A 56,185-nucleotide genomic window follows, 5' to 3' on the forward strand; every position below is an offset into this window, starting at 1 on the left:
TCCGGGTGCCACGCACCCTCAGGGGAGTTTGCGACGCCGCTCCCGGCACCAGCGCGCCGAGCGGAACCGCCATCAGGCGGCCCAGCCAGGCCAGGTGTTCGGGCAACAGCTCACCGAGTGGCACAAGGTGCACTTTGTCGTAGCGCTGCAGTTGATTACCGCCGATACCCAGCATGCTGTTGCTGGCGTCACCGATCAATCCTGGTACAGGCTTTCCCGCACCTGGTGCGCCGATCAGCACGACCCGGCCGGCGGCGGCACTCGTCCAGGCCTGGCGCCAAGGCGCCGGCATCGATTCCCAGCCAACCGAGAGCGCCGTTTCGGGAAAGGCCGTCAAGTCCGCCGGACTGTTGGCTGCCACAAGCGCATAGCCACGCTGGATGCGCGCCTCGGCGCGCGCATCGAACTTGTCCTCCTGCGCCACGTCGGTCTGGATCAGCCGCGCCGTCACCACCTCACCGGTCGGCGCGGTCCATGCCTCACCGCGCAGCCAGTGTCCGGCCGCCAGGATCGACAACACGGCGAGCAGCGGTACGAGCGAATCGGCCGTTCGCCACCTGCCGGCACCGGCGCAGCCGTATCGAGCCAGCAGCGCCGCGCAAAGCGCACCGGCGAAGCCGACACCGTGCACGCCCGCCACCGGCGCAAACCCCGCCAGGGGACCGCCGACGTGCGGCAGCCCGGCCGGCAACATGGGCATGCCAGCAAACAGGTGGCCGCGAGCCCAGTCGCACAGCGTCCACGTGGCGGCCAGTGCCGCGGCGTGCAGCCAGCCGGGCCTGCCTTGCGACAGCACGCCACCGGCCACCGCGGCGGCCGCCGGAAACAACGCAAGGTACACCAGCAGCGAAGTGCCGAGAAGACCCGCAAGAGGCCAGCCAGCGCCAGTGCTCGCCGCGATGCCCGGGATGACCCACCACAGGCCGGCACCGAACCACCCCAGGCCGAACATCAGGCCGAAGGCGAAGCGTTGCGCATGGCCTGCGCCGGGCAGCAGCGCAAACAGTCCGGCGAGGCAGAACGGCGCGAACCACCAGGCGTCGGCAGGCGCGAGGCTGGCTCCCATTGCTGCGCCGAAAACACCGGCCAGGCCCGCGTGCAGCGCACTGCGCAGCATCAGCGCACCGACATCAGCTCGCGCTGCAAGGCGTCGATATTGAGCTGGTGGCGTCTTAGCCGGTCGCTTGCCTCGCCACGGCCCTGTGCATCGTCCAGTGCGCGCTGCTCGGCGGCCAGCTCTTCCTGCAGGATGCCGCGCCGATCGGCGTCGCGGGCACGCTGTTCGTCACCGCTGACGCGCGGGAACGATGCCGGCGCAATGGCTGGCGCGGCACGGCGCGGCCGCGTCCCAGGCTCCACCATGGCGGGCACGGCCGGCGCCACGTTGCTGATGACGACCAGCCCCCCCGGCTCGGTGCGCGCGTGAATGCCGCCGGCGGCCAACGCCGGTGAAAGCGCAGCCAGTGCCAGCGCGGACCGCAGTATGCCGGGTAAGCTGGCCAGCGCCTTCATGCCGCCTCCACGGCGCGCGGCAGCCGCACGCCCGGCCGCAGCTGGAGTGCCGCCGCCGTGCCGCTGGCCAGCTCGAGGCAGGCATGCGCCTTCCAGGCGGCGGCAGCCCGCCAGGGCCGCACATCGTGGAACACAGCCATCACGGTGCCTTCGCGGTCCAGGAACACGGCGTCGATCGGAAACCGCATGAAGGCCGTGTGGATGTTCGAGCATGGAGTCAGCAGCAATCCTTCGTCCGGCGCCAATGCGCGCCTGCCCAGCAGGCCAGTCAGCCGCCGGAAGAAGCTCGCCGCCACATGGATACGCAAGCCGTCGATGTTCATCACGCGGGACCTCACCTGAAGTTGTTCGAACGCGGCGGCACCGTCATGCGCACCACGCCCTGCGCCTGGATCGGCACGCCGTTCGCCGCATAGCACATCTGGTCGCCGGCATTCACGTTGAAGCGGCGCAGGGTGCCGATGATCATCCTGTCGATGATCGGGAAAACCAGCCGGTAACAGTGCCTCACCTGGATTTTCAGCAGCAGCGCGTCGGAACGGCGCTGGCGCGACGATGCCCCCACGCCGTTGCTGGTATCCAGGCCGGTGACCGGAATCACGCGCACGCCGTTGCGCGTCACGCCGAAGTCGCGAAACGAAGCCGGTGTCGGGTTGAGCACCTGGTACGACGTCAGCGGCGTCGCGACCTCGATCAACGCGCGAGCGTACGTCGCCGTCATCGCTGCCGGATAACTCACATCGGTCAGGTTGGCATTCAATGCCGCCGACGCGTACAGCGGCGCCAGCGCACTGGCATAGGCCCGGCGCATCTCGCCGGCATCGCCGCCGGACGCGGCACCGGCACGGGCAACCGAAAGCGCCGCCAGATTGACCGTATTCTTTGCCATCATCAGCATCCCCATTTGCAGCACGCCGAGCACCAGGGGGATGAAAACACCGGCGGCAACGATGAAGAATTCGATCGTCACGGCGCCACCCGCGCGGCGCGGCGGCGTGCGACGCTGGCGGCAGGCAACCATCATTTCAGCGTCGGGGCGGCAGGCGGCAGGACCTGGTCGACGTCCGCCATCAGCGCGAGCAGCGCGCGGCGGTTGTCCTCGGAGATCTGCCGGCCGGCCAGCGCCACGGTGGCCGATGCACGGAACTGGCCCAGGTGGGCCAGCGCCAGGTTCGCATGCGCCTTCGACAAAGACGGGTCAAGCTGCAGCGCGCGTTCGAATGCCTGTTGCGCATACGCCGGCTTGCCGCTGCGCAGGTAGACGATGCCCAGGCGATACCAGGCCGGCGTACTGTTCGGCGCGGCGGCCACCAGTTCGACATACAGCTGTCCAGCCCTGGCCAGGTCCCCCGCGGCGAGCGCGGCTTCCGCCTGGCTGCCCAGGCGCTCGATCGCGGCCACGTCGGCGGCTTCGGTCGCCTTCGCCGGCGCCGGCACGGGTGCCGTGGCGCAGCCCGCCGTCAGCGCCGTCATGGCCAACGCGGCGATGCATACGGTGATCTTCATGTTTCTCCTCATCGGTGGACTCAGTTGAATGCGGTGATCATCTTGACGGCGATCGGAAACCCCAGCACGACAAAGGTGCATGGGAAGATGCAGAGGATTAGCGGACCCAGCATCTTGACCGGCGCCTCCATCGCCATTTTCTCGGCGCGCGCGAAGCGCTCATTGGTGCGCTGCGCCGATTGGGCACGCAGGACGGAACCGACGCTGGCACCGGTCTTTTCTGCCTGCACCAGCGTGGTCGTCAACGAGGTCACGGCGCTGATGTCGATCCGCTCTTCCAGCATGCGCAAGGCATCGACACGGCTGCGGCCGGAGCGTACCTCGCGCAGCAGCCGGGCGAAGGCACGGCGCAGCGGGCTGTCCGGAGACTTCTCGACGGCGACGGTAATGCCAACGGTAAGATTGCATCCGGATTCGACCGCGAGCGTCAGCATATCCAGAAAGTTGGGCAGATTCTTGATGACGGCGACCTCCACCGCCTTCAGCCGGTCGCGCATCCACAAGTCAAGATATACAAAGCCGAACAGCGCACCCAGCACCGGAAACGCGACGCTCGGGCGCTTGAGCATCAGGCACATCGCCAGCACCATCAGCCCGAATACGCCGGCGTAGACGATCTTTGCGGCAAACCACTGTTGCGGCGACAGTGCGTAGTCGAGTTCCACCTTGCGCAGCTTGCGGATGGTCTTTTCCCGGTATTCGACCGACAGGTACGGGCTGACATAATAGGTGACGATGTCGATCAGCGCCCACACTCGGCGCAACGGCTTCGGCGGCTTGTCGGCGTACGTGCGATCTTCGCGCTGGACGGCTGATATCACGCGATACAGGAACATCGCGAGCGTCACGACGGTGATGGCGAACAGGGCGGGAAAGAGATACTGGATCATGGCGGGGCCCGGTCAGACATCGATGGTGACGATCTTCTTGATCAGCACATACCCGGCCAGTTCCAGCAGGAAGATCACGGCGAGTACGGCGTAGCCATACCAGGTGTTGAACAGCGGCGCCATCGCTTCCGGCTCCATCTCCGAGAGCACCCACATCAGAAGGAGCGGCAACGCGCCGACGATCCAGCCCTGCAGCTTGCCCTGCGACGTCAGCGCATCGATCTTGTCCTCCATCGTCAGTTTGCGCCGCATGGTTTCCGACAGGCGTTCCAGCGATTCGGTGAGATTGCCGCCGACTTCGCGCGCGATGCGCATGCAGGTGGTGAACATCGTGTATTCCTGCGTGCCGACGCGTGTCTCGAGCTGCGTCAGAACGTCGTCGATCGCAACGCCCATCCGCATCTCGCGAACCACCAGGCCGATTTCCTGGCGCGATGGCACCGGCAGCTGCTCGGCCAGCATGCCGAGCGCCTGCTGCAGCGACAAACCCGAGCGCAGCGCGCCAACCAGCGCATCGAGGGTATCGGGCAACTGCCGGACCAGCAGCTTGCGGCGGCGCAGGTTCAGCCGGCGGTGCACGATGCGTGGACCGGCCAGGCAGGCCACCGCGGCCACCAGGGCCAGCAGCGGATTGCCCGTCAGGACAAGTACCACGAGGATGACGACGAGCGTGACGGCCAGCGATACGCGGCCGAGCTGGCGGCGGTCCATGAAGATGAACATCTCGGACAGCCGTGCGCTGGTGGCATCGAGCACCTGCTGGCGATAGGCCATGGCGAAGCGCCGTCCAGCACTCCATGCCACTACGCCCAGGAACGCCATGCAGCCGGTGAAGGCCGCCGCGAGCAGCGCGATCGCCATCGAGTCAGGCATTGGCGACTCCCGCCAGCCTGTCCTCTTCGTGGCCGAACAGCGACAGGTCGACCGGCACGCCCTGCTCGCGCAGTTCCTCGTAGAAGGTCGGCACATAGCCGCTCGGCATGAACTGACCGCGCACGCGGCCGTCGTCCTGGAAACCCTGTCGCTGGAACCGGAATATCTCCTGCATCTGGATCACGCCGGCTTCCATGCCGGTGATCTCGGTGATGCTGGTAATCTTGCGGCTGCCGCAGGCAAAGCGGGTTTGCTGCACGATGATCTGCACGGCCGACGCCACCTGTTCGCGGATCGCAACGACCGGCAGGTCCATGCCGGCCATCATCACCATCACCTCGAGGCGGGACAGCATGTCGCGCGGCGAATTCGCGTGCGCCGTCGTCAACGAACCATCGTGGCCGGTATTCATCGCCTGCAGCATGTCGAGCGCCTCGCCGCCGCGGCACTCTCCGACGACGATCCGGTCCGGCCGCATCCGCAATGCGTTCTTCACCAGTTCGCGGATCGTTACCTGTCCCCTGCCCTCCACATTCGGCGGGCGTGCCTCGAGCGTCACCAGGTTGTCGTGGTACAGCTTCAGTTCCGCGGCGTCCTCGATCGTCACGATCCGCTCGTTCGGCGGGATCAGGTTGGAAATCACGTTCAGCAGCGTGGTCTTGCCGGAGCCGGTACCGCCCGAGATGACGATGTTCTTTTTCTGCTCCACGCACATCCGCAGGAACGCGACCATCCTGTCGTCCACCGAACCGTATGCGACCAGGTCGCCCACTTCCAGCCTGCGCTTGGCGAATTTCCGGATCGAGACCGTCGGCCCCTTCAGCGCGATCGGCCGGATCACGATGTTGACGCGCGAGCCATCCTTCAGGCGCGCGTCGCACAGCGGCGACGACTCGTCGACGCGGCGGCCGATCGGCGACACGATACGCTCGATGACGCCCATCAGCGCCTTCTCGCTGGAGAAGGCGATGTCCGAGCGCTGCGTGCGCCCGGCCCGCTCGATGAAGATGTCTTCCGCGCCATTGACCATGATCTCGGTGACGCCATCGTCGGCCAGCAGGGCTTCAAGGACACCGAGCCCGACCGCTTCGTCAAGCACGAAGCGGGCGAGTTCCTCGGCATCGATGCCGCCCTGCATGGTCATCTTCGGCATCAATTCATCGATCAGCTTGCGGGCAACCACGCGCAGCTCGGTGTCGGCCATGCGCGTCACATCCTGGCGCCGCAGGTCGAGCGTCTTGATCAGTTCCGTATGCAGCAGTTCGGCGTTGGCCGCCAGCGCCTGCTGGCGTGCCCGCACGGCCGGATCGACGGCCGCGGCGACTGCCTTGGGCACCGCCGCGACTGGCTTCGGCTGCACCTGCATCGCCGGGGCCGGCGGTACCGGCATCGCCGGGGCCGGTGGTACCGGACGCAATGCTGGACGCGCGCCCGCGGGCATGCTGCCCAGCGCGGCATCCGGCGGCGGTGCCACGGCTGGGGGCTGAACGGGTGTGCCCAGCGCTTTCACGCGCAGTATCTCGCCGCCGATGGCGATCGCGTCGTCCTTCCGCAAGGGGCCGTAGCGGACGACCCGCTCGCCGTTGACGAACACGCCCGACAGCGATGCCAGGTCCGTCACCGTGACGTTGCCAGCGGCGTCGGCGGCCAGCCGCAGTGCGCGCTTGCCGGCAGCGGCCGGCAGCGGCACCAGGGAATCAGCCTGGCAACCCAGTACGACGGCGCCATCGATCGTGCGCTCGGCCACCCGGCCGTCGGTATCGCGATATTCGAGTGTCAGCATGGCTTACTCCGTGATCGACAGCTTTGCGGGCGGCCGGGGTCCCAGTTCGCGATCGCGCAGCTGCTTGTCGAATTCATACAGTTTCTGGCCATTGACATCGGCCGGTGCAAGCGGCTGCGGCGTGGCCTCCACGAGGCGCGGCGTGATGATGATCGCCACTTCGCGCATTTCCTTCGCCGATTCCTTGTTCCGGAACGCACCGCCGAGCAGCGGGATATTGCCCAGCCCGGGAATTTTCTGCGTATCCCTCGTGTCCTGGTATGCGTACAAGCCATTCAGGACCACGGTCTCGCCATCGCGCGCATTGAACTCGGCGCTCGACTCGCGCTTCTGCAGCCCGGGGATACCGTTGACCGTGACCGCCCGGTCGATGTTACTCACCTCGATCTCCACCTTCGCGTAGATCGCTCCCGAGCGGTCGGTCACCGGCGTCATCTCGACGATGATGCCGTACTCCTTGAACTCGACGTTGGTGCCGCCCAGTGCGTTGATCGTCGGCAGTGGAATCTCGCCGCCGGCCACGAAACGCGCCTTCGATCCGCTGCGTGTGCTCAGGCTCGGTGCGGCGAGCATCTGGGCGTCGCCATCCTGAACGAGCAGGTTCAGCCGCGAGTTGATCACCGACGCCATCGTGATGAAGCCTTTGGGCGGCCACACCCGGTTCGGCAGCCAATCGCCGTTCTGGCTCAGTTCCAAGCCGGTCTTGGCCGGGTCCGGCAGGAAGCGGTACAGGCTGTTGCTGGCAAGGTCGGCCAGCAGGCCGGCACTGGGCCCCGCGACCTCCGAATCCCAGCGGATGCCCAGGTCCCGTGCACCGCGGGTGGTCAGTTCAAGCACCTTCACATCGAGGTGAATCATCTTTTCCCAGCCCACCTTGCCGATGAAGTTCACCACCTGTTCGGGATACATGCTGGCGATGGCGGCAGCGCGGCCCTGGTCGGCATCGCTGACCATCTCTCCCTCCAGCACGATCTTCGTGCCGGCGATGCGCGCCTTGACATTGTCGACTGCCGACAGCAGCCGGTTCACATCGTCCAGCGTGCGCTTCAGGTCGGCACCGGAAACACGCACGATCATCTCGCGCTGCGTCCCATCCTTCAGCCATATGTGAAGCGTGGAACTGCCCGGTTCCTCGGCCAGGATCAGCAACTGGTTGTTGGCGACCGCGGAAGCGGAGATGGTCTTGCCGTTGCCGATCGCGATCCGCGCGGCGGAAATCGGCAGCACGCGCGCCTCGCCGGCAAACATTTCGATCGGCTCGGCGGCCGTGGTGACCTTGGCGGACTTGGCAGGGGCGGCATGCCCCATCGGCAGCAGGGTCGCGAACAACCCGGCCGCGCACAGTTTCAGCAGATATCTCATCGGCGATCAGTTCTGGTTCTTGGTGGTTGGAGAAATGGGCCGGGCGGTCGGCGGAGGAGTGATGCCGAGGCGGGCACGGACATCGCCGGCGTCCGGTGCCTTGGCAGCGGCCGGGGACGAAGGGGGCGCCAGCGCGGCAAGGAGGCCCTTGCCCAGTTCGCGCCCCACTTCCGCCTCGATCCGCGCACCGCCCGGCGTACCGCTGCCGCCGATGATCATTTCCACGAAATTGCCGCGCCCGGCCGTGGGTGCGCCCGCGACACGCTTGAAGATCGCTTCGTCGAGTACCGTGCCGCCGCTGCGCGTGATGGCATCTTCCGGATTGCGCAGTACCGCTGTCAGCTGGCCGAGTTTCTGCCCCAGCAGCACCTGTTCGGCCTGCTCGGGAGACACTTTCAGGGTGACCGTCGTGAAGTCCATGTCGACTTCCTGCGCTCCGCCGTCGGCCGTGCGCACGGTGCGCTTCTGGGTCGTCTTGCCGGTGGCGATCACGGGCACCGCCTGCAACAGCGCCCGCACGTGGGTCAGTTCCTTCACCTCGCCGCTGCCATAGGAATTGGCGGTGGTGCCCGGCCCGGTGAACATCAGGTCGATGACGTCGCCCGGTACCAGCATGCCGGAGATGGAACTGATCTCGTCGACCGGGAACGTGATGGCCCGCTCGCCCTTCTCCACGGTGGTCGACAGCGCTGCGCCGTTGCTGCGTTCCAGCGCACCCCGGTCGATCGGATCGCCCGGCTTCATGCCGACGACGAGCTTCTGGCCGTCCACCTGTTCCAGCTCCTCCGGCGACAACGCGGTGCTGGCCAGGTACCGTTTCGGGATCGATCGCACCGCCAGGTTATCGGAGGAAATCGATTCGCCCGGCTTGATCTCGCGCTTTGCCACGATCACTTTCTTTTTCTCGTACGAACTGGCCAGCTCCTTCTCCGCATTCGCGAGGTAGTTGCTGAAGTAGGCATTGGCGCCAACGAAGCACAGCGCACCCAGTACGACCGCCGCGCCCAGCAACACAGTGTTTTTCGAAATTTTCTTCACTGCCGGCTCCGGGTCAGAACAGGGAAACGATCAGGCTGTAGGCGCGGAAGAACGCGCGCAGCCCGTTGGCCAGGTATTCGCCGACCGGCATGTTGTTCGACAACGCCTGCGGCATCAGCAACGCGAGTGCCACCATCGTGGTCACCAGCACGTACTCGATCATCACTTGCCCGGATTGTCCTTGTCCGGTTTTCCGTCTGGTACTGCCGATTCTGCGACACATCGTTACCTCACCTGTTTCCGATAATCGTGTTCATCATGACCAGCGCCCCGCTTTTCTGCGCGCTGATGTTCGCGTCCAGTTCCTGGCCGTTGCGGTTGGCCGAGAACACCAGCGCGCCACGGCCGCGCTGCAGTACGTGGCGATGCCAGCCCTGTGCCTTCAGCGTGGTCTCCAGCGCGGCAGCCGTGGCTTCGGCCGAGCGCGTCGACACCGCGATCACCTGCTGCGACTTCTTGCCGTCATCGACCGAGTCGATGATCGATACCGCTGTCATCGACGCCGGCAGCTGTACCGCCACGCGCGGTGCCCGGGCCAGCTGCGGCGACGTCAGTGCGACGCGCCCTTCCAGCCCATCGGCGGCGGGACGTACCTGGAAACTGCGGTGTTCCTTGCCTAGCCGCTGGTTCAGTACGGTCCATTCGCCCACTTTCGTGCGCACCACCGACGTGCGCTCCGGATTGCGCTCCCAGCTGATGCGCACTTCCTCGACCAGTTGCTGGATCGGCAGATCCGACGTGAACGTGCGGATCTGCACTGGCGTGCCGTTGATGGCCAGCGAGTCGCCGACGGCCCCCAGCCGCAAATGATCCGGAACATCCTGCCACCCGGCCAGCGCCAGGCACGGCAGCATGCAGGCGGCGACCGCCAATGCCCATCGGTGCCGGGACGCCGCTGCTGTCAGTAACACGGTTGCGCCCCCTGGTACATTGCGCGCACCGTGCCACCGGTTACGCGATCCTGCGGCACGATGTCCGGGCAGATCACGCCCGGCCTGAATTCCGGCAGGTCCCATTCGAATGGCCGCATCGCCGTCAATGCGGGCTGCAGGATTACGCCGGCCTCGGTAAGGGCGCCAGCCAGCACGAAGCTGCGCGAGCGCTCCGCGGCCTGCTCGGGGCCGGACGCATCCCAGTCTTCCGAGACCACGGCGCTGGTCTCGGCAAGTGTCAGGTTCAGCCTGTTAAGTGGTGCCGGCAGCGCGGCCACGTCGGCCAGGCGCACCTGGACGCGGCCAGTCGTCATGCCGCCACGGGGCAGCGCTTCACCGGCGGTGACCGCGGCGAGGGCTCCAGTCAGCATGCCGAAGGCCCGGTCCACCGCAGCCTGCGCCTGTCCCGGCAATGGCCCTGGCGCCGTGGTGATGCGGATGTCCTGGTCGCGCTCGATCAGGCGACGGTTGCTGTGGGTGTTCCAGTTTGCCGTCTCCGCGCCCATGCCGCGGCGCCCGTCGTCGTCGCGGAAACTGTTTTCGTTCCAGGCAAACAGCCGCGCCCTGGTCTTCTGCTCCAGTGCGCCGGCATTGAGCTGCGCGGGCGACTGCACCGTACGCTCCCAGGCCGCATACCGCGCCGCCTGGATCGTGCTGGCCTGGATATCGTGGAATTTGCCCAATGTCCAGATGCCGAGCATCAGCAGGATCGCGACGCCGGCCAGCACCAGCGTTTCAACGATGGCCTGGCCACGGTGGCCACGCAGCTCAGAGCGCGGCAGCATCGTCGAACGCCTTCGCATCGATGGGCTTGCCAAGGACCAGCTTGTGCGGTTCGGTCACCAGGGTGGTGGTGCCCGTTGCATTCTTCATTGTCGCCGCCACGACCACGGGCTTGCCGTCGGGGTCGACCGCGGCCGCATCGGCGATGCACATTTCACGCACCGTGCCCCCCGCATAGGCCGGGCTGCCGGGCGGCAGGCAACGCACGGCATGACCCGCCACCGACCTGGCCACCGAATACCCGGCCGCTGCGGCCGCGTCGGGCGCCAGCGGCGTCGCGCGGTCTTCATCGTCGACCTGGCGCTCGCCATCGAGCGCGATGCCGATATGGCGCACTTTCGCGCCGCGCTGGATATCGGTGGAAGACTGCACGGCGAAGCGCGCGGCGCACCCCTGCTCCGGCACCAGCCTGGCATCGTCGAGCCCATACTGCTCGCTGCGCATCAGATAGGTCTTGCCATCGCTGATATAGGTATTGCGCTCGTAAAAATACTGCTGCGGTACGGCCGGAAACGGCTTCACCGGCAGCTTGCGGCTCTCCGCCGCCATCACGCAGGCGTCGTAGCGGGCCCGGTCCACCGCGATCTGGCGGTCGACCGACTCCGGCCGCGTGACCGTCACGATTTCATAGCTGCGCGCGGCCGCGGCCGGCTCGCCGGGCGCGCCGGTCGAGTCTCCGCACCCGCCCACTTGCAGGCACAGCGCGCCCGCTCCCATCAATATCATTGACCGCATGAACCTGCTCCTCCCAATAAAGCCGCGACGGGCGCGAGTCCCTTCGCGCCGTCGACAATCGTGCGCGCCATCCGGCTCGGTGTCGCCATGGAGGCCCGCCAGTACGGATTGAACAGGCTGGGCCGTTCGACCAGGCCGTCGCGCCGTTCCTGGCCGAATGGCCGCTCGAAGGCGACGCAGGCTTCGGCCAGTGCGAACACGCCGCCGTCCTGGCCCTGGTACTGCGGCCCCACCTCCAGCACGGCGCCACGCTGCGTGGCCACCCGGGCCGGCATGTCCTCGCTGGTGGCCACCCGGTTGCGTGCAATCACTACTTCCACCGCGAAAGGCAGCCGTGGATCGGTGCGCGACTGAAGCCGGGTACGCGAGAGGTCCCGATAACCGGGCAGCCGGGCCGGCAGCCTTTTCGAGTGAGTATTGTCATTCGACATGTTGCGTGCCAGCCGGCCATCGACATCGTTCCATTCGTTGATGTCGCCATGCCTGCCGACGCCGGTGAACTCCTGGGGCGCATGGGCCTGGGCCCCTCCCCACGCGACCGGTGCCTTGGTCGACCAGTCGCGCTTGACCGGGTTCCATACGGTTCGCAGCTGCAGCGAATCGAGACCCTTCCACGTGTCGTAATCGAGCAGGTCCGTGCCGCCCTGCTTGCGCAGTTCAAACGTGAGGGGAAGCCCCATCTTCCAGTCGCGTTCCTGGACGAAGCCGTCGCGCGATTTCAGGACCACCTCGCGCAGGCGCACCCGGCGATCGTTGTTGTTCTGCCGGCGCGCGCCGGGACTGTAGGTATCCGTAAAGCCGCGCCAGGTATCGAGATTGCGCAGGATCAGCGCATTGCCGCCCGTGCTGACCTCCGCCCCGTTGGCGATGGCGACATTGCTGGCCAGGCTCTGGGCGGCCAGCGGTGCCGCGCTATCGAAGGCGATCTGCGCCGCATGCTCGAGGTTATCGAGCCCGCGGATCGCTGATTCCGCCAGCGGCAGGGTGCGCTGCACCGTGTCGTCGACGGCATCGACTACCCGTTCCACCGCCCGGACTGCGGCATTTATTCCGGGAATGAACTGGGCAATCATGTTGATGTTGCCGACGAAGCGGTCGATGTAGGCAACCCATGACCGCACGGTGACGGTCTGGGCGATGGTGACTTCGTTGGCGACGATGGCTCGGTTCATGTAGGCCTGGAAGTTCAGGTTCCGTGCCTGCCACAGCGCACCGCTGAACGCCGCCGCATCGGCGGCGTTCATGGCGCGCATCTTGGCATTGGTAACCTGGCCGGAATTGAACGCCACCAGCAGCATCGCCACCATCGCGGCGGCAAAGCCCAGGAACAGCACCATCGCCTGTCCGTTGTGCCGTGCCGTACGCCGCTGGAGGAATAAGACCGTGCTCATCGCGTTATGTCCGTTCCCGGCCGGCGAATCAGTTGGACGCGTCTTCGAAATCGTTCAGGCCTTTGGTCTGGGCGCGGTCGTTGGCACCCTGCTGGCCATCGGTCACCAGCTGGCGGGCCTGGCCGGAGTTCGCGCCGGCCAGCGTCGAAGCAGCGACCGAGGTCTGGCCGCGAACGATATCGCCGAACGCCGCGTACACGCCGATCGCGCCAATGGCGATCAGGGCGACGATGATGATGTATTCAGTCATACCCTGGCCCAGCTGTTTTTTCAGATTAAAGCGTTTCATGAGTGCTCCGGTAAGTGAGGGTTAATGAGTTGCGGTACAGCGGAGCGAATATTAATCGAGGCTTAAACATATTTAAACCCCTCCTCGGCGCTTATCCGATCGGCCGAGATTTACCAACGGAAATAATCAGCGCACATATGAGCCGCTTTTAATTACTGGCTCAGATAACCCAAAGTCATGCTTTCCCTATGAAACAGCTATCCAGGTCGCTTGCATGACGATATTTAAAAATTCCTCCCCGAAATTTTTCATTTCAAGATTTCGTTACAATTGCTTACATTTTTTCGACTAATGGCCCGGATTTTCTTTCCAGCGCGTATTTTTCATCGCATGTAACCGCTTTCATTGCGGGCAGATGATTGCTTTTATCGATAATTGACGGACGTTTCCTGAATTCAACATCTCGTCGAGAAGGTCATTCTTGTGACATTTGGTGAGTTTGTACGCCGTTAAAATTCTTTAATTCTCACTGATGTCATTAAACCTTCATAAATGAATTCATCCTTGAATTTCGAATAGGAAAGGCAAGTTGCAGCGAGTTGCAGCTTAAAATCGACTGTCGGATTCAGGCGACACCGATTTCCCCTCATACAGCGCGCGATTAACAGTGGTGGTGTCGGGTATTAGCGACATCACACATTATGATAATCGTCCGGTTTCATACGTCCCTGATTGGCGACATAATCGTTTCCCGCTTATCCCCATCAAGGACCATTCTCGGCACGCACTGCGCACTGTTTATTGCGAAGTTGGTTTATGTCATCAAAAATTACTACGCCAAAATCGTTGTCCGGATTACGCGGCTATGCCTATAATGCGATTCGCAGACTCTTCAGTTCATTCATGATGCTTCGTGCCGCTGTTTCCACTACGCTGCTGTTGTCCGCTCTTGCGTGGTCCGCCTCCGCCGCGTCGCAAGCGGCGAAAACACCTTCAGTCGCCGACGCGGGAAGCTTTGACGCCAGGAGCGTGCCTGTCAGCAGCGCCACCTTGCCGTCCTTTCCTTACCTCGACTGGCCAGCACGCCTGGGTCCTGCTTTCCGTGACGAGAAAGTGGCCGAATTCGACCGGGGGTATTTCGTCGCCGGCAACAGGCTCCAGCAGCCTGAAGGCAAGCTTTCGGTACGGCGCTATTTCCTTCGCGATGCCAAGCTGTCGAAGATCGAGGCAATGAAGAATTACGACTCCGCCATCAAGGCGCTTGGCGGCATGCGCATCGACCAGGAACAACCCGTTTCTGAAGCCTTCATCGCCCGTAACGGCGGCGATGGATACGACATCAGCCGCCGCAAGCTGATGGCGCGCGATACACGCTACGAGTACGCGTCCTACCTCGTCCGTACGGCGGATCGGCATGTGTGGTTTGGTCTCGCCATCGGCGACCGGGCTGCCACGGTGGTAACGCTCGAAGAAAAAGCGATGGAGCAGTCCGTCGGCCTGCTGAAGGCCGAGGCGATGAAGGCCGCGCTCGACGCAAAGGGCCATGTGGCGCTCTACATCAATTTCGATACCGACAAGGCCGTGCTGCGCAATGACGCAACTCCCGTGGTGGGCGAGATTGCCCGCCTCCTGCGCACGGACCCGGCGTTGAAACTGTCGATCGAAGGGCATACCGATGACAGCGGCGACGCCGCACGCAACAAGGCTCTGTCGCAGCGGCGTGCCGAAGCAGTCGTCAAGGCGCTGACGCAATCCGGCATCGCTGGAGCGCGACTTCGTGCTGCCGGCTTTGGTGCCGCCAAGCCGATCGCCGACAACGCCACCGACGAAGGCCGCGCACGTAACCGGCGTGTCGAGCTCGTCAAGCAATGACATGACTTGCAATGACCCGTCCTGATCACCGAAAGGAAACCCGATGACCCTGAAACCCCTGCTCTGCCTGCCCTTGATTGCCGCATGCGCCGCCGTGATGGCGGCGCCCCAGGTGCCGGACCTGGACAAGCTGCCGTTCAAGGCCGTGCAGCAAAAGAAGAACGTGACCGTGAATGTGCTCGATGCTGCGGTGGGCGATATCGGCAACTCCGGCGCGCTGAATGGGCTGCAGGGCGCCACAGCGGATTTCCAGGGGCAGCGCCTGCCGCTGTATGTGCTGTTTGCACAGTCCGTCAACGAAGCGGAGTACGAACACCTGGTCAACCGGCAGGGCCGGATCGCCGGCAGTGTGAAATGCGGCCTGGTGCGCGTCGGCAGCAGCCCGCAGTTCCCGTTGATCAAGACGGGCGTGCTGGCACAGGATTGCACCGTCACGAAGCTGCAGTAACCGTGGGCAAAGCAGCGGGATGAAAAAATTGGGATGAACTGCCGGCCCGGCGTGTTGGCCCGCCATGGTGCCGCACCCGCGCCCGACCTACAATCGTTCCCGAACCATCCACCATCGGGAACCCAATGACGATCACCCGCCGTACCCTGCTGCTCGCGGCCGCCGCCGCGCCCTTCTCTCCTTCCCTCGCGCTGGCCGCCACCGGCGGCTTCGCATCCATCGAGCGCGGCCTGAAAGGCCGCCTCGGCGTGGCCGTCATCGACACCGCCACCGGCAAGACCGGCGGACACCGCCTCGACGAACGCTTCCCCATGTGCAGCACGTTCAAGGCGGTCCTGGCGGCCCAGGCACTGGCCCGCGATGCGCGCGAACCCGGCTTTCTCGAGCGCCGGCTGCGCTTTGCAAAGGCCGACCTGGTCAGCCACTCGCCCGTCACCGGCAAGCATGTCGCCACCGGGATGACGGTGGCCGAGCTGTGCGCGGCCACCGTGCAGTACAGCGACAACACCGCCGCCAACGCGCTGATGAAGGAACTGGGCGGCCCGGCCGCGCTGACCGCCTTCACGCGCGGCATCGGCGACACGGCCTTCCGGCTGGACCGCTGGGAAACCGAACTCAATACCGCGATCCCCGGCGACGAGCGCGATACCACGACGCCGCTGGCAATGGCGCGCACGCTGCAGAAACTGGTGCTGGGCGACGCGCTGCCGGCAACGCAGCGCCAGCGGCTGAAGGATTGGCTGCTGGGCAATACCACGGGCGACAGGCGTATCCGCGCGGCCGTGCCGGCGGGCTGGCAGGTCGGCGACAAGACCGGCACCGGTGCCTACGGCGTCACGAACGATATCGGCCTCGTGTTCCCGCCGGACCGCGCCCCGCTGGTGGTGGTGGTCTTCACGCACCAGCCGGCCAGGGAGGCCGACGCGCGCGAAGATGTGGTAGTTGCCGGCGCGCGGCTGGCACTGGGCATGGGCGCCTGATGCGCTGATTCGTTGAGGCGTGCCGCCGGCGGGCCAGCCTGCCGGGGCGCGCCGGCGCCATGGTGCGGCGAGCGCGCATGAAAAAAGGGACCGGATTGCTCCGGTCCCTTTCTCTTCGTTCTGGTGCGGCTGGCAGGAATCGAACCCACGACCCCTTGGTTCGTAGCCAAGTACTCTATCCAGCTGAGCTACAGCCGCAAAACTCTTTGCACATCCCGCGAGGCGACCCTCGCGCTTGCTGCCTGACGACGGACTTGCATCCATCGGTAAAACTGGTGCGGCTGGCAGGAATCGAACCCACGACCCCTTGGTTCGTAGCCAAGTACTCTATCCAGCTGAGCTACAGCCGCAAAACTCTTTGTACATCGCGCAAGGCGACCCTCGCGCTTACTGCCGACGACGGGCTTCCACCCATCGGTAAAACTGGTGCGGCTGGCAGGAATCGAACCCACGACCCCTTGGTTCGTAGCCAAGTACTCTATCCAGCTGAGCTACAGCCGCAATTTTAATCACGCAACTTAAATATTATAACAACGGACGCAGCGCCGAGCGCACGCCTGCTGTGTACTACTTTTTACTGCTCCCGCAGCCCTTCCGGCCCGCGGTACGAAAATCTGGTGCGGCTGGCAGGAATCGAACCCACGACCCCTTGGTTCGTAGCCAAGTACTCTATCCAGCTGAGCTACAGCCGCAATCTACAGCGTTCGGCATTTTACACAACTCATTACGGTTGGGAAAGCTTGATTTTTCGTACAGTTCACTCTCGTACTACTTCACCTGCCACCCATGCCGCAAAGACTTCGTCTTGTGCCGTCCTTTGCAGCGTTCGTTGCGAAGGAGGCAGGATTATAGGTATAAGTTTTCCGTTTGTCCAGCGTCAGTGGGGGCCGCCATCGCTACGCGTTTGGTGTAGCATGCTTCCACCTCATTCACACGACAATGGAGACCCCCTGCATGAGTGCCTGCGCCGCGAACAGCCTGTCCACCCTGGAAATCGACTGGAACCGTACCGATGTCGGCCACCCGGACGGCTGGCCGCTGGCATTGCGCGTGGCGGTCGATCTCATGCTGAATTCGCCGCTGCCCACGCTGCTCATGTGGGGACGGCAGCAGGTCCTGTTGCTCAATGGCGCTTATGCAGCGCTGTCCGGCCTGCCCACGCAGCCGCCCGGCGGGCGCATTCCGGCGATGCAGCCTTCGGCCTGGAGCTGGAACCCGGCCGCGCTGGAGCAGGCCTGGCAGGGAGAGTCGCTGGTGTTTCCCGGCCAGGCATTGCAGATGTGGCGAGCCGACGGTGTCAGCGAGCAGCGCTTCGACCTGTACTACACGCCGCTGCGCGACGGCGACGGTAGCGTGCTCGGCGTACTGTGCACGCTGGCACCGCCCAGCGCCGTGGCCGCCCCGGCCGCCGCGCGCGCGCTGAAGATGCTGGTGGTCGAGGACAATCTCGATGCCCAGTACCTGGTCTGCGAGATGCTGCGCGCGATCGGCCACGAAGTTGATGCGGTGGCCGACGGCGAACGTGCGTTGCAGCACCTGGACGACAGCGCTTACGACGTGCTCTTTACCGACGTCAGCCTGCCCGGCATCTCGGGTGTCGAGGTGGCCCGCCGCGCGGTGGCCCTGCGGCCGCGGCTGCATGTGATCTTCGCCTCCGGCTACAGCGGCACGCTGACGCAGCAGCTCGACTTCCCCGCCGATGCGATCCAGAAACCCTACGATATCGAGCAGCTGCAGGCCATCCTGGAGCGGATCCCGCGCGCCTGAGCGGCGCGCACCGATGGGCCAACGGTGCGGGCCCAACCCCTGCCGGGGCGCTACAATCCGCAGCGGCGCCCGCATGGGCAGCCAGCAAAACCAACGGTCCTGAACCATCCGCCAATGATCCTTTCCAACGGGGCTGCCCCTTCCGAAGCCGACCTGCTGCGCGCCATGCTGGAAGCGCAGGAAGAGTCGCGCCGCACGCGCGCCTGGACCGGCGACGTACTGGACAGTATTGCCGACGGGCTGGCCGTCATCGACAGCGGCTGGACCATCACCTACATCAACAGCCGCGCCGCCGGATTGCTCGGCACGGTGGACACGGCCGCCGCCGTGGCCGGCCGTGACCTGTGGCAGGCGTTCCCGGGCCTGGCCGGCACCCCTCTCGAGGCGCGTTTGCGCCAGGCCATGGCCGACCGCGTGGCCGCCGCCTGCGAGCTGTTCCATACGCCCTGCCGCCGCTGGATCGAGGTACGGGCCTGCCCGTCGCCGCAGGGCCTGACGTGCACGCTGCTCGACATCGACGGGCGCAAGCGCGACGAACGGGCGCTGCGCGAAAGCAGCAACCGGCTGCAGGTGGCGATGGCGGCAGGCAGGCTGGGCGACTGGACCTGGGATGCGGCGACCGACGTCGTCGCGCTGGGCCGCCGCGCGGCGGAGATCTTCGAGGTGCCGGAAGGCACACCGGTGACCTGGCACACGCTGCAGGAGCGCATTGTGCCCGAGGACCGGGCCGCCGCGCGGCAGGTGTTCGTCGACGCCTACGTGGCGCAGCGTGACTTCGACATCGAATGCCGGATCGATGCGCCCGGCGACGGCGGCCAGCGCTGGCTGTCCGTCGTCGGCCACGGCAACTATGGCGATGGCGACCGCCTGCTCGGCATGACCGGCATGGTGCAGGACATCACTGCCCGCCGCGCCGCCGAGGAGGCGCTGAAGGACAGCGAAGAGCAGCTGCGCGCGCTGGCCGACTCGATTCCGCAGCTGGCATGGATCGCCCATCACGACGGCCGCATGACCTGGTACAACCGCCGCTGGTTCGAATACACCGGCCTGACGAGCGACGACCTGCGCGGCGACGCCTGGCGCCAGGTCTACGACGCCGAGTGCATTCCGGCGATGACGCAGCACTGGAAGCGGGCGATCGAGACGGGCCAGCCGTTCGAGATGGAGTTCCCGATCCGTGGCGGGGATGGCCAGTACCGCTGGTTCCTGACCCGTGCCAACCCGGTGCGCGGCGCCGATGGGCGCACCCTGCGCTGGTTCGGCACGAGTACCGACGTCGACCAGGTCAAGCGCGCACAGGAGGCGCTGCGCGACGAAACGGCCGTGCTGGAGCTGCTGAACAGTACCGGCAACGCACTGGCCCGGCACCGTGACCTGCAGCCGCTGCTGCAGGAAGTGACCGACGCCGCCACGCGTCTCAGCGGCGCGCGTTTCGGCGCCTTCTTCTATGACGGAACGCGCGCCGCGGCCGCCGACGGCGCACCGGACAATGCCCGGGGTGACGATACCCTGACGCCGTTCACGCTGTCCGGCCAGGTGCCGCCGCTGACGGGCGCGCTGACGCGTGCCGATGCCGCCGCCCTGTTCGGCGACACGCTGCGCGGCGCCGCGATCACGCGTTGCGGCGACCTGCTGCGCCACCCGGAATGCGCGCCGCTGCTGCCGGCCGAGCAAGCGGCCCTGCTGCGCAGCTACCTGGCCGCGCCGGTAATGTCGCGTGATGGCAGCGTCATCGGTACGCTGCTGTTCGGCCACCCGGAGCCGGCCATGTTCAGCGACCGCACCGAACGGATCATCGGCGGCATTGCCGCCCAGGCCGGCGTGGCGATCGACAACGCCCGGCTGAACGAGGCGGCACGCCGCGCCGCCGAGGAGCGCATCGCATTGCTCGACAGCGAACGCAGCGCGCGCGCCGAAGCCGAGCGCACCAGCCAGATGAAGGATGAATTCCTGGCCACGCTGTCGCATGAACTGCGCACCCCGCTGACGGCGATCCTCGGCTGGTCGCAGGTGCTGCGGCGCGGCGGCCGCGGCGAGGCTGACCTGCAGAAGGGCCTGCAGACGATCGAGCGCAATGCCCGCGCCCAGGCCCAGCTGATCGAGGACCTGCTGGACATGAGCCGCATCATGTCCGGCAAGGTATTGCTGGACATCGAGGCGATCGCACCCGTTACCGTGATCGAGGCCGCGATCGAGACCGTGGGTCCGGCGGCCGCCGCGCGCAGTATCCGCATCGAGCGCGACTTCCAGCCCTGCGGCATGGTGGCGGCGGACCCCGGCCGCCTGCAGCAGGTGATATGGAACCTGCTCTCGAACGCGATCAAGTTCACGCCGCAGGACGGCACGGTGCGGATCGGCGTGCGCGAGGCGGACGGCCATGCCGAACTCGTCGTCGCCGACACCGGCATCGGCATCGGTGCCGGATTCCTTGCCCACGTTTTCGAGCACTTCCGGCAGGCCGATGCGTCGTCGACACGGCGGCATGGCGGGCTCGGACTGGGCCTGTCGATCGTCAAGCACCTGGTCGAGCAGCATGGCGGCACCGTGGCGGTGGACAGCGCCGGCGAAGGCCGCGGCGCCACGTTCACCGTGCGGCTGCCGCTGGCGGCGCGCGTGCCCGGCGCCGAACGCGCCGTCCGCCCGGCGCTGCCGGATGGCGAGCCGCGCGCCGCCGTCGCCGACGACCTGCGCGACCTGGGCGGCCTGCGCGTGCTGATCGTCGACGACGAACCCGATACCCGCGAGCTGATCAAGCGCGTGCTGACCGACTGCAATGCCGACGTCGTCACCGCCGACAGCGCGCCAGCCGCGCTGTCGCTGCTGCCGCGCTGGCTTCCCGACCTGCTGCTGTCCGACATCGGCATGCCGGAAATGGACGGCTTCGAACTGCTGGCACGGGTGCGCGCACTGGGCGCGGACGCCGGCGGCAATGTGCCGGCCATTGCCCTGACCGCCTTTGCCCGTGCGGAAGACCGGCTGCGCACGCTGGCGGCGGGGTTTGCCGACCATATCGCCAAACCGGTCGAGCCACCGGAACTGGTCGCCGCGGTCGCCCTGGCAGCGGCGCGCAGCCGGAGCCAGTCCGCGTGACTCATATGCGTTTTCCGCATATATACAACTGAAGTGTGCGTACGCCACACGTTTGCGCAAGAAAACACTCGATGCGTATTAATTAATTTATAATGCGGAAAAAGTGTCCTACTGCATGACGCGGTAATGTCCTACAAGAAACTTGTCGGCGGTTTGCTACACTTGGAAGTCTGAAGATTCTTCCTCAGGATAAGAATTTTCCTTTACGTGCGCCGCAGCAAATTCTTCGGCGCTACACTGATTGTTCCGCTCCGGCCGAGAAAATTGCCGGAGCCCTGTATTGCGAGACAATTATGCCCAGCCCGGATGAGATCCTGAACGCCAAGATTCTGGTCGTGGACGACTGTGCGGACAATGTCGATCTTATGCTCGAGATTCTCCGTGAAGCCGGCTACGCGAATGTCACGGCCACCATGCTGCCTGACCAGGTTTGCGCACTGCACCGGCAGCATAACTACGATCTGATCCTGCTGGACCTGCAAATGCCGGGCCTGAACGGCTTCCAGGTAATGAAAGGCCTGAAGGAGATCGAACAGGAAGGCTATCTTCCCGTGCTGGCGCTGACCGCGCAGCCGAGCTTCAAGATTGCGGCGCTCGAAGCCGGCGCGCGCGACTTCATCAGCAAGCCGTTCGACCTGCTCGAAGTGCACAAGCGCATTCACAACATGCTGGAAGTACGCCTGCTCTACAAGGAGCTGGCACAGTACAGCAAGCGGCAGCAGGAACTGGCGCTGCACGACCCGCTGACGGGCCTGCCGAACCGCCGCCTGCTGGAAGACCGTATCGAAACCACTGTCCAGCACGCGCTGCGCCACGGGCGCAAGGCCGCCGTGATGTACCTGGACCTCGACGGATTCAAGCCCATCAACGATACCCACGGCCACGCGTATGGCGACGAGATCCTCAAACTGGTCGCCCAGCGGCTGGTCGGTTCGTCGCGCAAGGAAGATACGGTGGCGCGCGTCGGCGGCGACGAGTTCGTCATCGTGCTGGGCGACGTCAATGGGCTGAACGATGCGCGCGAGCCGGCCTCGAAGCTGATCGAGGTGGTGTCCGAACCGTATGTCGTCAACGGCATCACGCTGCGGCTGTCCACGTCGATCGGCATCGCGCTGTTCCCGGACGACGCCGACTCGGTGGGCGATCTGATCCACGCTGCGGATAACGCGCTGTACGATGCGAAACGCTCCGGCAAGAACCGCTTCTGCTCCGCGCCGGCCAGCACCGCGCTGGCCGCCGCGCCAATGCCGCACCAGCTCAAGAGCGTGGCCACCACCGTCTGATCGAGCGACAGGCGCCCGGTGCGCAGAACGGCACAAAGGTGCCGGGCACTGCCTTTTCAATCGATGAAAGGCATGCGTGGCACCTGCGGTGGTACGTCCGGCGTCAATATGCAGCGTGAATATTCAGCAGCGATCCTCGGTGGCGAACCTCGGTGGCGATCCTCAACGGCCGCGGCAACAACCGGATGCGCGATGCCGGATCCGGCCCGCATGCGCGGGCCGGATCGACGGGTTTACCGCGCCGCTTCCTTCTCCTTGCCGCTGGCCGTGCACTCCTCGACCTTGTTGGCATGCTGGTGATCGAAGTGGGCATCCACCTTGTCCGGCGAGACTTCGATACGCGTGATGCCGGCGTCGACCGAAATCGGATCGCTGGCGGGGAAAGTCATTTCGACAGCGTCGTCCAGCAGCTCTTCCTTGGCTTTGTCCTGGGGAAGCATCTGTTCTTCGGCGGCCAGCGTGGCGATGGCCGATGCCCAGCGGACGAAGTTCAGGTTGGCCAGGTCGCGCACGGTCGTCACGCCGAATGCCTGCTGCAGCGCCTGGGCGCCCTCGTCACCGACACCGTTCAGTGCGCTGACCGGCGCGTCGGCCAGTTCGCGGAAACATTTTCCCAGATAATCTTTACCTACGACGGTATCGATATTCATGATCGTATCCTTTCGTTTTTTGATTGCTCGTTCAACGCTTTCACTATTGCATGACCGCTCACCCATGTATGTGCGCAATCGAACAATTCAGCCCGCGTCCTGTTGCCGACAGGACTTTTGACAGCGCAAGGGGCTGTTGTTATCATCGATCAGATGTTTGTCTAATAGAATTATTTTCAGCAGTGCATCCCAACGACAAGTGCCCGTGGCCAAAGCAGACAAACCAAAGATCCTGGTCGTAAACGACGACGCCAACAGCCTGTTCGCACTGACGAGTTTGCTGGCGCAATGGGCGGAACAGGAATCGTACGAGGTCATCGCCGCGCGCAGCGGCGAAGAAGCGCTGCGGCAGGTTCTGATGCACGACTTCGCCGTGATCCTGCTGGACGTGAACATGCCCGGCATGGATGGCTTCGAGACCGCCGAGGCGATCCACCAGCGCGCCCGTTCGGCCAATATCCCGATCATCTTCATCACCGCCTTCGTGGCCGACGAGCTCGATCGCCTGAAGGCTTACCAGAAAGGCGCGGCGGACTTCCTGTTCACGCCGGTCATCCCGCAGATCCTGCATGCCAAGATCTCCGTGTTCGTGGCGCTGGCGATGAAGAACGAGGAATTGAAGCGGCAGGCACGCCAGCTGAACCAGCGCACCACGGATCTCATCAGCAGCAACAAGCGGCTGCTGCAGGAGATCGAGGAGCGCAAGGTGGCCGAGCGGCAGAACCACGCCAAGGACGAGTTCCTGGCGATGCTGGGCCACGAACTGCGCAATCCGCTGTCGGCGATCAGCAGCGCGGCGTCGCTGCTCGGATTGCCGGCAGTCACCGCAGATGCCGCGCTCCGCGCCAAGCGGATCATCCAGCGCCAGAGCCAGCACCTGGGACGCATCGTCGACGACCTGCTCGACCTGTCGCGCGCGATGTCCGGCAAGATCCTGCTGAACCGCGCGCCGGTAGACATGGCCGCGCTGGTCCGCAACTGCCTGGAAACCTACCGCACCACCGGCCGTACGGCCGACTATGAGGTGCACGTGGAACTGGAGAGCGGCTGGGTCGACGGCGACGTGACGCGGCTGGAGCAGATTTTCTCCAACCTGCTCGACAACGCGCTGAAGTACACGCCGCCCGGCGGCGTGATCGACGTGCTGCTGGAAGTGGACGAGGAAGATGTCGTGCTCACCGTGCACGACTCCGGTGTCGGCATCAACGCCGAGCTGCTGCCGCACGTCTTCGACGTGTTCGTGCAGGGCACGAGCACACTGGACCGGGCCCAGGGCGGGCTCGGCATCGGCCTGGCGCTGGTGCGCCGCCTGGCCGAATTGCATGGTGGCGGCGTGGAAGCCGACAGCGCCGGCTCCGGCGAAGGCAGTACCTTCCTGATCCGCCTCCCGCGCACCGAACGAATCACCGAACCGAACTTGCAAATCATGGAAACCAACGAACAGGCCAAGCCCAACGTGCTGCTCATCGAAGACAACGACGACGGCCGCGAGATGATGGCAATGATGCTCTCCTGCTACGGCTACGAAGTGCGGCATGCCGCCGACGGCCTGCAGGGGCTTGCCGTGGCACGGGAATACCGCCCCGGCGTGGCGCTGGTCGATATCGGCCTGCCGGGCATCGACGGCTACGAAGTGGCGCGCCGCCTGCGTGCCGATCCGGACATGCAGCATATCCGGCTCATCGCGCTGACCGGCTACGGCCTTGCCGAAGACCAGCGCCGCGTGCTGGAAGCCGGTTTCGACATGCACCTGGTGAAGCCGGTCGACATCGACAGCCTGATGAAGGCCATCGCCGGCCTGACGGCCGCCGCGCCCGCAACGGCCGCGGCGGCAGCGCTGCGGTCGTAACCCGCCCGGCGCCCCGCCGCATGCATGCCTGCCGCCGGGCCAACCCCGTCAGGCCGCGGGCTGGTTCGAATACACCACCTTGCCCGGCACCGGCATCGGCGGGATTTCGTCGATCTCGTCCTTGCGGGCCTGGATCTGCTCGCCCAGTGCGACCAGGTCGAGCTTGCTTCCCTTCGCGGCCTCTTTCGCGGCCGGGAACATCTCCTCTTCCTCCTCCTTGACGTGGTGCTCGATGTATTCGCCCAGCACCTTCACCTTGGCATCGTACAGGTCGTCATGCGGATCCATCGCATGGATCTGCGCGATCAGGTCCTTTGCCGAGGCATGCTCGACGGTTGCCTCGTCGACCAGGTCGTCCGCATCGTCGACGTCGGCACGCACGGCCGGGTAGAAGATTTCTTCCTCGGCGATCGCGTGCTTGGTCAGCTCCAGGCAGATCTTCTCGGCCAGTTTCTGCTTGCTGGCGAACGCGCGGTCGCCCAGCTCTTCATATTGCTTGAACATGGCCTTGACTTCGTCGTGGTCCTGCTTCAGCAGGGCGACGGCATCACGCGGCTTGGCTGTGGCACTCATGGCTGCTCCTTGTAATGGTTTAGGTTGATAGCGCAGATGCAGTGTGCCTGCTGCCGCTGCCGCTGACTGTGCGACAACACACGATAGTGCCGGTGCGACATTTCCTGAAAACCTCAGGTATGATCCGGCTGTTATAGCGGCCCATACCAATACCAATCATGCCCGACGAAATCACCAACGGAAGCGAGCGCGCCACCGAACTTTCAGACCTGCTGGGTCACGTGGTCAACAGCTGGGACAACGACCGCCGCGCGCTGGCGCGGCAGCTGCACGACAGCCTGGGCTCGTCCCTGACGGCGCTGACGATGCACCTCGGCCTGCTGACGGCGAAGCTGCAGCCGGACCAGCAGCCGCTGCGCGACCGCGCGGCGCAGATGAAGAACCTGCTGCATACGATCATCGAGAACAACCGGCAGATGCAGCACAAGCTGTGGAACGACAAGCTCGAGTTCCTCGGCATGAAGGTCGCGTTTGCCGAACTCGTTACGCAGTTTGCCCAGCAATATGCGCTGACGGCCCGCTGCAGCCTGCCCGAGGACGAACCGTCCTGCCCGCGCGAATACGGCGTCGTGCTGCTGCGGGTGCTCGAGCAGGGCCTGTCCAATGTCACCGCGCACTCGGGCGCGACCGAGGTCGACGTGATCGTCGACGACAATGAAGACGAGATCATGCTGACGGTAAGGGACAATGGCAAGGGCGGCGGCCGCGGCCTCGCACCCGACATGCCCGCCGGCACCGGCCAGTACGGCCTGCGCCTGCTGCGCGAACGCGCCCGCCTGCTCGGCGGCACCCTGGCGCTGACGACCCACCCCGACGGCGGTGCGATGCTGTCGGTCGTGCTGCCGAAGCCCCCCGCAGCCTGACACTGCCTGCCGCGTCCGCGGCGCATCTCCCCACCGAGCGCAGTCCCCCATGCAGCCGCCTGGCCGGCGGCATGGCACGGCTGCGCCGCGACCTCGCCGCGCCAGCAGGCGCAAGCCGCCGGCCGCCGCGAGGCGAGATTCGTACACGTGTCTTCTGAAATAGACCAATACCCATAATTGAAGGGTAATAGTCTCGTAAGGCACAGCTATTCCTCGTACAACTGTCATTACGCGGTCATAAACGATGTTTAGCATCGCGGCTTCCACTACTTGCCACTCCCGGAAAGGAAGTTATGAACCGTTTGACAATCGGCGCCGCCCTCGCCCTGTGCGCCAGCCCCGCCCTGGCGCTCAACATCGTGCTCGCCAACGACGATGGCCTCACCAGCAACGTGAAAGCGCTGTACGAGGAACTGAAGGCGGCCGGCCATTCCGTCATCGTGTCGGTGCCGTGCTCCGGGCAAAGCGGCCGCAGCTCCGCCATCGTCATGTACAGCACGACCACCATCCTGGCCGACAACGACAGGACGCAGATCGACGCGGAAGGCGGCTGCCATAACGGCGCGGCGCCGCTGGGTGCGCCGGCGGTCGGTCCGTTCACCAGGGATGGCTACACCAACGGCGACTATCACTATGTGCACGGCACCCCGGTGATGGCCCTGATGTACGGCCTCGACGTGCTGGCGCCCGCGCGCTGGGGCAAGGCGCCGGACCTGGTGCTGTCCGGCCCCAACGAAGGCCAGAACGTCGGCAAGCTGGCGATCAATTCAGGCACGATCGGCAACGTGCAGTTCGCCGCGGGCCGGGGCCTGCCCGCGATCGCCCTCAGCGCGGGCAGCAATACCGCCGACAACGCCGGCCTCGCCAACCCCGCTTCGCGCATCGTTGCCCAGCTGACCGGCAAGCTGCTCGCCGCATTGCAGGCCAGGGCCGGCAGCAACCCGCTGCTGCCCGCAGGCATCGCGCTGAACGTCAACTTCCCCGACGTGCCGGCCGCCAGTACCGGCTGGGCCTTTGCGCGGCAGGGAAGCTACGATACCTACCGCCTGAAGTTCAGCTCCGCGGCACCGTGGGGACTTTCCGGTGCCGCGCCTGGCGCCGCCACCGCCGACCAGGCCGAGGATGAAGCCCTGGTCTACCGGAGCAAGGTTGCCGTCACCGCCATGCAGGTGGGCTACGAGCAGCGCCCCGCCGCCCAGCAATGGCTGCGCCTGCGCCTGCGCGACCTGTTCGCCCAATGAGCCGCGCCATGACCCGTGCCATCACTCGCGCCATGATGCGTGCCATGACGCCCGCCATGACTCCTGCCATGGCTCCCACCACCACTCGCCCTGTCGGCAACGGGGCCGGCGCCGGCAACCGGCTGCCAGCCCTGCTGCTGCCGCTGTTGCCGCTGCTGCTTGCCGCGTGCGGCAGTAATGACGACAACGACAGCGGCAGCGCCGGGCCCGCCGTCACGGTCACGGAGCTCGCGCCGGGCGCCTATGCCGTCGCCACCGGCGACGCCGCCAGTCCGGCGAGCGGCAAGTACTATGCGGCGGCGGACGGCAGCCGGCTGCTGGTGCTGGACGACAGTGCCGGCCAGGCCGCCGCCATGTACCGGCGCGACGGCAATGGCGCCTGGCAGGCGGCGCCCGGCACCACCGCGGCCACGTCGGTGGAACTGCTGAACAGCAATGCCATCGCGGCTGCCACGCTGACGGTGGCACCGTTCGCCGGCAACTATGCCGTGCGCCTGGCCGACCGCAGCGTCGCGCTGTTCGCGGTGAGCGCGGGCGGCGATATCGTGGCCGGGGATTCCGCCTGCAAGCTGACCGGCAAGGCGGCGCCGGCGGCCCTGCCCAATGCACTGAAGCTGACGCTGGCCACGGCAGGCTGCGCGGGCCTGCCGGCACGGTCGGACGGCTACCTGGTGGCCGACGCCGACCATGCTCCCGCGGCCTTCCGCCTGATGGCGCCCGGCACGCCCGCGCCGGTCGATCTGTGGGCTTACCGGGAATAAGCCGCCAGCGGCGCCTGGCATGGCCGTGGCGTCAGCGCTCGCCGCGCAGCCAGTCGCCCGCCGCGGCATAGGCCGTGGCGACCGCCTCCTCGGCATGCGCGCCCGGCGGCATGGTGTTGGTCAGGCCGGTGAGGCCCATGGACACCAGCTGGGCGCACAGCGGATCGATGCCGCGCGCCTGCGGCAGGTACCTGGCGAATACCATGGCGAGGTTGCTGCCGCGCCAGGCGCGCATATAGGCGGCCTGGCGCGCCAGTTCCGGCAGGCGCACGGCGGCGAGGGCCACGGCGAAGCTGGCCCGCGCCGGATCGAGGCCCTCCTCCTCGCCGCGCAGCCGCTGCAGTTCGGCCAGGCTGTCGGCTTCCACCGCGCTGCGGATATGGCCGGCAATGCACTCGAGCCCGGCGATCACCAGGTCGCGCTGGGTGGGAAAGCGGTAGCTCAGCGTGGTATGCGCAATGCCGATCTCGGCGGCGATGGCGCGGTGCGTCAGGCCATCGATGCCGCGCGCTGCCAGGCGCCTGCCGCAGGCGCGCGCAGCCTGGGCGGACCAGGCCGGCCCACCGGCACCCGGGCCGGTTACCGGCACGGCACTGCGCTCACCGCGTCCACCGCCACCGCCACCGCCACCGTACTGCATCCGCTCACGCAGCAGGCCGAACAGGATGCCATCCACCGCTGCCGGCGCGGCCAACGCGCCGGCAAACAGGCGCTGCAAACCGATCCGGCGCAGCAGCCGGTACGACGCATCGCCATCGAGCGCCATGCCGCAGGCCAGTTCGGCGATCACGTAACCGTTCCACCAGCCGCATGCCGCCAGGGGCGCCGCCAGTCCGGCCCGGCCGGCGAATTCGTCCCAGAATGCGCGCCGCCGGCCGGCCCATCCGGCGAACGCCGGCCGCAGCGTCGCGTCCCACGTGCAGGCGTGCAGGAATTCCAGGTAGAGCGCCGAGAGCGCACGTCCGCTCGAGGATTGTTCTTCCAGGATCGCCTCGGCCAGGCCGGCGGCGGTGGCCGGCGGCAGCGCGCCCAGTGCCGCCAGCGTCGCGCGCCAGCCGTCGGACAGCGCTTCGTCGCGCTCGCAGGCCGCGCCGCAGATCGCCGCCATGATGTCGGCACGCCCGCCGTAATGATTGCTCAGCACGGTGACCGAAACGCCCAGCGCGTTCGCCAGCGGGCGCAGCGTCAGCCCAGCCAGGCCGGCGGTGGCGACGATGCCGAGGGCGGCTGCCAGCAAGGCTTCGGCCGGAGGCGCTGTCCGCGTGGGGGTGGCTTGTGTTGCGGCTGCCGGTTCAGTCAATGGATACTCGTGGCGTCATGGCGAAACGGCCGATTGTAGAGCATGCGGGGCGGCGCGGCATCCGCGCCACCGCGCGCCTCAATGCAGCTTGACCATCGGCGTGGTGCGCTTGATCAGGAAGCGTGCCAGCGCCAGCACGCCCGTGCGCAGCGTGCCCATGATCGCCTGGTGGTGCATCAGGTGCAGGCTGGTATACATCAGCCGCGCGAAGAAGCCTTCCACGAACCAGTTTTTTCCCTGCAGCGAACCCATCAGGCTGCCGACCGAATCGCGCTGCCCGAACGACACCAGCGAGCCGTAGTCGCGATATTCGTATGGCTTGCCCTGCGGCGGCTGGCCGCGCTCGCGCCGCAGCAGGGCCGCGAACAGGTAGTCTGCCTGCTGGTGCGCGGCCTGTGCACGCGGCGGCACCGGCTTGCCGTCGGCGCCGATGCACAGTGCGCAGTCGCCCAGCGCGTAGATGTCCGCGAAGCCTTTCACCGCCAGCTCGCCGGTCACATCGAGCTGGCCGCCTTTCACGGTCGGCAAACCCAGGTTCTTCAGGAAGTCCGGTGCCTTGATGCCGGCTGCCCACACCACGATGTCGGACGGGTAGACGTCGCCCTTCTGCACGGTGACCCTGTCCACGTCGATCTGCGTCACGCGGGTATCCGTCAGCACGCGCACGCCACGCTCGGCGAGCAATCCGGTGGCGGCGGCCGATACCCGTTCCGGCAGTGGCGCCAGGATGCGCGGCGCGCCCTCGATGATGGTGATGCGCACGTCGCGCAGCGGCTTCAGGTCGCCGAAGCCGTAGGCCGCGTACACGCCGCTGGCCTCGCGCAGTTCGGCGGCCAGCTCGACACCGGTGGCGCCGCCGCCGATGATGACGATGTCCACGCCTTCCCCGGCCTTTTCGGTGGCCGCCTTGGCCAGCAGCTTCAGCAGCGTGAGCCGGAAGCGCTCCGCGTCCTCGGTGCCGTTCAGCGAGATGGTGTTCTCCGCGGCGCCGGGCACGCCGAAATAGTTCGACGTGCTGCCTACCGCCAGCACCAGCGAGCCATAGCCGATGGTGCGTGCCGGCAGCACAGTTTCGGTACCATGCGCGCCAGCCGCCTCGATCGCGCCCACGGTGATCGTGCGCGCCTCGGCATCGAGTGCTTCCAGTGCGCCGTACACGTAGGTGAAGCCGTTGTCGTGCGCCAGCATCTGGTATGACAACCCTTCCGCGTGGATGTCCAGCGTGCCGGCGGCCACTTCGTGCAGCGACGGCTTCCAGATGTGGTACAGCCGGCTGTCCACCAGCGCCACCTTGCCGGGCCCCAGCTTGCGCCCCAGTTTGCAGGCCAGCTCCAGGCCGCCCGCCCCACCTCCGACGATCACGTATTTGCTCTGCAAATGGTTCTCCTCGCAATGTGAATGAAAGACATCGCGTTCCATTGTATGCGGGATGCCAATGTCTCGTTGGTGCGCAGGCGAACTTAACAATCGGGGCGTCGCCCCGGCCGGCGGATCGTCATGCCGATGGGGAATGGCGGCGCCGGCTCAAGCCGCGGCAGTCAGCGCGGCCTGCAGATGCCCGATGGCAGCCTGCGCCTGCGCGATCACCTTGTCGGCGATGCGCTTGCGTACGCCCTGGATGCGGGCAGCCGCCTCGGCTTCCAGCATCAGCGGCGTCAGCAGCGCGCTGGCCGATTCGTAGAACGCGCTGCCGATGCGGTCGAGCTGCACGACGAAACCTTCTTCCGCCTCTTTCAGCCGGCGCCGCAGTTCTTCCTCGAACACGCGGCGCTTGTCGCGGATTTCCTCGCGCTTGCGCTTGTTCGTATCGGTGGCCCATTTGAACGCCGAAGCCAGCAGCACGGCGCCGCCGACGAAGGGCACCACCGGCGCCACGACCGGCACCACGACGGCCACGCCGAACAGGTAGGCAGCGGTGCTGGTACCGGCGGCCGCGACCGCGCTACCCATCAATGTGAGATTGGCGGCCGTGTCGACGCTGTTGACCAGCCGCGTGCCGATGCGCAGCCGCGGCATCAGCCGGGCCAGCGCCGCGTGGTGCTGGCGCTTGAACGCGTCACCCTGGGTGATCCGCATGTCGGCCTGGAACAGTTTGAGGTCGTGATGCAGCAGGTCCAGGGCTTCCTGCTTGCGGCGCGCGACCCGGTCGAGCCGGTGTTCCATCTCGCGGGCGAACTGGTCGCGCGCGATGCCGGACCACACCTGCTCGTCCTTCCACGGCTCGCTGTCGAGGCGGTCGGCGATCGCCACCTCGATTGCGTTGCCGGCATCGTGCACGGCATCGTCGATGTCCTGCCACAGCATGCGGCGTTCGTAGGCAATGCGTGCATCGACCAGCGCCAGCCGCTGCAGCACCTGCTGGCGCAGCTGTTCAGCGGTGGCCGACAGGGCACCGGCCTCGCCGTCGCCCTGCAGCGGCGCCGCGGCCTTTTCCTGGTAGGTGGCGATACCCTGCGCGATCGTGTCGACGGCGCCCTGCACCACGTCGCGCAGTTGCTCCTGTGTCATCATGCCGCCGTTGAAGCCGCGGGCGTGGTTCAGCAGTTCGACCTGGCCGGTACTGCGGCCGAAATCGGCAACCGCATCGACCAGCCCCCTGCCCCGGACCAGTTTGCGCGCCTGGGTACCGAGGTTGTTCAGCAGCCGGCGCTCCTCTTCCGGCGGCAGGCCATAGTAATGGTCCGGCACCAGGCGGATGCCGAGGGCGCGGGCCGCCTTCATGGCCAGCGGGCGGGCCCGCCGGCCCTGCAGCGCCAGCAGCGGCTTCATCATCGCGAATGCGGCCTCGCGCGCGGACGGCTCGACCGATCCGCTGCTGCGCGCCAGCGCATTGACGGCCCAGTCGACCGTCACGCCCGACTCGATGGCATTCAGTACCAGCGCCGTGAACACTGCCGATGCCTTGCCCTCTCCGGAAAGATCGGTCACCGCGGCGAACTGCGCCAGCGTCATCGCGCCGTCCTCGCCCACCGCCAGTGCGCCGAGCAGGCGCGCCAGCGCGGAAGTAAAGCTCTGGTCGGTGCACAAGTGCTCGTCGAGCGTGCGCAATTGCAGCGTGTACGCCGGCGCGGCGGGCGTAATTTGCGACGTTGCGGTGTGATTCACAGTGGTCCCCTGGTCGTCTGCGATGCCTTTCCGGCATTCTAGCGGAAGCCAGCCGCGCCCGGCACGCTTGCACGACAGGGGAAAGCCGCGGCCGCGGGCACTGCCCGCGCGCGGCCAGCGCGCCTCAGGCGAGCGTGATGGTGCTGTCGACCACGCCGACCAGCGTTACGGCATCGGGCGATTCGGAAATCTGCAGCAGGATCTGGCCGCGATCGAGGCCGCGATCGAACAGGTCGAGCAACTGCGCCTTCTCGGCCGCGGTCGGATCACGGTGCAGTCCGGCATCGTAGATGCGGTCGATGAAGGCGCCGTCGGTCAACGTCCCCACTTCCAGCGACTGGGCGAAGTTGCTCGCGATGCTGCTCATCGACAGTCCGCCGGAATGCTGGCCGAGCCAGTAGTTGAGGCCAGCCTCGTCCGGAGCGCGATCGAACATCGTGTAGTACAGCCGCAGCAATACGCCCAGCTCGCTACTGCCGAGGTCGACATTGACGGGCTTCGCCAGGTACTCGGGAGAATTGATGAATTCAAGTGCCACGTCGGCACGCTGGGCACCTTTGTTGATCGCCGCCACCCAGTAATCGACCTCCTTTGGCGCGGGCATACGGCCCATCATGCTTTCGTAGAGGGCTGTCACGAAACCGGTCGCGCCGCTGGTGCGGAACAGGCCAGCCGCTTCCGGTGAATTGACGAACTCGATGGCGACATCCCTTGGCGAACCGCCGGCCGCAATGACGCCTGCCCAGTAGTCGACTTCCATGGCATTGCCGGGGCGCCCCAGGATGCCCGCATACAGCCGCGCTGCGATCTCGGCCGGTGCATTGCCCTGGCCGCCGGTAAAGCTGAGGGCTTCGACATCGTGCATCGCGTAGCTGTTTCCAGCCGGGCCGGAGACAACCAGCGTGCCGTCCACCATCTGCATTTTGTAACCGGCCGCGTGGCCAGCCAGCTGCACAGTGTCGAAACCGCCACCGCCAGCGATCGTGTCATGGCCTGAACTGACGGTAAAGATGTCGTCGCCGTCGCCACCCTTCAGCACGTCGTTCCCCGCGGTTCCCGTCACCGTGATGCCGGGCTTCGGATCGCCTGCCTGACTCGGTGCAGGTGCAGGTGCTGGCGCCGGTACAGGTGCAGGTGCTGGCGCCGGTACAGGTGCAGGTGCTGGCGCCGGTACAGGCGCAGGCGCAGGTGCGGGTGCTGGCGCAGGTGCTGGCGCCGGTGCAGGTGCCGGTGCCGGTGCTGGAGCGGGCGCTGGTGCCGGTGCGGGCGCAGGTGCTGGAGCGGGCGCTGGTGCTGGTGCCGGTTCCGCTGCAGGCGCAGGTGCAGGTGCAGGCTCCGGTGCAGGTACTGGAGCTGGTGCAGGCGCTGGTGCAGGCTCCGGTGCAGGTACTGGAGCTGGTGCAGGCGTTTCGCCTGATTCCGATCCCGGGGTCCCCGGCACCGGCGGCAGCTCCGGATAAGGCTGGGACACGGCGGTGTCGGCAAAGGACACCGCCGCCGTTCCGGTCAAGCCGGGGTCGCGGCTGCTGACCACCACCACATACTGCACGCCAGCCTTCAGGGAAACAGCAGCAACTTTCGACAGCCAGTTGCCGGCACCACCCTCTTCGACGAAGCCGTCGACATCATCGTTGGCGAACAGCAGGTTGGCCAACGGATCCGCCGGATTGAAGCTGCCTTCATACAGCCACAGCTGGGTATCGGCCGTGGCGGGGTCGTCCGAGTAGCTGAATCCCGTAGCGCTCGCCACCGACAGATCGTACGTCCCATCAACCGGTGGCGTGATCGTCACCGTGCCGTACCCCCAATTGGCCAGGTAGCCGCCATACATGTTGGCGGCCGCAATGGCTTCGCCCGACCATGTCGCGACATAGGCTTCTTCGGTGGGCTCCACATCGCCGGGCAGCAGGGGCCGGTGAAAGAATTTGGTTCCGTCAACAACAACCGAGTGGGTAACAGCAATCATCTTTAGTTTCCCTATAGAATCAAAACGATTCTAACAGGAACTATTCGATCGATGGTTGCGGGAATTCCACACGGCAACTCTTACCGCATGGAATTTTCCGTTGCCAGTACAAGGGTTTCCTTGATCTCTTCCATCACCACATAGCTTTTCGACTGCGCTGCGCCCGGCAGGTTCAGCAGCATGTCGCCCAGCAGCTTGCGGTACTCGGCCATCTGGTGGATGCGCGCCTTGATCAGGTAATCGAAATCGCCCGACACCAGATGACATTCCTGCACCTCGGGAATGCGCAGCACTTCGCGCCGGAACTGCTCGAAATGGCTGGCCGATTTCTGGTTCAGCGTGATTTCCACGAACACCAGCAGCGTGGCGCCGATGGCGGCGGGATCGAGCCGGGCGTGGTAGCCGGTAATCACGCCGTCGCGCTCCATGCGCTTGACGCGTTCGATCGCGGGAGTGACCGACAATCCCACCTGTTCGGCCAGCTCCTTCATCGAAATACGGCCATCCTCCTGCAGGATGCGCAAGATCTTGCGGTCGAGCTTGTCGAGGGCGCGCACGGACTGTATTTGTGTACGCATGATTTTTTCCTGTTTTTGTGCAGATATATAGTGACAAACACTAGCGAACAAAACTTACCATAGGCGAAACACCCACGCAAACACCCATACCTATATTTATATTCGAGGCAACCATGCGCGTAGTCATTCTCGGTAGCGGCGTCATCGGCGTCACCACGGCCTATTACCTGGCGCGGGCTGGCCACTCGGTGACCGTGCTGGACCGTCAACCCGGCCCTGCCCTGGAGACCAGCTTCGCCAACGCCGGACAGATTTCGCCCGGCTATGCATCGCCGTGGGCCGCTCCGGGCATTCCGCTGAAAGCCGTGAAATGGATGATGCAGCGCCACGCGCCGCTGTCGATCTCGCCCGACGGCACGCTGTTCCAGCTGCAATGGATGTGGCAGATGCTGAGAAACTGCAATGCCGAAAGCTATGCCGTCAACAAGGAACGCATGGTGCGACTGGCCGAATACAGCCGCGACTGCTTCAAGGCATTGCGCGCCGCCACCGGCATCGCCTACGAAGGCCGCCAGCAGGGCACTACCCAGCTGTTCCGCACGCAGCGGCAGATGGACGACGCCGCCAAGGATATCGCCGTGCTCGAGGAAACCGGCGTGCCCTATGAGTTGCTGGACGCGCGCCGCCTGCTGGCGGCCGAGCCGGGCATCGCCGGCGACCGGCTGGTCGGCGGCCTGCGGCTGCCGAACGATGAAACGGGCGACTGCCAGCTGTTCACCTCGCGGCTGACCGAACTGGCTTGCGGGCTTGGCGTGCAGTTCCGCTACAACGTCGACATCGATGGCCTCGTCGTGGCCGGCGGCGAAATCGCCGGTGTCCGCTGTGGTGCCGAAACGGTGACGGCCGATTCGTACGTGGTCGCACTGGGTGCCTACTCGACACCGCTGCTGCGCGGCATCCTCGACATTCCCGTCTACCCGCTGAAGGGCTACTCGATCACGGTGCCGATCGTGGATGCGGACCGGGCGCCCGCCTCGACGGTCCTGGATGAAACCTACAAGATCGCCGTGACCCGTTTCGACGACCGCATCCGGGTTGGCGGCATGGCCGAGATCGCGGGCTACGACAAGCGCCTGAACCCGCGCCGCCGCGCCACGCTGGAGATGGTGGTCAACGACCTGTTCCCCGGCGCCGGCGACACCGCCCGGGCCTCCTTCTGGACCGGCCTGCGCCCGATGACGCCGGACGGCACGCCCGTGGTCGGCCGCACGCCGCTGGCCAACCTGTTCGTCAACACGGGCCATGGCACGCTGGGCTGGACGATGTCCTGCGGTTCCGCGCAACTGCTGGCCGACATCATGTCGGCCCGGCGCCCGGCGATCCGGGCCGATGACCTGTCGGTGGAGCGCTACCACCGCGCCGGCGGCATGCGGCAGCCGCAACTGGCCGGCGCATAAGGGCAAGCGGCAGCGCCGCTTTCCCCTTTCCTGCTCCAGGGCGCAATTGTGCGGGCAGTAGCCCGTGCGTATAATTCCGCCATGAATAAACTGGAAGCCTTCGGGCATATCGCCGCGCTCGCGATCCGGGGAGACCTGGTGTTCCCCACGAGCGTCAACGCGGCGCTGCGGGTGCAACTTGCGCTCGAAAACCCGGATACCCCCATCGACGAGGCGATCCGCCTCGTGCTGGCCGAGCCGCAGCTGGCGGCCCGCACCGTCGCGCTCGCCAACTCGGCCATGTTCAACCGCTCCGGCAGCTCGATCACCAACGTGCGCGCCGCGATCACGCGCGTGGGCTACCACAACCTGTATGCGCTGGCTGCCGCCATGGTGGTGCGCCAGTTCGGCAGCAAGATCGTCGACCCCGCCGTGCGTGCCAAGGCCGAGCAGCTGTGGCAGCACTGCGTCTACGTGGCGTGCCTGGCGCGCATCATCGCACGCGACGTGACCGAGGTGAATGGCGATACCGCGCTGTTCGCCGGCATCGTGCACGAGGTGGGCGGCTTCTACCTGCTGTCGCGCGCCGACGAATTCCCCGGCCTGCTCGATCCCGATCCGGACAACTGGCAACCTGCCAGCGAGGAGATCATCACGCGCGAAGTGATGGCCAAGCTGGCGATCCCGGAAGAAGTGGCGACCGCGATCGAAGGCCTGCGCGACGGCTTCCTCGGCGTGCCGCCGGAAAGCCTGCTCGACACGCTGCTGCTGGCGAACCATTTCGCCCCGGTCGACTCGCCGCTGGCACAGCCACGCGAAGACATGCCGCAGTCCGAATCCGTCGTCGACCTGTTCATCGACGAGGAAATGGCCGCCAGCATGCTCGACGAGGCGGAGCGCGACGCCACGGCGATGACCGCGGCACTGCTGGTCTGACAACGCCCCTGCCGGCCGCCCTGGCCGGCACGCTTTACCCTCAATCCAGCACGGCGGCGGGGCCGAAGAACTCGAAGTACGTCTGTTCTTCCGGCACGCCCAGCTCGCGCAGCGAACGCTTCACCGCCTTCATGAAGGGCTGCGGACCGAGGAAATACGCATCCACGTCGCGCGTTGCCGGCAGCCATGCCGCCAGCGTTGCGCTGTCGAGCAGGCCCACGGCATCGGGCGCCGGGTGGCTGGAACCCTGGCCGGCATCCTCGGCATACATGTAGCGCCGGCGCAGCTGCGGATGGCGGCTGGCCAGTTCGTCGACATGCGTGCGGAACGCATGCACGCCGCCATGGCGCGCGGCATGGATGAAATGCACCTCGCGCCCGCTGGCCAGCGCCGCCGGCAGCATCGCCAGCGTGGGCGTGATGCCGACACCGCCGCTGATGAACACGATGGGGCGGCTGTCGTGCGGGGCCAGCGTGAATACGCCGGACGGCGGCAGCAGTTCGACCACGTCGCCCTCGGCCACGGCGTCGTGCAGGTGGTTCGACATCGCCCCGCCCGGTTCGCGCTTCACACTGATCTGGTACGTCGTGCCGTTCGGCGCGGCCGACAGCGAATAGTTGCGGCGCTGGTCGACACCGTTCACCACCGCGCGCAGGCCGATGTACTGGCCCGGCTGGAAGTCCAGCACGCTGCCGCCATCCTCGGGCCGGAACACGAACGTGGCGATCTCGTCGCTCTCGCGCCGCCTGGCGGCCACCACGAAGCGGCGCAGGCCGTTCCAGCCGCCCCGCGCGGCCTTCATCGCCGCGTAGGTCTTTCCTTCGGCACCGATCAGGATATCGGCCAGCTGGCCATATGCCGCGCCCCAGGCGTCGATCACGGCATCGGTCGCCACGGGGCCCAGTACTTCGCGGATCGCCTGCAACAGGCTGGCGCCCACCATCGGATAGTGTTCCGGCAGGATATTCAGGGCCACGTGCTTGGCGACGATCTGGCCCACCAGCGGGCCCAGCGCCTCGAGCCGGTCGATGTTCTTCGCATACATCAGCACCGCGTTGGCCAATGCGCGCGGCTGCGCGCCGTCGGCCTGGTGGGTCTGGTTGAAGTACGGCTTCACCTGCGGATAGTCGCGGAACAGGATCGGGTAGAAGTGGCGGGTCAGCGCCTCGCCGCCCTGTTCGAGGATAGGTACGGTGGCGGTAACGATGGCGCGGTGATCGGCGGACAGCATGGTGTTCTCCTTCGGCTTTGGTGTTCGTTTAAAGATGCATTTATTTTGCATCTTTAAACCGGCAAGAAGAATTGGACAAAATGTCCCAGCTGTCACCAAAGCAATAATGAAGCGGTCAGGAGCCGGGCCGGCGGTCCGGCAGATGCAGCAGGATCGCCTGTTCCTGCCGGCGCGCACCGGGCAGCAGGTCGGCCAGCGTGATACCGTCGAGCACCGCCAGGAATGCCTCGGTGGCTTCGCGCAGCTTGCCCTGCAGGCCGCAGGCGCCCGCGAATGCGCACCCCTGCGCCGCAGGATCGAAGCATTCGGCCATGAAGAAATCCGATTCGCTGGCGCGCACCACGGCACCGATATTGATGTCGCCGGGCTCGCCCTTCAGGCGCAGGCCGCCATTGCGGCCGCGCACCGTCTCGACCAGGCCGGAGATGCCCAGCTGGTGGATCACCTTCGTGAGGTGGTTCTTCGAGATGCCGTGCAGGTCCGCGATATCCTGGATGGTGGCCAGGCGGTCGCGGTGCATGCCCAGGTACATCAGGGAACGCAGCGTGTAATCGGTGAATGTGGTCAGTCTCATGGCGGGCGGGGGCGAACGGCACCGCCATTATAGCGGCGGCGCGGCCGCCGTGCCGCCGCCGGCCCGGCGCGCTCGCGCCCGGGGGGCCGCCAGCCGGTTCCTGGGTGCGTTCCCGGGTGCGTTCCTGCGTGCGTCCGTGCCGGGGCAAGTGCCCGCGTTCGTGTTTCCCAGTGCTTGCGTTCGTGCTTGCGCTAGTGCTTGCGCTCGTAGTCATCGCGCACGTAGCGCGCGATGAACGTCGACAGTCCCCTGCCCGCCTCGGCCAGCGCCTTCATCGTTTCCACGCGAGCACGGCCGGTGGCACGCCAGGTGTAGTCGTACACGTCGCCGCCCGTGAATTTCACGGCGATCGCCTCCGGCAGGATGTCGTAGGCAACGACACCGGAATGGCCTTCGAGATTGCGATAGCGTTTCATGGCGCCAGTCTACTGCGCGGGCCGGTGCCGGCGCGCACGGCTGCGCGCCGGCACCGGCTGCCTACTTCACCATTTCCGGCCCGATCGTCGACAGCAGCTGCACCAGCTTCGCGGTGTCCATCGGCTTGACGAAATACTGGTCGAAGCCGGCGGCGATCGATTTTTCCTGGTCTTCCCTGCGGCCATAGCCGGTCACCGCCACCAGCTGCGCGCCGGCCGTCTGGGGCAGCAGGCGCAACTGCCGGGCCAGCTGGTTGCCGTCGATGTCGGGCAGGCCGATGTCGAGGAAGCACAGCTGGGGCGCGTGGCGGCGCGCCAGTTCCAGCGCCTCGCCGGCGCGGTGCGCCACGTGCACCGCATGGCCTGCGGCCTCGAGGAACAGCGCCAGCGTCTGCGCCGCATCGACATTGTCGTCGACGACCAGGCAGCGCAGGCTGCCGGGCCGGGCCGCCCTGGCGCCAGCGGCCTGCGCGCCGCCCCGCTCCGCCTGCGCCGGCGGCTCCACGTACGGCAGCTCCACGGTGAAGGTGCTGCCCTGGCCCAGGCCGGCGCTGGCGGCGCGCACCGTGCCGCCATGCAGCGTGACCAGCGTGCGCGCCAGCGCCAGCCCGAGCCCCAGCCCGCCCTGCGAGCGGTCGGATGTGCGCTCTGCCTGCGTGAACAGCTCGAACACCCGCGCCACCAGTTCCGGCGCCATGCCGATGCCGTCGTCGGCCACCGCCAGGCGAACGTGCGCGCCGTCGCGCTCCAGCCTGACGCGGATGTGGCCATATTCCTGGGTGTACTTGGCCGCGTTGTTGAGCAGGTTGACGATCACCTGCACCATGCGCTTGTGGTCGGCATCGATGCCCATCGGCGCGTGCGGAATGTCCAGCTCCAGCTGCTGCCGCTTCGACTTGAACAGCGGATAGGCCTGTTCGACCGCGTCCTCGACCACGGTGCGCAGGTCCAGCGGCACACGGTTCAGCTTGACCAGACCGCGGGTGACGCGCGAGACGTCCAGCAGGTCGTCGATCAGCCGCGTCATGTGCTCGACCTGGCGCGCGATGATGTCGGCGGTGCGCGCCACCGCGGGATTGTCCGCGTGCGCCATCCTCAGCACCTGGGCGCCGGAACTGATCGGCGCCAGCGGATTGCGCAGTTCGTGCGCCAGCATCGCCAGGAATTCGTCCTTGCGCCGGTCGGCCGCCTGCAGCGAAGCGGCCGCCGCGTCGCGTTCCAGTTCCTTTTTCTGCAGCGCCTGCGCCATCTCGTCCAGCGAGCGCGCCAGCGCGCCGATCTCCTCGTCCTCGTAGCGCAGGCCGGTGCGTGTGTCAAGCGAGCCGGTGGCGATGCGGTTGGCGGTGCGCGCCAGCGTCTGCACGCGCCGCACGATCAGCACGTCGCCGCCGAACCACGCCGCCAGCAGCGCCAGCGTGAACGTCGCCACCAGGCCCACGACGGCGATCATCTGGTCGCGCGTGGCGGCCGCCACGATCTCCTCGTACGGAATGCCGATGACCACCGTGTAGTCGGAAATGTCCGGCTTGCCGACGCGTGCGAACGCGTAGAGCCGCTCGACGCCGTCGGCATCGGTCAGCAGCATCGGCACCCCCGGCCGCGCCGCCAGCGCCTGGCGCAGGTGCGGCGGGATCGGCTTGCCGAACCAGGCGGCCGGCTCGGGCCGGCGCGAGATAGTCGTGCCTTCGCCGTCGACCGTCCACATCATCGAGCCGGGCGACAGGCGCACGTCGAGCACGAACTTGTCCAGCTCGGCCAGGTCCATGGCGGCGAACAGCACGGCCTTCACGGCGCCCTGCTTGATCACCGGGAACGTCAGGTTCACCGTATGCTTTCCGACCACGCGGCCGAAAATGTAGTTGCCGGCAATGAAGCGGCGCTCCGCGACCGCGCGGCGGAAATGCGGCCGGTCGCCCAGGTTGACGCGGCCCACCGACGCTACCGCGCTGCACGTGACGTCGCCGTTCAGCTGGATCAGCCCGAAGTTGACGTAATCGGTGTTCTTCGCCAGGATGTCCGACAGCAGCACGCTGCAATCGTCCTGGTTGTCCAGCAGGTCGGGAATGCTCGACAGGTCGCGCAGGATCTGCCGCGCGCCTTCCAGGGACTGCGCTTCGTTGGCGGCGGCCAGGTTGGCCAGCCGCTGCAGGTTCTCGCGCGCCACGTCGATCGCATGTTCGCGCTCGCGCACGCCGGTCAGCACCGTCATCGCCGCCATCGGCGTGATCGCCAGCGCGACCAGCAGGATCAGCCGCGCACGCAGGCTTTTCAGGCGGGGCATGCGGTAATCCTCAGCACGCGGCCCGGACGGCCGCGCTGGACGGAAAACGCGGCAGCGGCGCGCGCCGTGACAAACGATTCCGTTCGAGGAAGTTCATGTCTCGCTATCTTTCTTGTAGTGGAGGACGGCCGGATAGGCTGGTTATTTTACCAAGATGCAATTTCCAGCGTATCACCCTTTCGTATCGTGCTCCAGGCAACGCCAAGCTGCGCGCAGGCGGGCCCGCCGCCTTGGCCCGCCGCCTCGGCCCGCCGCCTTGGCCCGCCGCCTCGGCCCGCCGCCTTGGCCAGCCGGCTTGACGAGCTACAAGGCGAGCGCGGGCCGCGCCAGCATCGGCGCGATGTCGTCCGGCGGCAGCGGCTTGCTGAAAAGGTAGCCCTGCATCTCGTCGCAGCCGTATTGGGCAAGGAAGGCGCGCTGTTGCTCGGTTTCGACGCCTTCGGCGATCACCCGCATCTGCAACTGGTGCGACAGCGAAATGATCGCGCGGGCGATCGCCTGGTCGTCGGTACTGTGCGCCAGGTCGCGCACGAACGACTTGTCGATCTTCAGGCGCGAGATCGGGAACGACTTCAATGCCGCCAGGCTCGAATAGCCGGTACCGAAATCGTCGATCGACAGCGCGATGCCCATCGCTTCGAGCTCGCGCATCTTGTCGACGGCCTGCTGCACGTCGCGCATGATCAGGCTTTCCGTCACTTCCAGCTCGAGCCATTGCGCATCGAGGCCGGCGTCGGCCAGCGCGGCGGCCACCCGCGCCACCAGCCGGCGGTCGTCGAACTGGCGCGGCGACACGTTGACCGACATGCTGACCGGCGCCAGCCCGGCATCCTGCCAGCGGCGCGCCTGCCGGCATGCCTCGCGCAGCACCCATTCGCCGACCGCGACGATCATGCCGCACTCCTCGGCCAGCGGAATGAACTGGTCGGGGCGCACCATGCCCCGCTCGGGATGCTGCCAGCGCACCAGCGCCTCGACGCCGAACACGCAGCCGGTCGCCAGATCCACCTTGGGCTGGTACACCACGCGCAACTGGCCGTCATCGACCGCGCGGCGCAGCCCTTCCATCAATGCGAGCTTTTCCTCCAGCGACGCATTCATCTCGTGCGCATAGAACTGGCAGTTGTTCTTGCCCAGGTCCTTGGCGCGGTACATCGCCGCGTCCGCGTTCATCATCAGCGTGTCGCGGTCGACGCCGTCGCGCGGGTAGACCGCGGCGCCGATCGAACAGCTGACCTGCACCTCCTGGCCGTCCAGCACCACCGGCCGCACCACCGCGGCCAGCACCTTGTCCAGCAGCGCGGCGCGGTCGGCATCGGCCGCATCGGCCTGGGGCAGCACCAGCACGAACTCGTCGCCGCCGAAGCGGCCCACGGTATCGCTCCTGCGCACGCAGTCGACCATGCGGCCGGCGACCGTCTTGAGCAATTCGTCGCCCGCCGTGTGGCCCAGCGTATCGTTGACGAGCTTGAAGCTGTCCAGGTCGACGAACGCCACCATGACTTCGTGACCTTCGCGCTCGGCGTGCAGGATCGACTGCTCGATGCGGTCGCCGATCAGGTTGCGGTTCGGCAGGCCCGTCAGCGCATCGTGCTGTGCCATGTGGAAGATGCGCGCGGCGTCGCGCTTGCTCTCGGTGATGTCGCGCAGGATCGCGACCACGCCGTCCTCCACGCCGACCACCTGCCAGTGCATCCATTCGGCGTGGAATTCGGGCATGTCGTTGTGCCACTCTTCCTGGTACACCCCGCCTTCGGTCGTGATGCGGCACAGCCTGCCGAACATGCCGATGGCGCGCGCCCGGGGCAGCCACTGCAGCAGTGTGTTGTTGCGCATCTGCTCCTTGGTACGCCCCGTCATCTGCTCGGCGCGGGTGTTGCACGAAACGATGCGGAAATCCACGATCCGCCGGGCCCTGCCCTTGTCCTTGCTCCACACGGCGCGCAGTACGAAGAACGCATCCAGGTTCGCTTCCGACGCGGCGGCGTAGGTCTCCTGGGCCAGGCGGATGCGGCGGCGCGCCTTGGCGCCCTGCCACGACCAGGCCCACACCAGCGCGATGAAGGCGACCAGCACGGTCGACGCCACGCCCGCCTCCCACAGGTGGGTACGGCGCTGCTGTTCGAACGGCGCCATCTGTTCCTGCTCGGCGAGGCCGGCCATCACTACCAGGCCGTAGGCGCCCAGCGTGCGCGCGGCGGTATAGCGCGGCACGCCGTCCAGTGTCGATGTCCAGGGCTGCGCCGGCGGCCGTTGCCATGGCGCCAGGTCGATCCGCTGGTCCCACGAGGTGCGTGCGCCGATCCGCACCGAGCGCATCACGCCGTCGCTGCCGGCGATGGCCAGCAGGCCCAGGTCGCCCTGGCGCGAACGCTCGTAGCCGATGGTGAAGTAGGAAGGGTCCACCGCCAGGATCACCGCGCCGGCGAATGCGCCGTCCGGCCCGTTCAGCCGCCGCGAGAACTGGATGTGCCAGTCCGCGCCGTCGCGCCGGGTCCTGGCCACGAAGGCCCTGCCGCTGTCGCGCTGGCGATGGAAGTCGAAGTAGCGTTCGCCCGCCACCGAGCGCGCGGGCGCGGCCGGGCTGCTGGCCACCACGCGCCCGGATGCATCGGCGATACGGACGGCGAACACCACGCCTGGCGGCAGCAGGCCTTCCTGCGCCAGTTCGGGCAGCGCCGCGGACGGCCCCTTGCGCTCGGCCGCGTACTTGACCAGTTTCAGCGTCTGGTCGATGCCGTTCAGGTTGCGTGCCACCTGCGCCTCGTAGGTGTCGAGCAGCTCGCGCACGGAGTCGCGCGCCGCTTCCTGCGCGGCCACGCGCTCGTTGCCGATGAAGTGGAACGTGGCGGCCCAGATCACGCCCAGCAGCAGCAGCGTAAACAGCGGCAGCGAGACATAGGTCTCCAGGCCGAGCCGCAACCAGCGGTTGCCGCGCGATTCGGAACGCCGGGCGGAACGGGTCCCGCTGGCCATCAGCGCACCACCAGTACCGCGCGCACGCTCGGGTCGAGCGCCGAGCGCTCGATGTAGCCGATGGTGCCGGGGTTCTCCGCCACCAGCCTGCGCACGGCGGCATTGCCGGCCACCTCGCGCGGCGGCTGGCCGCGGCCCGTGAAGATCATCTTGGTCCAGTAAGCCTTCATCAGCGCCGGCGAGCGGTTCGCCACCTTGTCGTAGAATTCGTCGCGCAGCGCCGAGCCGATATTCTGGTCGACCGCGGTGGCCTCGCTGCCGTCCGGGAAGCGGCTGGCTTCGGCCAGGAAAATGTCGGCCACCTGGTCGGCGCTCAACGCCGGCACCGGCGCGCGTGCCGACACAATGACCACCAGGTCGGCGGCGCGCGCGCCGCCGAAGGCCAGGCTGGCTGCCAGCAGGAGCGCGGCTTTGAAACGGGGCATTGTCATCTCGCCCTCCGATCAGAACACGAAGTCCACGCCGGCGCTGAACACGCCGAACGCATGACCGGAGCGGAAACCGGGCTGCACATTGGTCAGCGTGCCGGTCGAGCCACCACGCGGACGCACCCGGTCGAGCTGCACCTTGAACGCGTAGTTCGGTGCGAAGTCCCAGCGCATGCCGACGCTGGCGGCATCCTGCACGCCGATACTGCGCAGGCGCGCGTTCAGTTCGGCGTTCAGCAATGTTGCCATGCCGGCGGCCTCGGGCGGCAGGTGCGCGGTGGGCAGGCCCGCGGTCCGCGTCGCCATGTTGACACCGACGCGCGACAGCGTCGCGTACGGTGCCACGGTGCCGAAGCGATAACCACCGCTGAGGTAGCTCGCAGTCTGGTCGCCCAGCATCGAGCGCGTGTTCATGCGACCCACTTCGCCCATCAGGAACCAGTTGCCGGGGTCGTAGCTGAAACCGGCGCTGAAGATGTTTACCTTGCGGGATGCAATGTCATAGCGGTCCGCCAGCGCCTCGCCGCGTGGGCCGAAGCTGCGGAACGCAGCAAAGAACGGTTCCGCCCCGGTGATCTCCAACGTGGTATCGGCAGCCGTCGCGCGCAGCGTCAGCGCACCGCTGGTGGCATTGTGCGTGATGGCGAACGAGTCACGCGACTTGCCGTTGGCGTCGTGCGGCATGCGTACCGATGCCGTGCCGTACGTAACCTGGGTCATGTGCCTGGCACCCCAGGCGTTCCAGCGGTAACTGGCATCGAGGCCGTCGCTGTGCGCGATCGGCAGCAAACTGTACAGCTCGACCGGGGAGCGCAGCCAGGGCAGCGCGTAGGTAGCCTTGCGGTAGTCGGCGGCCAGGAACAGCGGCAAGGCAATGCGGCCGGCGCGCACTGACAGGTCCGGCGTGACCTGGAACTTGACGTTGGCCCATTCGAGCCTGGGCGCGAAGGAACCGTCGATGTTCTTTTCCTGGACCACCTGGATGACCGCCGACCAGCGCTTGTCGAACTGCACGCCGAGCTGCGCACCGATCCGGCTGTCCACGTCGAACGCCCACGTCTTGCTGTAACCGGCCTGGCCCGGGGACACCGGGTTGGCCGCGTAGTCGGCCTGGTGCTCCGTGGAATGCACAGCCGCCAGCGTGCCGAATCCGCCGAACGTCCATTTGGCCTGCGCATGCGCCCCCGCGTGCACGCAAGCGAGGAGCGCGGCCAGCGTGGCGGCGCGGGGAACGATGTGGCGTCGGTGGTGAAGCATCGATGTCCTGTGTTGTCGAACCATGGGTACATGCGCGCGTGGCGGCGCAAGCCGGATCAGCAGCGTTAAAGAATGAGCGTTGGCAAGCAGCGAAAGGGCTTGCGTCGGGTGGCTGTCCGGCAGCAACGCCGGAATGGATGACGGTACGGGGATGGGGGACCGCGCGGTTTCCACACTGTAGTACAGGCCCGGGTGACTGTCGATTAATTTCCGTATGGAACTATCGGAAAACGATAATGCAACACAGGAATACAACAGTAGAATACGTATTTCACAAAGAAAGGAATGCGATTGGATACCTCATGCGGCACCCTGATCGTCGACGCGGCAGGCCGGCTGCTGCTGTGCCACGTGACCGGAACGCGGCACTGGGACATCCCGAAAGGCCTGCAGGATGCCGGCGAGACGCCGCTGCAGGCGGCGCGGCGCGAGCTGTTCGAGGAGGCCGGGCTGGCCTTCGATGCCGGCCGGTTTGTCGACCTGGGGGTGTTCGATTACCGCCGCGACAAGCGGCTGCACCTGTTCCACGTGGCCGCCGGCGAGGAACTGTGCACGCTCGACCACCTGGCCTGCACCAGCTTCTTCCCGCACCATGTGACGGGCGCGCCGACGCCGGAAGCGGACGGCTTCCGCTGGGCCACGCGCGACGAGGTGCGCACGCTGTGCTGGCCCAGGATGGCCCAGCGCCTGCTGTCGCTGGACTGGTAGCGCGCGTTCAGGAAGTGCCCTTGCCGCCCGGCTGCGCCGGCGGCAGCGGCGCGTTCGACGGACCGTGCAGCACCTGCCCGGCGATGTCGAAGCGCGAGCCGTGGCAGGGGCAATCCCACGACTTCTCGGCCGAATTCCAGTGCACCGCGCAGCCCATGTGCGGGCAGGCCGCGGACAGGAAGGTGAGCCTGCCGTCCTCGGCGCGGTGCACGGCCATCAGCTTCAGGCCCTCGCGGATCAGCGCCCCCTCGCCCGGCGGTATGCGGTCCGGCGAAACCACTTCGCCGCCCTGCAGCCAGTCGGTGTACTGGGCCATCACGTTGGCCTGTTCCTTGGTGAACTCGCCGAGACCGTGCAGCGGCATGCGGCCCGGGTCGTACAGCGCCACCCAGGGGTTGGCGCGGCCGGCGACCAGGTCGGTGACGAGCATCGCGCCGGCGGTGCAATGGGTCATGCCGTTGCCGGAGTCGCCGGTGATGACGAACACGTTGCCGCGGTCGGCCGGATTGCGACCCAGGTAGGCCACGCCGTCGGCCGGTTCCATCACCTCGCCGGACCAGCGGTACATCGCCTCCCCCGCCTGCGGAAACCGGGCCCGCGTCCACGCCTCGATCTCGTTCCAGCGGTGCTGGGGCGCGCTTTCCTGGCCTGTCTTGTGGTCCTGCCCGCCCACCACGAGGATATCGAACGGCCGCGCCACGCGCGCGTCGTCGAGGCGCACGTAATAATACGGATCGCCCGTGTCCCACAGCAGGAACGGCTCGAGCGCCCCGCGCGGCATCTTCATGCCCACCACGTAGCTGTGGTACGGCGCCACCTTGGTGTGCAGCACGAAGCGGTTGTTGAACGGCGTATTGGTCGCCACCACCACCGCGGCCGCCCGCACGGTGCCCTTTTCCGTGACGACGTTCGAACCGTCGACGTCGCGCGCCCGCGTGTCGCCATGGATGCGTCCGCCGAGCCGCTCGATCGCACGCACCAGCCCGGCCATGTACTTGACCGGATGGAACTGCGCCTGGTTGTGGAAGCACAGCGCCGGCCCGCTGTCCCAGGCCAGGCCGGGCACGCGCGGCAGCCGCGTGGTGGCGATGCCCAGGCGTTGCGTGCATTCATGTTCTTGCGCGATCACGTTTGCGCCATGCGCGCCGGCCGGCACCAGGTAGCCGTCCAGCCGGCGGAAATCGCAGGCGATGCGCTCGTCGTGCACGATCGATTCGACCAGGCTGGTCGCCCGCTCGTAGCTGTCGTGCAGCAGGTGGGCGCGGCCGTCGCCGAAGCGCTTCGCGATATTGAAGTAGCGTTCGTCGGGCGGGAAGAAATGCGCCGTGGTGCGGCCGGTTTCGCCGGCACCGGGCTGCAGCGCGTCGACCAGCACCACCGACCTGCCCTCCTTGAGCAGCAGGTAGGCCGAGGTGAGGCCGGCGATGCCGCCGCCGACCACGCACACGTCGGCCGCCGTATCGCCGGCCAGCGGCGGGAAGGACGGCACCTGGGCGGTATCAGTCCACAGCGACACCGTGGCGGCATTCGACAGCATGGTGCCCGCCGTCAGTCGCGGTCGCGGCGCGACAGCAGATAGCAGGCGACACCGGCCACCGCCGCGCCGATGGCCACTTTCTGCACCAGGCCCTTCTTGTTGTGCTGCCACTCGGCCTTGATGCCCATCTCGCCGAGGATGTTCGGCACGTGGCCGCGGCCAAGGTCCTCGACCAGGCCTTCGACCACGTCGATGCGGTCGGCCAGCATCAGCAGCAGCCAGTGCCGGATGTCGTTCTCGGTTTCCCTGAACGCCGCGCGCCGCACCATGCCCGATACGCCGCGTGGCGGATTCGGGCTGCCGAACAGCGGCGTCATGTGCGGCCGTTCCGGCGACACCAGCACTTCCACGTCCTGGCGTTGCGGTGCCGGCTGCGTCAGCGGCGCATCGATGCGGGGCGGCGTGCGCTCCATCGGCACGCCGGGACGGTTCTTGCGGTCGAGGTCGGCGCCCCAGCCCTGGATCGCCGAGCGGTCCACCGGCGGGCGGCCATGCTGGAAGACCGCGAGGTCGCCGGCATGCTTGTGCTCATGTCCGTGCTCATGTTCATGTCCGTGCTCATGGGCCATCTCGTTCTCCTCAATGATTCGCGGTGGACGCGACGGCGCGCACCTGGTTCGCCGACGGCGGGATCAATACCGTCTTGATGCAGTCGTCCAGCTTCGACGAGAAGATGTGATACGCATCCGACACCTCCTCCAGCGGCACGCGGTGCGTGATGATCTGCTTCGGGTCGATGCGGCCTGCCTGGATATGCTCGATCAGCCGCGGCAGGTGGCGCTTCACGCTGGCCTGGTTCATCCGCATCGTCAGGCCCTTGTTCAGCGCGTTGCCGATCGGGATCGCGTTGAAGGTGGGGCCGTACACGCCGACGATCGACACATTGCCGCCCTTGCGTACCGAGTTGATGCACCAGTGCAGCGCGGTGGCCGAGCCGGCCTGCATCATCGTATACACGCCGGTGATGGTCTGCGCCGCGCTGCCGGCGGCCTCGCAGCCGACCGCATCGATGCAGACATCCGCGCCGAGCCAGTCCGTCATCTTCTTGATGTGCAGCGCCATGTCGTCCACTTCGCGGAAATTGACCACTTCGCACTGCGCATAGCGGCGCACGAAGTCGAGCCGGTAGTCGACGTGGTCGACGACGATCACGCGCCCGGCGCCGAACAGCCACGCGGACTTGGCGGCGAAGATGCCGACCGGGCCGGCGCCGAACACGACCACCGTGTCTCCTTCCGAGATGTCGCCCATCTCGGCAGCCTGGTAGCCGGTGGGCAGCGCGTCCGTCAGCAGCACGGCGTCGTCCTCGTCCATGTCGGCCGGGATTACAGTGGGGCCGACGTCGGCCATCGGCACGCGCACGTACTCGGCCTGGCCGCCGTCATAGCCGCCCGCCGTGTGCGAGTAGCCGTAGATGCCGCCCACGGCGGTGGCCTGCGGGTTGGTGTTGTGGCAATTGCCATACAGCTCCTTCTGGCAGAAGAAGCACGAGCCGCAAAACACGTTGAACGGTACCAGCACGTGGTCGCCGACCTTCAGCCTGGTGACCTGCGAACCCACTTCCTCGACAATGCCGACGAATTCATGGCCGAAGGTCGTGCCCACGCGCGTATCGGGCACCAGGCCGTGATAGAGGTGCAGGTCGGAACCGCAGATGCAGGAACGGGTGACGCGGACGATGGCGTCGCCGGGATGTTCGATGACGGGATCGGGCTTGTGGTCGGCACGGACGCGGAACGGCCCGCGGTAGTTCATTGCCAGCATGGTGACTCCTGTAGTTGGGCGGCAGCGCCCCGCGACAGGGCGCCGGCATGTTTCAAGGGAATGACTTCCCCCGTCATCGCTGGCCGGGATGGTTCAGCAATGGCGGAGGATGTGCAACGGCTGAGGATGGGAAACGCCGGGAAGCCGCCCGCGGGCGGCTTCGGCCTGCCCGGTCAGCGGGTTGGCAGTGGCGGCGTGGTGGTGCCGGTGGTACCCGACCCGGTGGTGCCGGTGGTACCGGTGCCGGTCGCGCCCGCGCCCGAGCGCGTCGTGCCCGTGCCGGAGGTATCCGTCGTTCCGCTCATGCTGGAACCGCTGGTGCCGGTGGCGCTGCTGCCGGACGTGCCCGAAGTGGACGAGCCGCTGCTGTCCATCGACGACGAGCCGCTGGTGCCCGAAGTCGACGAGCCGCTGGTGCCCGAAGTCGACGAACCGCTCGTCGAGCTCGGCGTGCCGTCCATGCTGTTGGTCGAGCTTGGCGGCGTGCTGTTCATGCTGCCGGAGCCGGTGGTGCCGGTTGCGCTGGAACCGCTGGTCGAACCGGAGCCGGTCGCCGTGGAGCCGGTCGAGCCGGTTGAGCCGGTCGAGCCGCTGGTGCCGCTGGTACCCGACGTCGTGCGGTCCTGGCCGCTTGTGCCCTGCTGTTTGGATTTGCTGGACTTTTGTTTCTTGGTATCGCTCGACTGGTGCTGGTCGCTGCCCGACGTAGGCGAGCTGGTGGTTTGGGCCGCGACGCCAGCGCTGACGAACAGGGATGCAAGGATTACCGCGAGTTTGCTCTTCATGTCGTATCTCCTTTTGCTTGTGGGTGCAGTCGGTGAATTGGCATTCTGGCACCGCCCCCATGCATGGCGCGTAGGAGAACGCGCCGTGCGGCAGTCGGAACTGCCCCAAGCAAAATGAAAATATTTCCCCTGTTCAGCGGCCGAAACAGCGGTCTCCGGTTTCCGTCACCGCCGGAACCACCAGATCAATAGCGACACCACGACCGACACCACGATGCACGTCACAATCGGAAAATGGAAGCTGAATCCTTCGCGCACGACATGCACGTCGCCGGGCAGCCGGCCCAGCGGCAATCGGCTCAGCCACGGCCAGGCCAGGCCGGCCAGCAACAAAATGGCACCGAGAATGATCAGCAGCTGTCGCATCGTGGTTCGGGCTCCCTGGTGCCGGTTTCAGTGTCGGCATCGGTTCGCCATGAGGGGTAATGGCAGCCAGTGTAGCGCGGTGACGGCCGGCGCGGCGCGCCGTCGCACCGGCATGCACGGCAGGCGGCTCAGAACGCGCCGACGTAGTTCTCCGCCAGCGCCTGCGCCAGTGCGCGCGACCCCACCACGTTCTCCAGTTCCGCCCGCTGCATCTCCCGCTCGAACGGCGTGGCCTCGGCAAAGGTGTGCAGCATGCGCGTCATCCACCACGAGAAATACTCGGCGCGCCAGATGCGCTTCAGTGCCCGTTCGCCGTAGCCGTCCAGCAGCTCGCTGCTGCCCTTTTTGTAGAACGCATCCAGCCCCTCGGCCAGGAACCTCACGTCCGAGATGGCGAGATTCATGCCCTTCGCGCCGGTGGGCGGCACGATGTGCGCCGCGTCGCCGGCCAGGAACAGCCGCTTGTGCCGCATCGTCGTGCAGACGAAGCTGCGCATGCCGATGATGCCCTTCTGGAAGATGCGGCCTTCGTTGACCTTCCAGCCGTCGCTGGTTTCCACGCGGGCGTGCAGCTCGGCCCAGATGCGGTCGTCGGACCAGTTGTCGACGTGGTCGGCCGGGTCGCACTGGAAGTACAGCCGCTGCACTTCCGGCGTGCGCGTCGAGATCAGCGCGAAGCCCCGTTCGTGCTGCGCATAGATCAGTTCTTCCGACGACGGCGCCGACTCGACGAGGATGCCGAACCAGCCGAACGGGTAGGTGCGCTGGAATTCGGTACGCGAGGCTTCCGGCAACGTCTTGCGCGACACGCCATGGAAGCCGTCGCAGCCGATGACGAAGTCCGCATCGATGCGGCCCTGCTCGCCACGGTGCGTGAACGCGACCGACGGTGCATCGGTGTCGATGCCGTCGATGCGCACGTCCGACACTTCGAACAGGACCTGCCCCTGCGCCGCCAGCCGGGCCGCGACGAGGTCCTTGATCACTTCGTGCTGGGGGTAGACGGTGATCGCCTTGCCCGTCAGCTCAGTGAGATCGATGCGGTGGCGGCGGCCGCCGAACGCCAGCTCGATGCCATGGTGCAGCGCGCCGAGCTGGCGCATCCGTTCGCCCACGCCGGCATCGTTCAGGACGTCCATCGTGCCCTGCTCGAGCACGCCGGCGCGGATGGTGGATTCGATGTCTTCCCGGCTGCGGCTCTCGAGCACGACCGATTCGATGCCCTGCAGGTGCAGGAGGTGGGATAGCAGCAGGCCCGCTGGGCCGGCGCCGATGATGGCTGCCTGGGTACGCATATTCAGTCTCCGTCTGGTATTAATTTATTGGATAGACGGATCGTAATGCTGCGGTCACAATAAAAAAATGGATGAAGCGTGAAAATACTTGTACTATTTTGCAGATTCCTCGCCTTGCACAACTTGCTGCGCCATGAACATCCTGCCCAACGAGATTCCCCAGTTCGCGCTGTATGGCGAGAATACGCCGATCGACAATGCCGAGTTCGTGCATATCGAGCTGATCGAGACGCGCAGCCGCCTGCACGACTGGCACATCGGCCCGCACACGCACCGCGGGCTGTTCCAGGTATTGTTCCTGATGGCCGGCCACGTCAGCGCGCAGGTGGAAAACATGCTGTGGGAATGCGATGGCCCGACCGTCATCACGATCCATCCCAGCGTCGTGCACGCCTTTGATTTTTCCGAGGAAGCGCAGGGCTACGTGCTGACGATGGACCAGAACGTGGTGCTGTCGGTCGACCTGTTCGCACCGCTGTTCCTGCGCCCCCAGGCGCTGCGGCTGCATGAAAACCCGGTGCTGCAGGAACGGCTGGCCGCGCTGCTGCACCAGCTGATGCAGGAAGCGGCCGGCCCGCGCTACGGCCAGGCGCTGATGGTCGAGTGGCTGGCGCGCAGCGTCCTGCTGCTGCTGGTGCGGCTGGAAACGGAGCGGCGCATGGCCGACCAGTCAGGCCATGTCGAATTCGAACTGTTCAGCCGCTACCGCGCGCTCGTCGAGGAACATTTCCGCGAACAGTGGCTGGTGGGCCGCTACGCGGAAGAGCTGCGCGTGACGCCGGTGCGGCTGAACCGGCTGTGCGTGAAGCTGGCCGGCAAGTCCGCCTTTGAAATGGCCCAGGACCGCCTGATGCTGGAAGCCTGCCGCAAGCTCACCTACGTGCCGACCTCGATCGCCACGATCGGCTATGAGCTGGGCTTCCAGGACCCGGCCTACTTCAGCCGGCTGTTCCGCAAGCGCATCGGGGTGACGCCGAAGGAATACCGCGAGCAGACCCGGCGCAGCCCCAGCACCGAGCCCCTCACAGACAAAACCGGGGACGTACCCCTGTTTCCAGGAAACTCCTGAAAACTGGGGACGTACCCTGGTTTTCAAGAAATCTCCGCACTCACCAGCATTGCCCCCGTGCGCGTGCCACGGATCGTGCAATGAATTGCCGCCAAACAGGGGTCCGTCCCCAGTTTTCAGAGCAGCGCCGACAGCTCGGCCTGGATCTTCACCATCGCCGGCAGGCAGCGTTCCACCATCGCCTCGAGCGGCATGCGGCCCTCGTGCACGCTGACGTTCAGCGCCGCCACGATCTCGCCGCGGAAATTGCGCAGCGGTACGGCGATAGCCCGCAAGCCCAGTTCCAGCTCCTGGTCGACCAGCGCATAGCCCTGCTCGCGCGCCCGGGCGATCTCCAGCGCCAGCCGTTCGCGGTGCACGATCGTGTGCGCGGTGATGCGCTCCGGCTCCACGCTGGCCAGGTAGCGCTCCACCGCATCGGCCGGCAGGTGCGCCAGCAGCACGCGCCCGTTGGCGGTGCAGTAGGCCGGCACCCGGGTACCGGGCTGCAGCGTCGTCGATACCAGGCGCCCGGCGCTGACGGCGGCCACGCAGACCAGCTCCCGGTCGTCCAGCACGCCGCACGACGCCGCCTCGCCCAGCGAGTAGGCGAGCCGGTACAGCAGCGGCTGGGCAATGCGCGGCAGGCGCGCCGAATGCAGGTACGACTGCCCGAGCCGCAGCACCGCCGGCGTCAGCGAGAACTGCTTGTTCTCGTGCCGCATATAGCCCAGGTGTGTCAGCGTGATCAGGTAGCGCCGCGCCGCCGCCCGCGTCAGACCGGTGCGCTCGGCGACCTCGGCGATCGTCAGGCGCGCGCGCTCCTGGTCGAATGCCTCGATGACCTGCAAGCCTTTTTCCAGTCCGGCGACGAGGTCGCGCGGGTGAGGTTCCACCTGCTCTACCTGTTCCATGCAAAATCCCCCTGTTTGTGCGAGTATCGCACAAAGTGTGCGCATTGCGGATGCAACTCGACATCAGCCCGTTGAGGAGAACTGGGCGGGCGCCTACCATGGCCTGCATCCGACAACACTGCGCACAGCGCACGAGGAGACTTTAGTGAAATTCGATTCCGTCCCATCCGGCGTGTATCCGGAACTCGTTTATCCCGAATACAAATCCACCGTGAAGCGCGGCCCGCTGCAGCCGCTGCTGCGCCTCGACGCGGCGCTGCCCGTCAGCGACAACATCGCCACCCCGTCGAGCCTGGTGCTGCCGGGCGAGATCGACCTGACCCGGCCCGAGGGCTGCGACGGCGAGGCGATCGGCGAACGCATTGTCGTCACCGGCCGCGTGACGGACGAGGACGGCAAGCCCGTGCGCAATTCGCTGATCGAAGTATGGCAATGCAACGCGGCGGGCCGCTACCGCCACAAGAAAGACCAGCACAACGCCCCGCTCGACCCGAACTTCAACGGCTGGGGCAAGATGCTGACGGACGACGAAGGCCGCTACCGCTTCGTGACGGTCCGCCCGGGCCCTTACCCGTGGGGCAACCACCACAAGGCGTTCCGTCCGGCGCACATCCACTTCTCGCTGTTCGGCAATGTGTATGCGCAGCGCCTGGTGACACAGATGTATTTCCCGAACGACCCGCTGTTCGACTACGATCCGATCTTCAACAGCGTGCCCGACGCGGCCGCGCGCCAGCGCCTGGTCTCGCGGTTCTCGATCGAGGAAACCATGCACGAACACCTGCTGGGCTATGAATTCGACATCGTCCTGCGCGGACGCGACGCCACCCCGATGGGCCTGTAAGGAGACCACCATGAGCAATATCACCACATCCCAGACCATCGGCCCGTTCTCGCATGAAGCGTGGCAATGGAGCGTCGATGCGACCGCCA

Annotated in this window: 55 protein-coding genes and 4 tRNA genes (2 of these 59 cut by a window edge); 18 read left to right on the forward strand and 41 right to left on the reverse strand. The window is 66.5% G+C overall.

The features are described from left to right. The 16 genes from lnt to ACY34H_RS04375 all read right to left on the reverse strand — a co-directional run. Positions 1-1,117, reverse strand: the 5' portion of a protein-coding gene (lnt, locus tag ACY34H_RS04300; protein ID WP_464976251.1) for an apolipoprotein N-acyltransferase. Its footprint begins 548 nt before the window's first position; only the first 1,117 of its 1,665 coding nucleotides appear in the window; the start codon lies at positions 1,115-1,117; its stop codon lies off the left edge, out of view. Continuing rightward, a complete protein-coding gene (locus ACY34H_RS04305) occupies positions 1,117-1,512 on the reverse strand; it encodes a hypothetical protein (RefSeq protein WP_464976252.1) in 396 nt (131 codons plus the stop codon). The genes lnt and ACY34H_RS04305 overlap by 1 nt, the downstream gene beginning before the upstream one ends. Next, entirely contained in the window at positions 1,509-1,835 is a 327-nt protein-coding gene (locus ACY34H_RS04310) for a DUF192 domain-containing protein (RefSeq protein ID WP_464976377.1), read from the reverse strand. The genes ACY34H_RS04305 and ACY34H_RS04310 overlap by 4 nt, the downstream gene beginning before the upstream one ends. 11 nt (positions 1,836-1,846) lie before the next feature. After that, positions 1,847-2,536, reverse strand: coding sequence for a TadE/TadG family type IV pilus assembly protein (locus tag ACY34H_RS04315; protein WP_464976253.1), 690 nt, complete (start codon positions 2,534-2,536; stop codon positions 1,847-1,849). Further along, a complete protein-coding gene (locus ACY34H_RS04320) occupies positions 2,533-3,018 on the reverse strand; it encodes a tetratricopeptide repeat protein (protein ID WP_464976254.1) in 486 nt (161 codons plus the stop codon). Before ACY34H_RS04320 ends, ACY34H_RS04315 begins: the two co-directional genes overlap by 4 nt. 20 nt (positions 3,019-3,038) lie before the next feature. Then, on the reverse strand, positions 3,039-3,908 hold the full coding sequence (locus ACY34H_RS04325) for a type II secretion system F family protein (RefSeq protein ID WP_464976255.1): 870 nt from the start codon (positions 3,906-3,908) through the stop codon (positions 3,039-3,041). Positions 3,909-3,920: 12 nt separating this feature from the next. Further along, positions 3,921-4,781: a type II secretion system F family protein gene (locus ACY34H_RS04330; RefSeq protein WP_464976256.1), complete on the reverse strand. Its 861-nt coding sequence runs from the start codon at positions 4,779-4,781 to the stop codon at positions 3,921-3,923. Next, on the reverse strand, positions 4,774-6,564 hold the full coding sequence (locus ACY34H_RS04335; protein ID WP_464976257.1) for an ATPase, T2SS/T4P/T4SS family: 1,791 nt from the start codon (positions 6,562-6,564) through the stop codon (positions 4,774-4,776). The genes ACY34H_RS04330 and ACY34H_RS04335 overlap by 8 nt, the downstream gene beginning before the upstream one ends. Positions 6,565-6,567: 3 nt before the next feature. Then, positions 6,568-7,926 (reverse strand): type II and III secretion system protein family protein, encoded by a 1,359-nt coding sequence (locus ACY34H_RS04340; RefSeq protein ID WP_464976258.1) that lies wholly within the window; start codon positions 7,924-7,926, stop codon positions 6,568-6,570. 6 nt (positions 7,927-7,932) lie between these two features. Continuing rightward, the gene (cpaB, locus tag ACY34H_RS04345) at positions 7,933-8,964 is read right to left on the reverse strand and encodes a Flp pilus assembly protein CpaB (RefSeq protein ID WP_464976259.1); all 1,032 of its coding nucleotides are present in this window, start codon (positions 8,962-8,964) and stop codon (positions 7,933-7,935) included. 13 nt (positions 8,965-8,977) lie between these two features. Further along, entirely contained in the window at positions 8,978-9,130 is a 153-nt protein-coding gene (locus ACY34H_RS04350; RefSeq protein ID WP_464976260.1) for a hypothetical protein, read from the reverse strand. A 64-nt stretch (positions 9,131-9,194) separates the two neighbouring features. Then, positions 9,195-9,875, reverse strand: a complete 681-nt coding sequence (locus tag ACY34H_RS04355) for a hypothetical protein (RefSeq protein ID WP_464976261.1) — start codon at positions 9,873-9,875, stop codon at positions 9,195-9,197. Continuing rightward, positions 9,866-10,681, reverse strand: a complete 816-nt coding sequence (locus ACY34H_RS04360) for a hypothetical protein (RefSeq protein ID WP_464976262.1) — start codon at positions 10,679-10,681, stop codon at positions 9,866-9,868. The genes ACY34H_RS04355 and ACY34H_RS04360 overlap by 10 nt, the downstream gene beginning before the upstream one ends. Beyond that, a complete protein-coding gene (locus ACY34H_RS04365; protein ID WP_464976263.1) occupies positions 10,665-11,414 on the reverse strand; it encodes a hypothetical protein in 750 nt (249 codons plus the stop codon). Before ACY34H_RS04365 ends, ACY34H_RS04360 begins: the two co-directional genes overlap by 17 nt. Next, positions 11,402-12,805: a pilus assembly protein TadG-related protein gene (locus tag ACY34H_RS04370; RefSeq protein ID WP_464976264.1), complete on the reverse strand. Its 1,404-nt coding sequence runs from the start codon at positions 12,803-12,805 to the stop codon at positions 11,402-11,404. The genes ACY34H_RS04365 and ACY34H_RS04370 overlap by 13 nt, the downstream gene beginning before the upstream one ends. 28 nt (positions 12,806-12,833) lie before the next feature. After that, the gene (locus ACY34H_RS04375; protein ID WP_464976265.1) at positions 12,834-13,094 is read right to left on the reverse strand and encodes a Flp family type IVb pilin; all 261 of its coding nucleotides are present in this window, start codon (positions 13,092-13,094) and stop codon (positions 12,834-12,836) included. Between the two features lie 756 nt (positions 13,095-13,850). Here ACY34H_RS04375 and ACY34H_RS04380 point away from each other — a divergent pair. From ACY34H_RS04380 to bla, 3 genes are all read left to right on the forward strand, one after another. Beyond that, positions 13,851-14,906 (forward strand): OmpA family protein, encoded by a 1,056-nt coding sequence (locus ACY34H_RS04380; RefSeq protein ID WP_464976266.1) that lies wholly within the window; start codon positions 13,851-13,853, stop codon positions 14,904-14,906. Positions 14,907-14,949: 43 nt separating this feature from the next. Further along, the gene (locus tag ACY34H_RS04385) at positions 14,950-15,354 is read left to right on the forward strand and encodes a hypothetical protein (protein WP_464976267.1); all 405 of its coding nucleotides are present in this window, start codon (positions 14,950-14,952) and stop codon (positions 15,352-15,354) included. 125 nt (positions 15,355-15,479) lie between these two features. Continuing rightward, positions 15,480-16,334, forward strand: a complete 855-nt coding sequence (gene bla, locus ACY34H_RS04390) for a class A beta-lactamase (RefSeq protein WP_464976268.1) — start codon at positions 15,480-15,482, stop codon at positions 16,332-16,334. Between the two features lie 121 nt (positions 16,335-16,455). Here the strand turns inward: bla and ACY34H_RS04395 are convergent. From ACY34H_RS04395 to ACY34H_RS04410, 4 genes are all read right to left on the reverse strand, one after another. Further along, positions 16,456-16,532, reverse strand: a tRNA-Arg gene (locus ACY34H_RS04395). Positions 16,533-16,607: 75 nt separating this feature from the next. After that, positions 16,608-16,684 (reverse strand) — tRNA-Arg (locus ACY34H_RS04400). 74 nt (positions 16,685-16,758) lie between these two features. Next, positions 16,759-16,835 (reverse strand) — tRNA-Arg (locus tag ACY34H_RS04405). 114 nt (positions 16,836-16,949) lie between these two features. Beyond that, positions 16,950-17,026 (reverse strand) — tRNA-Arg (locus ACY34H_RS04410). A 262-nt stretch (positions 17,027-17,288) separates the two neighbouring features. Here ACY34H_RS04410 and ACY34H_RS04415 point away from each other — a divergent pair. From ACY34H_RS04415 to ACY34H_RS04425, 3 genes are all read left to right on the forward strand, one after another. Further along, entirely contained in the window at positions 17,289-18,101 is an 813-nt protein-coding gene (locus ACY34H_RS04415; protein ID WP_464976269.1) for a response regulator, read from the forward strand. A gap of 114 nt (positions 18,102-18,215) precedes the next feature. Further along, the gene (locus ACY34H_RS04420) at positions 18,216-21,191 is read left to right on the forward strand and encodes a hybrid sensor histidine kinase/response regulator (RefSeq protein ID WP_464976270.1); all 2,976 of its coding nucleotides are present in this window, start codon (positions 18,216-18,218) and stop codon (positions 21,189-21,191) included. A gap of 293 nt (positions 21,192-21,484) precedes the next feature. Beyond that, complete coding sequence (locus ACY34H_RS04425) at positions 21,485-22,474, forward strand: diguanylate cyclase domain-containing protein (RefSeq protein ID WP_464976271.1); 990 nt, start codon at positions 21,485-21,487, stop codon at positions 22,472-22,474. 233 nt (positions 22,475-22,707) lie between these two features. Here ACY34H_RS04425 and ACY34H_RS04430 read toward each other — a convergent pair whose 3' ends face one another. Next, on the reverse strand, positions 22,708-23,124 hold the full coding sequence (locus ACY34H_RS04430) for a hypothetical protein (RefSeq protein ID WP_464976272.1): 417 nt from the start codon (positions 23,122-23,124) through the stop codon (positions 22,708-22,710). 205 nt (positions 23,125-23,329) lie between these two features. On the opposite strand from ACY34H_RS04430, the gene ACY34H_RS04435 reads away from it, so the two are divergent. Further along, positions 23,330-24,973, forward strand: coding sequence for a response regulator (locus tag ACY34H_RS04435; RefSeq protein WP_464976273.1), 1,644 nt, complete (start codon positions 23,330-23,332; stop codon positions 24,971-24,973). Positions 24,974-25,021: 48 nt separating this feature from the next. Here the strand turns inward: ACY34H_RS04435 and ACY34H_RS04440 are convergent, their stop codons facing one another. Next, on the reverse strand, positions 25,022-25,546 hold the full coding sequence (locus ACY34H_RS04440) for a hemerythrin domain-containing protein (RefSeq protein ID WP_464976274.1): 525 nt from the start codon (positions 25,544-25,546) through the stop codon (positions 25,022-25,024). 158 nt (positions 25,547-25,704) lie between these two features. On the opposite strand from ACY34H_RS04440, the gene ACY34H_RS04445 reads away from it, so the two are divergent. The 3 genes from ACY34H_RS04445 (at position 25,705) to ACY34H_RS04455 (ending at position 28,411) form a co-directional block, all read left to right on the forward strand. Then, positions 25,705-26,409, forward strand: a complete 705-nt coding sequence (locus tag ACY34H_RS04445) for a sensor histidine kinase (RefSeq protein ID WP_464976275.1) — start codon at positions 25,705-25,707, stop codon at positions 26,407-26,409. A gap of 293 nt (positions 26,410-26,702) precedes the next feature. After that, positions 26,703-27,650 (forward strand): 5'/3'-nucleotidase SurE, encoded by a 948-nt coding sequence (locus ACY34H_RS04450; protein WP_464976276.1) that lies wholly within the window; start codon positions 26,703-26,705, stop codon positions 27,648-27,650. A gap of 8 nt (positions 27,651-27,658) precedes the next feature. Further along, entirely contained in the window at positions 27,659-28,411 is a 753-nt protein-coding gene (locus ACY34H_RS04455; protein ID WP_464976277.1) for a hypothetical protein, read from the forward strand. Positions 28,412-28,442: 31 nt separating this feature from the next. Here the strand turns inward: ACY34H_RS04455 and ACY34H_RS04460 are convergent, their stop codons facing one another. The 4 genes from ACY34H_RS04460 to ACY34H_RS04475 form a co-directional block, all read right to left on the reverse strand. Then, positions 28,443-29,648 carry a TetR family transcriptional regulator gene (locus ACY34H_RS04460; protein WP_464976278.1) on the reverse strand — a complete coding sequence of 402 codons (1,206 nt, stop codon included), beginning with the start codon at positions 29,646-29,648 and terminating at the stop codon, positions 28,443-28,445. Between the two features lie 141 nt (positions 29,649-29,789). After that, positions 29,790-31,088, reverse strand: a complete 1,299-nt coding sequence (locus tag ACY34H_RS04465; protein WP_464976279.1) for an NAD(P)/FAD-dependent oxidoreductase — start codon at positions 31,086-31,088, stop codon at positions 29,790-29,792. 147 nt (positions 31,089-31,235) lie between these two features. Continuing rightward, the gene (locus ACY34H_RS04470) at positions 31,236-32,816 is read right to left on the reverse strand and encodes a hypothetical protein (RefSeq protein ID WP_464976280.1); all 1,581 of its coding nucleotides are present in this window, start codon (positions 32,814-32,816) and stop codon (positions 31,236-31,238) included. A gap of 124 nt (positions 32,817-32,940) precedes the next feature. Beyond that, positions 32,941-33,879, reverse strand: coding sequence for a DUF4214 domain-containing protein (locus ACY34H_RS04475; protein WP_464976281.1), 939 nt, complete (start codon positions 33,877-33,879; stop codon positions 32,941-32,943). A gap of 47 nt (positions 33,880-33,926) precedes the next feature. Here ACY34H_RS04475 and ACY34H_RS04480 point away from each other — a divergent pair, with 47 nt between their 5' ends. Next, positions 33,927-34,346, forward strand: a complete 420-nt coding sequence (locus ACY34H_RS04480) for a hypothetical protein (RefSeq protein WP_464976282.1) — start codon at positions 33,927-33,929, stop codon at positions 34,344-34,346. Between the two features lie 516 nt (positions 34,347-34,862). On the opposite strand, the gene ACY34H_RS04485 is transcribed toward ACY34H_RS04480, so the two are convergent. Continuing rightward, entirely contained in the window at positions 34,863-35,360 is a 498-nt protein-coding gene (locus tag ACY34H_RS04485) for an Lrp/AsnC ligand binding domain-containing protein (protein WP_464976283.1), read from the reverse strand. 113 nt (positions 35,361-35,473) lie between these two features. On the opposite strand from ACY34H_RS04485, the gene ACY34H_RS04490 reads away from it, so the two are divergent. Together ACY34H_RS04490 and ACY34H_RS04495 are read left to right on the forward strand one after the other, a co-directional pair. Further along, positions 35,474-36,757, forward strand: a complete 1,284-nt coding sequence (locus ACY34H_RS04490; RefSeq protein ID WP_464976284.1) for a D-amino acid dehydrogenase — start codon at positions 35,474-35,476, stop codon at positions 36,755-36,757. 81 nt (positions 36,758-36,838) lie between these two features. Further along, a complete protein-coding gene (locus ACY34H_RS04495) occupies positions 36,839-37,672 on the forward strand; it encodes an HDOD domain-containing protein (protein ID WP_464976285.1) in 834 nt (277 codons plus the stop codon). 40 nt (positions 37,673-37,712) lie between these two features. On the opposite strand, the gene hmpA is transcribed toward ACY34H_RS04495, so the two are convergent. From hmpA to ACY34H_RS04530, 7 genes are all read right to left on the reverse strand, one after another. Continuing rightward, positions 37,713-38,903 (reverse strand): NO-inducible flavohemoprotein, encoded by a 1,191-nt coding sequence (hmpA, locus tag ACY34H_RS04500; protein ID WP_464976286.1) that lies wholly within the window; start codon positions 38,901-38,903, stop codon positions 37,713-37,715. A 115-nt stretch (positions 38,904-39,018) separates the two neighbouring features. Further along, on the reverse strand, positions 39,019-39,477 hold the full coding sequence (locus tag ACY34H_RS04505; protein ID WP_464976287.1) for an RrF2 family transcriptional regulator: 459 nt from the start codon (positions 39,475-39,477) through the stop codon (positions 39,019-39,021). A gap of 191 nt (positions 39,478-39,668) precedes the next feature. Further along, positions 39,669-39,893 carry a hypothetical protein gene (locus ACY34H_RS04510; protein ID WP_464976288.1) on the reverse strand — a complete coding sequence of 75 codons (225 nt, stop codon included), beginning with the start codon at positions 39,891-39,893 and terminating at the stop codon, positions 39,669-39,671. Positions 39,894-39,954: 61 nt separating this feature from the next. After that, the gene (locus ACY34H_RS04515; protein ID WP_464976289.1) at positions 39,955-42,174 is read right to left on the reverse strand and encodes a hybrid sensor histidine kinase/response regulator; all 2,220 of its coding nucleotides are present in this window, start codon (positions 42,172-42,174) and stop codon (positions 39,955-39,957) included. Between the two features lie 303 nt (positions 42,175-42,477). Further along, the gene (locus ACY34H_RS04520; RefSeq protein ID WP_464976290.1) at positions 42,478-45,150 is read right to left on the reverse strand and encodes a bifunctional diguanylate cyclase/phosphodiesterase; all 2,673 of its coding nucleotides are present in this window, start codon (positions 45,148-45,150) and stop codon (positions 42,478-42,480) included. Next, positions 45,150-45,575 carry a phosphate ABC transporter substrate-binding protein gene (locus ACY34H_RS04525; protein WP_464976291.1) on the reverse strand — a complete coding sequence of 142 codons (426 nt, stop codon included), beginning with the start codon at positions 45,573-45,575 and terminating at the stop codon, positions 45,150-45,152. The genes ACY34H_RS04520 and ACY34H_RS04525 overlap by 1 nt, the downstream gene beginning before the upstream one ends. An 18-nt stretch (positions 45,576-45,593) precedes the next feature. Next, positions 45,594-46,835, reverse strand: coding sequence for a hypothetical protein (locus ACY34H_RS04530; RefSeq protein ID WP_464976292.1), 1,242 nt, complete (start codon positions 46,833-46,835; stop codon positions 45,594-45,596). A gap of 291 nt (positions 46,836-47,126) precedes the next feature. Between ACY34H_RS04530 and ACY34H_RS04535 the strand changes: the two genes are divergently transcribed. Next, positions 47,127-47,543, forward strand: coding sequence for an NUDIX hydrolase (locus ACY34H_RS04535; protein ID WP_464976293.1), 417 nt, complete (start codon positions 47,127-47,129; stop codon positions 47,541-47,543). Between the two features lie 7 nt (positions 47,544-47,550). Here ACY34H_RS04535 and ACY34H_RS04540 read toward each other — a convergent pair whose 3' ends face one another. From ACY34H_RS04540 to ACY34H_RS04555, 4 genes are all read right to left on the reverse strand, one after another. Continuing rightward, positions 47,551-49,080: an FAD-dependent oxidoreductase gene (locus ACY34H_RS04540; RefSeq protein WP_464976294.1), complete on the reverse strand. Its 1,530-nt coding sequence runs from the start codon at positions 49,078-49,080 to the stop codon at positions 47,551-47,553. 11 nt (positions 49,081-49,091) lie between these two features. Further along, on the reverse strand, positions 49,092-49,649 hold the full coding sequence (locus ACY34H_RS04545; RefSeq protein ID WP_464976295.1) for a hypothetical protein: 558 nt from the start codon (positions 49,647-49,649) through the stop codon (positions 49,092-49,094). 10 nt (positions 49,650-49,659) lie between these two features. After that, positions 49,660-50,844 carry a zinc-dependent alcohol dehydrogenase gene (locus ACY34H_RS04550; RefSeq protein ID WP_464976296.1) on the reverse strand — a complete coding sequence of 395 codons (1,185 nt, stop codon included), beginning with the start codon at positions 50,842-50,844 and terminating at the stop codon, positions 49,660-49,662. 173 nt (positions 50,845-51,017) lie between these two features. After that, the gene (locus tag ACY34H_RS04555; RefSeq protein WP_464976297.1) at positions 51,018-51,149 is read right to left on the reverse strand and encodes a hypothetical protein; all 132 of its coding nucleotides are present in this window, start codon (positions 51,147-51,149) and stop codon (positions 51,018-51,020) included. Between ACY34H_RS04555 and ACY34H_RS04560 the strand changes: the two genes are divergently transcribed. Then, a complete protein-coding gene (locus tag ACY34H_RS04560; protein WP_464976298.1) occupies positions 51,148-51,747 on the forward strand; it encodes a hypothetical protein in 600 nt (199 codons plus the stop codon). The genes ACY34H_RS04555 and ACY34H_RS04560 overlap by 2 nt on opposite strands. Positions 51,748-51,794: 47 nt before the next feature. Here the strand turns inward: ACY34H_RS04560 and ACY34H_RS04565 are convergent, their stop codons facing one another. Together ACY34H_RS04565 and ACY34H_RS04570 are read right to left on the reverse strand one after the other, a co-directional pair. Next, positions 51,795-51,995, reverse strand: coding sequence for a DUF2905 domain-containing protein (locus ACY34H_RS04565; RefSeq protein ID WP_464976299.1), 201 nt, complete (start codon positions 51,993-51,995; stop codon positions 51,795-51,797). Positions 51,996-52,123: 128 nt separating this feature from the next. Then, complete coding sequence (locus ACY34H_RS04570) at positions 52,124-53,290, reverse strand: 4-hydroxybenzoate 3-monooxygenase (RefSeq protein WP_464976300.1); 1,167 nt, start codon at positions 53,288-53,290, stop codon at positions 52,124-52,126. A 133-nt stretch (positions 53,291-53,423) separates the two neighbouring features. Here ACY34H_RS04570 and ACY34H_RS04575 point away from each other — a divergent pair, with 133 nt between their 5' ends. After that, positions 53,424-54,359, forward strand: coding sequence for a helix-turn-helix domain-containing protein (locus ACY34H_RS04575; protein WP_464976301.1), 936 nt, complete (start codon positions 53,424-53,426; stop codon positions 54,357-54,359). 116 nt (positions 54,360-54,475) lie between these two features. Here the strand turns inward: ACY34H_RS04575 and ACY34H_RS04580 are convergent, their stop codons facing one another. Further along, complete coding sequence (locus ACY34H_RS04580; RefSeq protein ID WP_464976302.1) at positions 54,476-55,252, reverse strand: IclR family transcriptional regulator domain-containing protein; 777 nt, start codon at positions 55,250-55,252, stop codon at positions 54,476-54,478. A gap of 145 nt (positions 55,253-55,397) precedes the next feature. Between ACY34H_RS04580 and pcaH the strand changes: the two genes are divergently transcribed. After that, positions 55,398-56,096 carry a protocatechuate 3,4-dioxygenase subunit beta gene (gene pcaH, locus ACY34H_RS04585; protein ID WP_464976303.1) on the forward strand — a complete coding sequence of 233 codons (699 nt, stop codon included), beginning with the start codon at positions 55,398-55,400 and terminating at the stop codon, positions 56,094-56,096. A 10-nt stretch (positions 56,097-56,106) separates the two neighbouring features. Then, a protein-coding gene (locus tag ACY34H_RS04590; RefSeq protein WP_464976304.1) for a peptidase associated/transthyretin-like domain-containing protein crosses the window boundary here: on the forward strand, positions 56,107-56,185 show its beginning. 428 nt of this gene lie beyond the right edge of the window; only the first 79 of its 507 coding nucleotides appear in the window; the start codon lies at positions 56,107-56,109; the stop codon falls past the right edge of the window.

The sequence above is a fragment of the Pseudoduganella sp. jia 9 genome (assembly GCF_055502615.1).

Bases quoted from the DNA above. Each gene is read 5' to 3' on its own strand.
- ACY34H_RS04515 (WP_464976289.1), bottom strand. From the start codon at position 42,174: ATGCCCCGCCTGAAAAGCCTGCGTGCGCGGCTGATCCTGCTGGTCGCG.
- ACY34H_RS04430 (WP_464976272.1), bottom strand. From the start codon at position 23,124: ATGAATATCGATACCGTCGTAGGTAAAGATTATCTGGGAAAATGTTTC.
- bla (WP_464976268.1), top strand. From the start codon at position 15,480: ATGACGATCACCCGCCGTACCCTGCTGCTCGCGGCCGCCGCCGCGCCC.
- ACY34H_RS04505 (WP_464976287.1), bottom strand. From the start codon at position 39,477: ATGAGACTGACCACATTCACCGATTACACGCTGCGTTCCCTGATGTAC.
- ACY34H_RS04375 (WP_464976265.1), bottom strand. From the start codon at position 13,094: ATGAAACGCTTTAATCTGAAAAAACAGCTGGGCCAGGGTATGACTGAA.
- ACY34H_RS04540 (WP_464976294.1), bottom strand. From the start codon at position 49,080: ATGCTGTCGAATGCCGCCACGGTGTCGCTGTGGACTGATACCGCCCAG.
- ACY34H_RS04365 (WP_464976263.1), bottom strand. From the start codon at position 11,414: ATGCGGTCAATGATATTGATGGGAGCGGGCGCGCTGTGCCTGCAAGTG.
- ACY34H_RS04455 (WP_464976277.1), top strand. From the start codon at position 27,659: ATGACCCGTGCCATCACTCGCGCCATGATGCGTGCCATGACGCCCGCC.
- ACY34H_RS04570 (WP_464976300.1), bottom strand. From the start codon at position 53,290: ATGCGTACCCAGGCAGCCATCATCGGCGCCGGCCCAGCGGGCCTGCTG.
- ACY34H_RS04580 (WP_464976302.1), bottom strand. From the start codon at position 55,252: ATGGAACAGGTAGAGCAGGTGGAACCTCACCCGCGCGACCTCGTCGCC.
- ACY34H_RS04420 (WP_464976270.1), top strand. From the start codon at position 18,216: ATGATCCTTTCCAACGGGGCTGCCCCTTCCGAAGCCGACCTGCTGCGC.
- ACY34H_RS04565 (WP_464976299.1), bottom strand. From the start codon at position 51,995: ATGCGACAGCTGCTGATCATTCTCGGTGCCATTTTGTTGCTGGCCGGC.
- ACY34H_RS04325 (WP_464976255.1), bottom strand. From the start codon at position 3,908: ATGATCCAGTATCTCTTTCCCGCCCTGTTCGCCATCACCGTCGTGACG.
- ACY34H_RS04445 (WP_464976275.1), top strand. From the start codon at position 25,705: ATGCCCGACGAAATCACCAACGGAAGCGAGCGCGCCACCGAACTTTCA.
- ACY34H_RS04330 (WP_464976256.1), bottom strand. From the start codon at position 4,781: ATGCCTGACTCGATGGCGATCGCGCTGCTCGCGGCGGCCTTCACCGGC.
- ACY34H_RS04490 (WP_464976284.1), top strand. From the start codon at position 35,474: ATGCGCGTAGTCATTCTCGGTAGCGGCGTCATCGGCGTCACCACGGCC.
- ACY34H_RS04520 (WP_464976290.1), bottom strand. From the start codon at position 45,150: ATGGCCAGCGGGACCCGTTCCGCCCGGCGTTCCGAATCGCGCGGCAAC.
- ACY34H_RS04340 (WP_464976258.1), bottom strand. From the start codon at position 7,926: ATGAGATATCTGCTGAAACTGTGCGCGGCCGGGTTGTTCGCGACCCTG.
- ACY34H_RS04555 (WP_464976297.1), bottom strand. From the start codon at position 51,149: ATGAGCGGAACGACGGATACCTCCGGCACGGGCACGACGCGCTCGGGC.
- ACY34H_RS04335 (WP_464976257.1), bottom strand. From the start codon at position 6,564: ATGCTGACACTCGAATATCGCGATACCGACGGCCGGGTGGCCGAGCGC.
- ACY34H_RS04440 (WP_464976274.1), bottom strand. From the start codon at position 25,546: ATGAGTGCCACAGCCAAGCCGCGTGATGCCGTCGCCCTGCTGAAGCAG.
- ACY34H_RS04380 (WP_464976266.1), top strand. From the start codon at position 13,851: ATGTCATCAAAAATTACTACGCCAAAATCGTTGTCCGGATTACGCGGC.
- ACY34H_RS04450 (WP_464976276.1), top strand. From the start codon at position 26,703: ATGAACCGTTTGACAATCGGCGCCGCCCTCGCCCTGTGCGCCAGCCCC.
- ACY34H_RS04485 (WP_464976283.1), bottom strand. From the start codon at position 35,360: ATGCGTACACAAATACAGTCCGTGCGCGCCCTCGACAAGCTCGACCGC.
- ACY34H_RS04415 (WP_464976269.1), top strand. From the start codon at position 17,289: ATGAGTGCCTGCGCCGCGAACAGCCTGTCCACCCTGGAAATCGACTGG.
- ACY34H_RS04425 (WP_464976271.1), top strand. From the start codon at position 21,485: ATGCCCAGCCCGGATGAGATCCTGAACGCCAAGATTCTGGTCGTGGAC.
- ACY34H_RS04310 (WP_464976377.1), bottom strand. From the start codon at position 1,835: ATGAACATCGACGGCTTGCGTATCCATGTGGCGGCGAGCTTCTTCCGG.
- ACY34H_RS04575 (WP_464976301.1), top strand. From the start codon at position 53,424: ATGAACATCCTGCCCAACGAGATTCCCCAGTTCGCGCTGTATGGCGAG.
- ACY34H_RS04320 (WP_464976254.1), bottom strand. From the start codon at position 3,018: ATGAAGATCACCGTATGCATCGCCGCGTTGGCCATGACGGCGCTGACG.
- ACY34H_RS04530 (WP_464976292.1), bottom strand. From the start codon at position 46,835: ATGCTTCACCACCGACGCCACATCGTTCCCCGCGCCGCCACGCTGGCC.
- ACY34H_RS04525 (WP_464976291.1), bottom strand. From the start codon at position 45,575: ATGCCCCGTTTCAAAGCCGCGCTCCTGCTGGCAGCCAGCCTGGCCTTC.
- ACY34H_RS04550 (WP_464976296.1), bottom strand. From the start codon at position 50,844: ATGCTGGCAATGAACTACCGCGGGCCGTTCCGCGTCCGTGCCGACCAC.
- ACY34H_RS04385 (WP_464976267.1), top strand. From the start codon at position 14,950: ATGACCCTGAAACCCCTGCTCTGCCTGCCCTTGATTGCCGCATGCGCC.
- ACY34H_RS04360 (WP_464976262.1), bottom strand. From the start codon at position 10,681: ATGCTGCCGCGCTCTGAGCTGCGTGGCCACCGTGGCCAGGCCATCGTT.
- ACY34H_RS04370 (WP_464976264.1), bottom strand. From the start codon at position 12,805: ATGAGCACGGTCTTATTCCTCCAGCGGCGTACGGCACGGCACAACGGA.
- ACY34H_RS04560 (WP_464976298.1), top strand. From the start codon at position 51,148: ATGCTGGAACCGCTGGTGCCGGTGGCGCTGCTGCCGGACGTGCCCGAA.
- ACY34H_RS04495 (WP_464976285.1), top strand. From the start codon at position 36,839: ATGAATAAACTGGAAGCCTTCGGGCATATCGCCGCGCTCGCGATCCGG.
- ACY34H_RS04545 (WP_464976295.1), bottom strand. From the start codon at position 49,649: ATGGCCCATGAGCACGGACATGAACATGAGCACGGACATGAGCACAAG.
- ACY34H_RS04305 (WP_464976252.1), bottom strand. From the start codon at position 1,512: ATGAAGGCGCTGGCCAGCTTACCCGGCATACTGCGGTCCGCGCTGGCA.
- ACY34H_RS04315 (WP_464976253.1), bottom strand. From the start codon at position 2,536: ATGATGGTTGCCTGCCGCCAGCGTCGCACGCCGCCGCGCCGCGCGGGT.
- ACY34H_RS04510 (WP_464976288.1), bottom strand. From the start codon at position 39,893: ATGAAACGCTATCGCAATCTCGAAGGCCATTCCGGTGTCGTTGCCTAC.
- hmpA (WP_464976286.1), bottom strand. From the start codon at position 38,903: ATGCTGTCCGCCGATCACCGCGCCATCGTTACCGCCACCGTACCTATC.